We start from the raw sequence: 56,112 nt of genomic DNA on the forward strand, positions 1-56,112 counted from the left end.
CTGGAGCTGAGGTGCGCTGGGCGCGTTCGGTGTGCGCCGGAGGATCTGGTGTTCGCCTACCAGTGGCTCTCTTCGTTCACCTCCGTGGCTAGCGCGGTGCGCGTTGAGCGCTTGTGACCAGGGACCGAAGCTGTGCCGGAAGCGGTATGGCCGGAAGCGGTATGGCCGCAAGCGGCATGCGCGGAATCGGTGGCCGTGCCCTGCGGCTAGTTGCCGCAGGGCCTGCGATGCCTGCGCCGGTCCGATGCTGTCCGCGGCCCCCCTCATTACGCGCTCCGCGTGACCGCCGTCGCGACTGTGTCGCCGGGCGGGCACCGGTAGCTGGGCCGCGGACAGCCGCGGACTACTTCAGGCCCTTGGCCCAGTCGTAGGACTTCAGGTAGGGGTCCGGCGTCACGGCCTTGCCGGAGTCCCACACGGTGTAGATCAGGCCGTCGGGGCGGATCTCGCCGATACGGGCGGTCTTGGTGATGTGGTGGTTGGCGCCGTTGATGGTGACCAGGCCCTCGGGCGCGTCGAAGGTCACGCCGTCGGCGGCGGCCTGGATGTCCTCGACCTTGAACGATTTCGCCTTCTCGACGGTGTTCTTCCACAGGTAGACCGACGCGTAGGCGGCTTCCATCGGGTCCGAGGTCGGCTTGTCGGCGCCGAAGGCGGCCTTGTAGTCGGCGACGAACTTCCGGTTCACCGGGCTGTCGACGGTCTGGTAGTAGTTCCACGCGGTGAGCTGGCCTGCGATGTTCTGCGCGCCGATGCCCGCCACTTCCTCTTCGGCGATCGAGACCGAGACCACCGGCATCTCGGCGGCTTTCAGGCCCGCGTTGGTGTACTCGCGGAAGAACGCGACGTTGGAGTCACCGTTGAGAGTGTTGAACACCGCGCCCGCCTTCGCGGCGCGAACCTTGTTCACGATGGTGGAGAAATCGGTGGAGCCGAGCGGGGTGTAGTCCTCGCCCTTGATCTCGATGCCGTTGGCGGCGGCGTACGCCTTGATCTCGCGATTGGCGGTCTGCGGGAAGACGTAGTCACTGCCCACAAGGTAGAGGGAGGTGATGCCCTTCTGCTTCAGGTAGTCCAGGGCCGGGACGATCTGCTGGTTGGTGGTGGCGCCGGTGTAGAAGATGTTCTTGCTGTCCTCCAGGCCCTCGTACTGCACCGGGTAGTAGAGCAGCGAGTTCAGGCTCTCGAACTTCGGCTTCATCGCCTTGCGGCTCGATGAGGTCCAGCCACCGAACACCGCGGCGACGCAGTCGGAGCTGATCAGCTTCTCGGCCTTCTCCGCGAAGGTCTTCGGGTCCGAGGCGCCGTCCTCTAGCACCAGGTCGATCTTCTTGCCGAGCACGCCGCCCGCGGCGTTGATCTGGTCGACCGCGAGCTTGGTCGAGTTGGCGACGGTGACCTCGGAGATGGCCATCGTGCCGGACAGGGAGTGCAGTGAACCGACCTTGATCGTGTCCTTCGACGTGTCGACGCAGGACGCGGCGCCCGAGCCGGTGGTCGAGGCGTCGTCCTTCGCGCCGCAGGCGGTCAGCAACAGGCCGGCGAGCGCGACCGCGGTGGGTACCGCCATCGCTCGCACCAAACGCCCGGAGCGATGGGTGGCACGGAAACTTGGCATGGGGCGAGCCCTTTCCTCATCAGGTATCGCGGCGGCGTCGGCAGGACGCCGCGTCGAACACCGCCGTCTTCGCCCCGCTCACGGCTGTAGACGGGGCTGTATACAACGGCTGTATTCGTGAAGGAACGGTAGACAGGAGTTGTTGCGCCGGAATATCTCTCGATGACAAGTCCGTTTCGTCTGTTTCGCCGATGTGAACCTTTCCTGTGAACGGATGGTGAACAGTTGTGAGATCCCGGCAAACCCGCTGGCCGGGGCGGATGTGGCTACGGTTGCGTAGCGTCGCCGCGATACGGCACGCTTCGATTCGTACGACGTCTGAACCGTCCCATGCCGCGGCGGCGGGCCGCGGACTCGAGTCGAGGAGGACCAGGTGGGCCACTACAAGGCGAACCTGAGGGATATCGAGTTCAACCTGTTCGAAGTGCTCGAGCTGAACAAGCTGCTCGATACCGGGGCCTACGGCGACCTCGATTCCGACACCGTCCGGGAGATCCTGTCCGAGGTGAAGCGCTTGGCCGAGGGGCCGGTAGCGGACTCCTTCGCGGCGGCCGACCGCGATCCGGTCGTCTACGACTCCGCCACTTTCTCGATCTCTGTTCCGGAGCCGCTCCGTAGGACCGTCGCCGCCGTGCGCGACGCGGACTGGAGCAGGCTCGGCATGCCGGAGGGCATGGGCGGCACCCCGGCCCCCGCGACGCTGGTCTGGTCGGTCGCCGAGATGATCACCTGCGCCAATCCGTCGGCGTCGTTCTTCAACATGGGCCCGGTCATGTCGTCCGTGCTGTTCGAGGTCGGCACCGAGCAGCAGCGGCACTGGGCCACGCTCGGATTCGAGAAGGGCTGGCAGGGCACCATGGTGCTGACCGAGCCCGACGCCGGTTCCGACGTCGGCGCCGGGCGCACCAAGGCGATCAGGCAAGAGGACGGCTCCTGGCACATCGAGGGTGTCAAGCGCTTCATCTCCGGCGCGGAAGTCGGTGACACCGCCGAGAACGTCTTCCATCTGGTGCTGGCCCGTCCCGAGGGCGCCGGGCCGGGCACCAAGGGGCTGTCGCTGTTCTACGTGCCCAAGTTCCTCTTCGACCCCGAGACTTTGGCACTCGGCGACCGCAACGGCGTGTACGTCACCGGGGTCGAGCACAAGATGGGCCTGAAGTCCTCGCCCACCTGCGAGTTGACCTTCGGCGGCCACGGCACGCCCGCCAAGGGCTGGCTGGTCGGTGACGTGCACAACGGCATCGCGCAGATGTTCCAGGTGATCGAGAACGCGCGCATGATGGTCGGCGTCAAATCCTCCGGCACCCTGTCGACCGGTTACCTCAACGCGCTGACCTACGCCAAGGAGCGCGTTCAGGGCGCGGATCTGACGCAGATGACCGACAAGGCCGCGCCGCGTGTGGCCATCACCCAGCACCCGGACGTCCGACGTTCGCTGGCCATGCAGAAGGCGTACGCGGAGGGTTTGCGGGCGGTGTATCTGTACACCGCCGCCCATCAGAACGCCGATGTGGCGCAGCTCGTTTCGGGCGCCGACCCCGAGCTGGCGCACCGGGTGAGCGATCTGCTGCTGCCGATCGTCAAGGGAGTCGGTTCGGAGCGGGCCTACCAGTACCTGACGGAATCGTTGCAGACCTTGGGCGGATCCGGTTATCTCCAGGACTACCCGATCGAGCAGTACATCCGGGACGCGAAGATCGACTCGCTGTACGAGGGCACCACCGCCATCCAGGCGCAGGACTTCTTCTTCCGCAAGGTCATTCGCGACCAAGGTGTGGCGCTCGGCCACGTCAACGCGCGGATCGCGGCGTTCCTGGACGCCAAGACCGGGCGGTTCGACACCGAACGCGAACTACTGCGCACGGCCGCCGAGGACGTACAGGCCATGGCCGCCTCGCTCACCGGCTTCCTGATGGCCGCCCAGCAGCGGCCCACCGAGTTGTACAAGGTGGGTCTTGGTTCGGTGCGTTTCCTGCTGGCGGTCGGCGATCTGCTCATCGGCTGGCGGCTGCTGGTCCAGGCGGAGATCGCGGCCGCCGCGCTGGCCGCCGACGCACCGGAGAAGGACCGCGCTTTCTACGCCGGAAAAGTCGCCGTCGCGAGCTTTTTCGTCAAGAACGTGCTGCCGACGCTGAGCGCGGTGCGCGGAATCGTCGCGACGCTGGACAACGACATCATGAACCTCGAAGAAAGTGCGTTCTAATCGGCCGCGACTTTGTCGCGGCGTGTTCGCGGCCCTCTTGTGGCTCGCGTTTGCGCAGCCGCCGCTTGCTCCTTCGTCGCCTACGCGACGGCCCCGCAAACGCGAGCCGGGCCGCGAACGGCGCATGCTCGGTCTCGCTTCGCTCGAAAGACATAGTTGCGGTGCGCTGGGCGCGTCGAGTCTCGGGCCTCGGCATCGAGTGCGCTGTTCGGGCGGGTGATGTCGGTCGCGGCGGGTTCAGGGTTCGGGCTGGGACAGGAGTTTGAGCACCACGGGACGGGACAGGGTGCCGGAGACCTGACGAGCGAGGTGGTTGGCGCTCGCGCCCGCGGCGTGGGCGGCGCGTAGGGCGGTAGCGAGTTCTTCGCGGGCGGCGTCGGCGGCGGCTTGGGCGTCGCGGAGACGCTGGGCGGCTCGGTCGACTCCGGACGGCTCGTCGTCGTCGGTCAAGTCATTGACCAGCTCGACCTCGGGCAGGCGTGCTTCCCGTTCGCCGGGGGCCGCGTCGCGGCGCATCGCCGCCCTGGCGAACTCCATCAGGAACGCGCGGGTGGCGTTCCCATCCTCCGCGGCGGCCTCGCCGAGCAGCAGTTTGGTGGTCTGCGGAACGGCGAGTGACCAATTGGCCAGGCCGCACAGGGCCAGCAGCAGGCGGCCCGCGTTCGCGGAGTCCACGTCGAACTGTTCCTGCGCGCGATCGAATTTGCGCACGTAGTGCGCGGCGCGCCAGCCGTCGATGTCGTGCGCGTCGGCGCCGCGATGCAGTGCCTCCCAGAGCATCAGGCGCAGTAGCTGGGGGTTGTCCCGGTGGTAGTCGTACAGCTTGCCGACGTACGCGCCGGGTTCGGTGTCGGCCAGCGGCTTCACCACGTCGATGAACTCGCGCAGGGTGTCGATCAGGATGACGTCGAACAGCTTGTCCTTGCTGCCGAACAGTCCGTAGATGCGTTCCTTGTTGACACCCGCCGCGTCCGCGATCCGGTCGACCCGCGCGCCGGCCAGCCCGTGCTGCGCGAACTCGTCGCGGGCGGCGCGCAACAGGGCCTGCCTGGTCGCGTCACTGCGTTTCATCGTGGCGGTCATGACGGACACTTTACCATTCCATTAAACCAACTATTTGGTTGACAACGCGGCTCGCCAGGGCCTACCTTCGACCCATGGCAATGCCCACTCTTCAGTCCGTGGCTCCGGTCCGGACGCGCACCCGAGTCGTCTCGTCGCGTGCCCACACCGGGCGCACCCTGCCCTTCTTCGTCTTGTCCGCACTGCTGGCGACCGGCCAGATGTACGTTCCGATCCCACTTTTCACCGCTATGCGGGCCGACTGGAGCGTCGGTCCCGCCGTGATGACCTGGATCATCAGCGCGTTCGCCTTCGGCTACGCCGGCGGCTTCGTCCTGTTCGGGCCGCTGTCGGATCGCTATGGGCACCGCCGGGTGCTCGTCACCGGGATGCTGGTGGCCGCAGCGGTCACACTGTTGACCGGTTTGGCGTTCAGCGCTCCACTGGCCGTCGGCCTGCGGGTGGCGCAGGGGCTGGTGGTCGGCTCGATCCCGCCCGCGATCATGGCCTACGTGGCGACCCGCATCGCTCCCGCACACCGTGCCGTGGCCACCATGTCCGTGGCCACGTCGTTCCTCGCGGCGACGGTGGTCGCGCAGATCGTGTCGCAGTGGATGGTGGCCGCATTGCCGTGGCGCACCGTGTTCGTCGCCTCCGCGGTCGCTTTCGCCGTGCTCGCGCTGGTGTTGCGGTCCGCGCTGCTGGCCGACGCGCCCACCGGCCGGGGCAAGCCGCTGCGGCACAGCTACGCCGCCATTCCGGCGGTGCTGCGCATCCGGGCGCTGGTGCCGATGCTGATCGCGGGCGCGATGAGCATGGCGGTGATGGTCGGGGTGTACACCGGCCTCGAACTGACCGGAGTGGTTCGAGGCGCGGGCGAACTACTCGCGCTGCGTGCGGGCGCGCTGCCGGTGATGGTGGCGCTTCCCCTGCTCGCGGTGCCGCTGGCCCGGCTGTCCAAGCACGGTCAGATCGCGCTGGGCGTGCTGATCGCCGCCGCGGCGATGGTGGTCGCGACCTTCGAGGGAACTCACCCGGCCGTGCTGGCCGTCCTGCTCGCCGTTCTGGTCGGCGGACTGGGCATCATCGCGCCGGCCGTGCTGCAGAGCGCGGGTGAACTGGGCGGTGAATCCCGCGCGGCCGCGATGTCCGTCGCGATGTTCTCCTTCTACGTGGGCGCGACCATCGGCCCGCTGGTCGCTGCCGCCGCGGCGCCCCACGGCTTCGCGACCCTCGCCTGGACGCTGGCCCTGTTGCTCGTCGCCGCACTGGGTATGACGGGGATCGGTCTCCGCATGCAGAGGTCGACGGCCGCCTGAGCGAACAGGATGTCCGGCCGGTATCGGTGCTCCGATACCGGCCGGATGTTCGTTCAGGGACGGTGCCGCAACGAAATCACCTGAGCTGTCAGCATTTTTTCGGGCTCCGGACCATTCCAGACCACTTCGATTTCGGTGTCGTGATATTCCCGGGCCACGTCGCGCAGCATCGCGACCGCCGCGGCGCGCGCCTGCTCCGGCGCGGCGTCAGCGGCGATCTGCGCCAGCCGACCGCAGAGCATCCCGCCCCGCGTGTCCAGGACGCTGTGCCGCCAACCTTCCGGCGTCGCGATCAGCACGATCGACGCGGGCATGGGGTACCGCGAATCACCGGCCATAGCGACAACCTACGGAACCGGTGGGACTACTTCAGCACGTACGGCGATACGGAGCTGCGGTGTTCGCTGATGTCGAGCACTTTGCCCAGGGGTGGGAAGGCGCGCTGCGGGCAATTGGCGCGTTCGCAGACTCGGCAGCCCGCACCGATCGGCGTCGGCTGCACTTCGTCGAGATCGATGCCGTCGGCGTAGATCACGCGGGCCGCGTGCCGCAATTCGCAGCCGAGACCGATGGCGAAGGTTTTGCTCGGCTGGCCGAAGCGGGTGGCGCGGCGTTCCACCGTGCGCGCCACCCAGAGGTATTTGCGGCCGTCGGGCATCTGCGCGATCTGGGTCATGATCTTGCCCGGGTAGGCGAAGGTCTCGTAGACGTTCCACAGCGGGCACGTGCCGCCGCTGGCGGAGAAGTGGAAACCGGTGGCGGACTGGCGCTTGGACATGTTGCCCGCCCGGTCCACCCGCACGAACGAGAACGGCACGCCGCGCAGCGACGGCCGTTGCAGCGTGGAAAGCCGGTGGCAGATGGTCTCGTAGCTCTGCGTGAAGAACGCCGACAGCCGCTCGATGTCGTAGCGGAAGTCCTCGGCGACCTCGTGGAAATGCGTGTACGGCAGCACCGTCGCCGCGGCGAAGTAGTTGGCCAGCCCCAGCATGGCCAGCTTGCGGGCGTCCTCGGAGGCGAAATTGCCTTCCTCGACCAGCTTCTCCAGCAGCTCGCCGCACTCGAAGTAGGCCAGCTCGGCGGCCAGTTTGAAGGTTCGCTGCCCGCCGGACAGGTGCGGCGCGATCTCCAGGGTGCGGGTCTGCGGGTCGTAGCGGTGCAGCACGCCTTCGCCGAGGTCGATGCGCTCGATGATCCGTACGTCGTGGGCGCGCAGGATCCTGGCGATCTCGCTGTTCACGTCGCCGCCGTGGAAACGGATGCGGGCGGTGAGATCCTCGGCGGCGGTGTCCAGCTCGTGGATGTAGTTCTGGCGCTGGTAGAAGTAGTCGCGCACCTCCTCGTGCGGCTTGCTGATCGCGCCGCTGCCCGCGCCGTCGGCGAACCGGTCCTCGGTGGCGGCGGCCAGCTGGGCGGAAGTGTTGCGGTAGCGGTTGTGCATGTTGACCAGCGCGCGGGCCATGCTCGGGTGCGCCGAGACGATGTCCGCGATCTCCTGGGCGTCGGCCTCGATGCCCAGCTCCTCGTCCATCACGACCTCTTGCAGTTCCGCGATGAGCCGGGTGTCGTCCTGAGCGGAGAAGAAGGTCGTGTCGACGCCGAACACGTCGCTGATCTTCAGCAGCACCGGCACGGTGAGCGGGCGCACGTCGTGCTCGATCTGGTTCAGGTAACTCGCCGAGATCTCCAGCTGCTGGGCCAGCGAGACCTGGCTCAGTCCGCGTTCGGTCCGCAGTTGACGCAGCCGAGCGCCGACGTAAGTCTTGGCCATGCGTCCAGCTTATGGGTGCTTTCGCATCCGTGCCAATTTCCGATTAACACTCCTCGCGGATAGGTGTCGTACCCGGCGGCTACCGTCGGCAGGGTGTTGTTCTCGGATGTCGTGCTGGCCTCGGAGACCGTGCGGGCGACCAGGTCGCGCAAGACGAAGATCGCGACGCTCGCCGCGCTGCTGACCGCGGCCGCGCCGGAGGAGCTCGTGCCCGTGGTCGCCTGGGCGTCCGGCGAACTGGCACAGGGGCGGATCGGTACGGGGTGGCGCACGCTCACCGCGCTCGACCACGCGCCCGCGCCGGTGCCCACGCTCACCGTGTCGGCGGTGCACGCGGCGCTCAGCGAGCTGGCCGTTGTCTCCGGCGCCGGTTCCGCGGCCAGGCGCAAGGAGCTGCTCGCGGCGCTGTGGTCCGCGGCGACGGCGAACGAGCAGGGCTTCCTGGTACGCCTGCTCACCGGGGAACTGCGCCAAGGGGCGCTCACCGCCCTGGTCGCCGAAGCCGTGGCGGTCGCCGCGGACGTGCCGCCCGATGCGGTGCGCCGGGCGTACATGTTGTCGGGCCGCCTGCCGGTCACCGCCGTCGCGGCGCTCACCGGCGGGGCCGCGGCGCTCGCGGAGTTCCGGCTCGAAGTCGGTCGTCCGATCCAGCCCATGCTCGCCTCGCCCGGTGCGACGCTGGACGAGGCGCTGCTCGAGTTCCGTGGCGAGGTGAGCGTCGAGCACAAACTGGACGGCGCGCGCATTCAGGTGCACCGGGACGGCGACCGGGTCCGGATCTTCACCAGGACGCTGCGCGAGATCACCGCAGGCGTTCCGGAACTCGTCGAGCTGGTCGCGGGCCTGGACTGCACGAGCGTCGTGCTGGACGGGGAGACGCTGGCGCTCACCGACGCCGGACGGCCGCGTCCGTTCCAGGAGACCATGAGCCGGTTCGCCGAGGTGAGCTCCACCAGGGAGCTGCTGCTGCATCCGTACTTCTTCGACTGTCTGCACCTGGACGGGCAGGACCTGCTCGACGCTCCGCTGTCCGAGCGGCGCGCCGCGCTGACGAAGGTGGCCGCCGAGCACACCATCCCGGCGCTGCTGCGGCCGGATGCCGATGCGGCCGCGGAATACTTCGACGCCGCGCTGGCCGCGGGGCACGAGGGCGTCATGGTCAAGTCGTTGACCGCGCCGTACGCGGCGGGCAGGCGGGGCCGGGCCTGGCAGAAGATCAAGCCGACGCACACCCTCGACCTGGTCGTGCTCGGCGCGGAATGGGGCTACGGCCGCCGCACGGGCTATCTGTCGAACCTGCATCTCGGCGCGCGCGACCCGGAGGGCGGCGAGCCGGTCATGGTGGGCAAGACCTTCAAAGGACTCACCGACGCGCTGTTGCGGTGGCAGACCGACGAATTCCCCCGCCACGAGCGCTCGCGCGATCAGCACACCGTGTACCTGCGGCCGGAACTCGTCGTCGAGATCGCGCTGGACGGCGTGCAGGTCAGTTCCCGCTACCCCGGCGGTGTCGCTCTGCGTTTCGCTCGTGTGGTGCGGTATCGCCCCGACAAAGAACCCGCCGACGCGGACACCATCGATACCATTCGGGCACTACTGCCGTGATGTGAAGCGTGGTCGCTCCCGCGCCGGGCGCGTGTCGGGCGTGCCGAGCACGTCGAGCCACTGTAAGTATGGGCAGCGCAAGGTTCCGGATGGCCCCCACAACGCAGTGGTCCGGCCGGTTCGTGCTTCCGGACAAGGAATCGGCGGGCGGGTGGGATGATGCGAAAATCGCTGTGCGGACGGTATGTCCTGCTGTTGGCGGCACTCCTGGGCGCCTTGGCGGTGAGTGCGGTCGGTACGCCCGTGCGGGCGAATCCGATCGAGCAGTTCCTCACGCCGTCGCGCGAGTATCCGGGAATCCTGCCCACGCCGCTGGACGATCCCTTCTACACGCCGCCGCCGGGCTTCGAGAGCCTGCCTCCGGGAGCGATTCTCGCGTCCCGTGCGGGCGGAACGGGCCTGACCGCGTTCCCGTTGCGGTCGACCGAACTGTTGATCCGGTCCACCGATTCGAAGGACCTGCCGGTGCCCGTGGTCGCGACATTGCTCGTGCCGCAGGCCCCGTGGAACGGACCGGGGCCGCGTCCGGTGCTGTCGTTCAATGCCGCGATCGACTCGCTCGGGCATCGGTGCGCACCGTCCTACAAACTCAGGAACGAGCCGACAGCCGAGTTCTGGGCCGCCCAGATTCCGCTGTCCAAGGGCTACGCCGTGCTCGTGCCCGACCATCAGGGCCCGCGGCAGGCGTACGCGGCGGGACTGATGGCCGGGCACGCGGTGCTCGACTCGATCCGGGCGGTGGTTAACACGCCGGAGTTCGGGTTGCGACCGGAAGCGCCGACCGTGGTCACCGGATACTCCGGCGGCGCCATCGCGAGCGGATGGGCCGCACAACTGGCCCCGCGATACGCGCCCGAGCTGAATCTGGTGGGTGCGGCGTTCGGCGGTGTCCCCGCCGACTTCGACATGCTGCTGTCCACCATGAACGGACGCAACGCCGCGTCCGGAGTCTTCCTGGCCGCCACCCTCGGACTGGCGCGAGAGTACCCCGAGCTGCTCGGCCTGATGAACGACGACGGCTGGCGGCTGGCTCAGGTCGGCAAGGACCTGTGCATGACCGCGGAGGAGTTCGGCGGCGCCGTGGCGCCCATTCCGGTGCAGGCGCTCACCCATGCCGCCGCGCCCACCGACCTGCCGATGGTGAGGGAGATCCTGGCCGCCAATCGGCTGGGTGCGAGCGCGCCGACGGTGCCGGTGTTCCTGTATCACGCCACGCACGATCCGTGGGTGCCGCTGGCCGGCGCGGAGAAGCTCTACGCGGACTGGTGTGGCGCCGGAACGCAGGTGGATTTCCAGGTCCATTTCGGCGAGCACTTCCTCGTCGGACTCAGCGGCATCCCCGGCGCCAACTCGTGGATCGATGACCGGTTCGCCGGTCGGCCCGTCGCCCCACACTGCACCCGGACCGGCTGACCTGGACGGATCAGACTAGTGCACGGAGGCCGGACGAAGTTCCGGTAACCGGCATGACTGTGCCGTCCGGGGGTGCAGCACACTGGAGGCGTGACCGTCGAATTACTGGTTCTCCTGATCGTCATCGTCACGGCGCTCGCATTCGATTTCACCAACGGCTTCCACGACACCGCCAACGCGATGGCGACCTCGATCGCCACCGGCGCGCTCCGGCCGCGGGTGGCGGTCGCGCTCTCGGCGGCGCTGAACCTGGTCGGCGCGTTCCTGTCGGTGGCCGTCGCCGCCACCGTGGCGAAGGGCATCGTGCGACTCGACGCCGTCGGAGGCCAGGACCTGATCGTCATCGTGTTCGCCGGCCTCGTCGGCGGAATCCTGTGGAACCTGCTCACCTGGCTGTTCGGCCTGCCGTCGAGTTCGTCGCACGCGCTGTTCGGCGGTCTGATCGGGGCGACGCTGGCCGCGCTCGGCTGGAGCGGGGTGATCTGGGCGTCCGGGTCGGACGGCGTGGTCACCAAGATCATCCTGCCCGCGGTGCTCGCGCCCATCGTCGCCGCGCTGATCTCGGCGATCGGCACGTGGCTGGTTTACCGGATCACGCGCGGCGCCGAGGAGGGCAAGGTCACCGAGGGATTCCGCTGGGGCCAGATCGGCTCCGCCTCGCTGGTCTCGCTGGCGCACGGCACGAACGACGCGCAGAAGACGATGGGCGTGATCTTCCTCGCGCTCGTGGCGCACGGGACGCTCACCAAGGACGACGACCTGCCGCTGTGGGTGATGGCCGCGTGCGCCCTCGCCATCGCGGCGGGCACCTACCTCGGCGGCTGGCGGATCATCCGGACGCTGGGCAAGGGCTTGGTCGAGATCGACTCGCCGCAGGGGCTCGCGGCGGAATCCGCCTCGGCCGCGATCATCCTGACCTCGGCCCACTTCGGGTTGCCGCTGTCCACCACGCAGACCGCGACCGGCTCCATCCTCGGCACCGGCCTGGGCAAGGGCGCCGAGGTGCGCTGGGCCGTGATGGGGCGCATGGTGGTCGCATGGCTGCTCACGTTGCCGCTCGCGGCGGTCGCCGGGGCGATCTGCTGGGGCATCGCCCACGTCATCGGCGGACTGGCCGGGGTGCTGGTGGTCTTCGCCCTGCTGGTCGGGTTGTCGACGCTGATGTACCTGCGGTCGCGGCGCGATCCGGTGCACACCGGCAACGTCAACGAGTGGCCGGGCGAGGGGGCCGATCCGTCCGCGGTCACGCCGGTCACGGACGATCGGACCGCGCCGCCTACGGGCGGCCGGACCACGTCGGCGGACTCCAACCGCTCCGCCCAGGTGTAGGAGGACCAGGCGTGCACACTCTCGTCACCAATCTGAACGCCCTGTGGAAAGTCATCGTGGCCGGGCTGGTGCTGGGCGCCGGTCTGCCGATGATCTTCGCGCTCGGGGTGCGGTTCTGGTCGATGACCGCGACCACCGACGCGGGCACGGTGCGGCGTAACTATCCGGCCCTCGCGGTCGCGCTTGCCTGCTTCGTGCTGGTCGTCGTTGCGATCGTCACCGGCATTCTGTACACGGCGAAGGCGTTCCTGGCGGCCAAATTCGGCATCCATCTGTTCGGGCAGGCGTAAGGAGTGCCAGCGTGACCGATCCAGTGAAACCAGCCCCGGTTCGGCCGAAACTGCTCGGCAAAGTCGTGGGCTGGCTGCGCGCGGGCTACCCGCAGGGCGTGCCGCAGTCGGACTACGTGGCGTTGTTCGCCGTGCTGCACCGGCACCTCACCGACTACGAGGTGGTCGCGATCGCCGAGGAACTGGTCGCTTCGAACTCGGGCAGCGAGATCACGCACACCGAGATCGAGGAGGCCATCGCGCGGCTCGCCAAGGAGCAGCCGGACGAGCATGACGTGGCTCGCGTCGCGTCCCATCTGGCCGCCGGCGGCTGGCCGCTGGCCGATCCGCCCGCCGATTCCGACTGACCCGAGCCGCCGCCGATGCCTCCCTTCCTGCACGCGATCATCAGCTGGCTGCGGGTGGGATACCCGGACGGGGTCCCGGAAGCCGACTACATCCCGCTGCTCGCCCTGCTGCGCCGCCGCCTGTCCGACGCGGAGGTGGCCCGGATCGCCGCCGAGCTGGCCGGCTCCGGCGGCGCGGACATCGACCAGACCGACATCCAGGTGATGATCACCAAGATCACCAACGACATGCCGTCCGAAGCCGACGTGGCGCGGGTGCGCGCCCGGGTCGAGGCCAATGCGTGGCCGGGCGAGGACTGATCACGGGTGTTCGCGCGGGCCGCTGAGATAGGGGAGGCGGCGCACGCCCGCCGCGACCTCGTAGGCGAGATCTTCATAGCCCAGCGACAGTTCGGCGAGGCGCTCCCAGGCGTTGTGCACGGCCCATTCCGGCGCGCCGGAGAGGATGTCGTACGCGCTGGCGGAGAACTGCGCGAGCCGATCGACCACCATGCCCACGGTTTCGGTGTGCATGTGTGCGCCGCCGTGCGGCGGTGACGTCTCGGTGGCGACCCAGCGGTCGATGACGAGCACGAGGCGGGCGCGGTGCTGGTCGATCTCGTTCGTCCCGCCCGGTGCACAGCGCAGGCGGCGCTGGTGTAATCCCGCGAGTAGGTGAGCCGACTCCAGGACTGGGTGGGCGCGATGCGGCGCCATGCGGCAAGCCTTCAGGACGAGCTCTTTGGTGGGCAGCGGTTCCACTGCGTCAACCCCCTGGATCGAATTTTCGCGCCGGGCGTCACCTGAAGGATCATCGGCGATGCCGCCCGCCCGGACGCGGCAATCGGAACCGAGTGCGCAACGGCGCGGTGTCCCACGGCGATTCGAGGACGACGAGGCCGACCGCTTCCAGCGCGGTGAGCCCGACTGGGCGCACCAACTCCTCCGTCAGCGAAACCATCTCCGCCGCTTGGATAGCCGCCGTCGCCTGCTCGGTGTTCACCATCCGGCCACGCAGATAGGACACCACCCACGCGTCGTCACTGACCCGCCGCGCCTGATGCGGCGTCCGATCGCTCACGATCCACATGCGGTCGACGACGTGCACGGACATCAGAACCCCCTCCCCGCCGGAGCGGGTTCTGTCGAAAGCCCCCGCTGTGATGCGCAACACTCGAATCGTAAACTATACAACTCACTTTACGAAAGTGATTGCGCGGCATTGTCCGCTGTATCGTGCTGACATGGCGCTGTCACCTGCGGTTGCGCGTTGGGAGCTCGCGCTCCGGCTCCGGCAGCGACGGCTGGAGCTGGGTATCGGTGCCGCGTCGATCACCAGAGCGCTCGATGTCTCGGCCGCGTACTGGTCGCACATCGAAAACGAGCGCAACCTGCTCCCCAAGGACAAACTGGAACGGCTACTGAGCATCCTCGAGATCGATGCCGACGAACAGCGCGAACTGCTCGCCCTCAGGGAAGCCGCGAGAGGCCGCGGCTGGTGGAGCCGCTATTCCGCACTGTTCGGGGAAGACATCCTCCGTTACTACGGAATGGAGTGGGGCGCCGAATCGATCCGGACGTATGAGAGCCTCATGATGCCGGGCCTGCTACAAGGCGAGGAATACATTCGGGCACTGATGCTTTCGTCGGGCGCGACAGTGCGGGCGATCGAAGTCGATCAGCGTGTCGAAGCGAGGTTGCATCGGCAGCGACGGCTGACGGGGGAGAGTCCTGTTTCGCTGCGAGTGGTTGTCGGCGAGGCGGCGCTCCGGCAGCAGATCGGGGGACCGGACGTACTGCGGCGTCAACTGATCCATCTGGCAGACGTCCTCGAGTCGCATGACGAGTGCGTCGAACTACAGGTCATTCCGTTCACTGCCGCAGACAGTGTCCCGGCGAGCTCCACCTACCATCTCCTCGACTTCGCCAGTCCGCGATTGCCGACGCTCGCGTGGCATGAATCGGCGGTATTCGGCCAGATCATCGTCGATGACGAGGGCCGAAAGGAAACCAAAGTGCGCGACCTGGGTTTCGTGTTCGAGCGGGCGCGAACAATCGCGCTGTCCCGAGACGAGTCCCTGGCGCTCATCCGCGCGACCGCTGCTGAATTACAGTCGATCGAGTGAGCGGTACCGGGTGGTTCAAATCCTCGTATTCCAATGACAGCCAGACCTGCGTAGAAGTGTGCTTCGACGGTGGTCGGGTCCTGGTTCGGGACAGCAAGTTCGAGGGTCCATCGGACGCGTCGCCCACGCTGGCGTTCACGCCGACCCAGTGGGCGGGATTCACCTCCGCGATCCGCACCGCCGACCTCACCTGACACGTCTCCCAGCAGACTCTCAGCTTCACGACACCCATAACACAGCTCCATCCGGAAGAGTGTCTCCGTCGATGCGAAGCGATCCATCGACAGCCTCACCGGTGGGCAACTGCCCTGCCCACCACTGGAACCGGCCGGCGGCGCAGCCCCCTCGCATGCGTCGCCGGCCGCTCATGTCCACGAGTGGTACATGGCTGCGGCAAAACGCGAGAAGGCCTCTCGATGGTGTGCCACTCGTCAGATGTCGGCGCCGTGCCGGCGGAGGGCGTCCAGGGCCCGGGCGGTGATGGTTCGGGGGCGGTGGGTCAGGAGGGCGGCGCTTACTCGGATGAGGGTCCAGCCGAGGGATTCCAGGGCGGCGTTGCGGTCGATGTCCCAGGCGCGCTGGTCGCGGTCGGTCCAGTGGTGGGCTCCGTCGTATTCGACGGCGACTCGCCATTTGCGCCAGCCCATGTCGAGGCGTGCGAGGGTCATTCCGTCCGGGCCATGGATACGGATCTGGGTTTCCGGCGCGGGCAGTCCTGCTTGCCGCAGCAGCAAGCGCGTACGCGTCTCCTGGATGGACTCGGCGCCGCCGTCGATGTAGGGCAGAACTCGGCGCAAGCTCGTGGCGCCGCGTGCGCGCGGGTGCCGTTCGGCCAGCCGTTCGATGTCCGCGGTGGTCAGCCGGGTCGCGTTGCATAGGGCGTCGACGACTTCGACCGCCTCGTCGAAGTCGAGGCGTCGGGCCAGGTCGAACGCGGTCCGCGCCGGTGTGGTGCACCGGAATCCGCCGACGCTGCATACTTCGTCCGCCGGTATGGCGTCCCGATAGACCAGCACGTGCCGTGGCGGCCGGGCACGAGTCGACAGCGCGATCTCGGCGGGCTTATCGTCCAGCCACTGCGTCCCATGCATAGCCGCCGCGGAGAACCCGACCAGAATCCCGGTGCCCTTGACCCAATGCGCGACCGCCTGCGCGCGCCCCCGCGCATCCAGCCGAATCCCCTTCCGGACATAAACATCCGGAAACACACGCTCGAAGTCATTCCGCAACTCCCAAGCGCTTACCACCCCCGCGCGTACCGCCCAACTCCCCGGAAAAACCTCCCCGATCTCCCCCATACCCCCATCCTCCCCACCACCCCCGACAAATCTCGCGAGTGGCACATGGCTGTGGCAAAACGCGAGAAGAGGCCTCGATGGTGTGCCACTCGTGGCGGTCAACCGGCGAGGAGGTGGAGGAAGTGTTCGACTTCGGACTGGATGGCGGTGCGGGCGGGGGTGAGGTATTCGCGTGGGTCGGAGAGGTCGGGGGCTGCGGCTAGGCGGGCGCGGATGGCGGCGGTCATCCGGATGTTGAGGCGGGTGGCGATGTTGATCTTCGTCATGCCGTGTTCGACGGCGGCGCGCAGGCCGTGATCGGGGACGCCGGATGAGCCGTGTAGCACCAGGGGGACCGGGACCTTCGCGGCCAAGTGGGCGATGAGGTCGTTGTCGAGTTCGGCGGTGCGGGTGTGCATGGCGTGCGAGGAGCCGACGGCGACCGCGAGTGCGTCGACGCCGGTAGCGGTCACGAATTCGACCGCCTCGTCGGGATCGGTGCGTGCGCCGGGCGCGTGGGCGCCGTCCTTGCCGCCCACCTCACCGAGCTCGGCCTCGATGTGCACACCGCGCTCGTGGCACCAAGCGGTGATCGCGGCGGTGGCGGCGCGGTTGTCGGCGTAGTCGAGGGCCGAGCCGTCGTACATCACCGAGCGGATGCCGAGATCGACGGCGGCATGGATCAATTCGGTGCTGGTGGCGTGGTCGAGATGCACCGCGATCGCGGCCTCACTGTCGGCGGCGATGCGCAGGCAGGCCAGTGCCAGCGGGGCGATGCCGCGGTGATGGCGCGCGGTGTTCTCCGACAGTTGCAGCACCACCGGCTTTCTCGCCGATTCCGCGGCGGCCGCGATCGCCTCGGCATGCTCGAGGGTTATCACGTTGAAGGCGCCGAGTCCGCCGGGGCGGGCCGTGGCGATCAGATCCGGTATCGAGGTCAGCGGCATGGTTGCGTGCTTTCAAGGGCGAGCGGCGTACAGGGTTTACGGCGGAGGCGCGACCGGATGCGTTGGGGACCGGCTTGTGCGTCCGTGGCCGGCTCGCCGCATGCCGAGGTCGTCGGCGGGTGAACGCGGCATGTGGTTCGCCATGCGAGCCGCGTAAGCGACCAGGGTCGCGGGATCGCCCGGCTCGCCCGCATCGCGGGAGCGTTCCGCACGTTCGCGCGCAGCGGCGAACCGGCTCGGCCGTCATGGAGAAGTCTTCTGCGGTGTGGAGATGTCCAGTTCCCGAACCAGAACGGTGGGGGTAAGGCGGGTGCGCAGGGAGCGATCGATCTCACCGGCCACCGGAACCACCACGGCGGCCGCGGAGGTCGCGACCACGTCGGCGAGCAGGGCGGCCCAGTCCGGGCGCGATTCGGAGGAAAGGGCGGCGATCACCGCAGCCACCGCGGCATCGCCCGCGCCGGTGGGGTTTCCGGCGAGCGGTTCGGCGAGCGCCCCGGTCCACGCGCCGTCGGCGGTCACCGCGACGATCCCCTCGGGACCGCGGGTCGCGATCAGGGCGCGCACTCCGTTGTCGATCAGCGGCTTCGCGGCGATGACGATGTCGTCGGCGGTCGTCGGCCGGGTGCCGATGAGGCGCTGTAATTCGGTCTCGTCCGGAGTGAGCACGATGCCGGGCACCTGGGCGGCCAAGCGCAGCGCTTCGCCGTCGACGTCGCAGATGGTGGGCACGTCGGCCGCGATGGCGGTGCGGGCGATCTCGGCGGGCAGGGAGGGTTCGATGCCGCCGGGCAGCGACCCGGAGATGACCAATCCGGCGATTTCCGGGAGCAGTCCCGCCACCCGGACCGACAACTGTTCGGCGGCATGCGGATTGGAGACTCGCGCACCCGGCTCCCAGAGCGCGGTGGCCGTGCCGTCCTCGGATTCGCTGATCACCACGGTGCGGCGCACCCAGGGCAGCGCGTGCACGAAGTCGACCGGCATCTCCAGTTCGGCGGCGGCCGCGAAGGCGTGGTCGGAGAACCCGGTGGCCCTGGCGTACTTGCCGAGCTGATTCAGCACCCGGGTCACGTTGATGCCCTTGCCGCCGATGCGCTGCTCCACCGACCGGACCCGGTGGGCCTGCCCGCGTTCGAAGCGTTCGACGCGATAGGTCATGTCGTACGCGGGATTCATTGTCACGGTGAGGATCACTTCAACCACTGTCCACGTCTGAGCACCCCACGCAAGTGGAGATTGTCACGGACTGTCAATATGTCGGCGAAATAGCCGGGCCGCAGGTCACCGACGTCGGCGAGCCCGAGCGCGGCGGCCGGAACCGAGGTGGCCGCCAGGACCGCCGCGCGCAGCGGGACGCCGGCGTCGCGCACGGCCCGCGCGACGCATTCCAGCAGGGTGCTGACGCCGCCCGCGATCGAGCCGTCCGCGATGCGCGCCACGCCGGCGCGGACCGTCACCGGCTGCGGACCGAGCTGGTACTCGCCGTCGCCGAGCCCCGCGGCCTGCATGGCATCGGTGACCAGCGCGACTCGCCCCGGCGCGGTCGCGAACACCAGCGCGGCGAAGCCCGGATCCACGTGCACGCCGTCGCCGATCAGCTCCACCGTCACGTCACCGCCCGCGGCGGCCGCCAGCGCCGCGGCGACCGGGCCCGGGTTCCGGTGATGCAGCGGTGGCATGCCGTTCGCCAAGTGCGTCACGAGGCTTCCTGATCCTTTGGGAGCCAGCGCGTTCCGGAACGACGCGTAGTCGGTGTCGCTGTGGCCGAGCGCGACCACCACGCCGTTGTCGGTCAGCCGCCGCGCGACGGCCGCGTAGCCGGGACGTTCCGGCGCGAGCGTCATCGCGCGCAGGTGCGCGCCACCCGCGTCCAGCAGCCGGTCGGTCAGCCCGAGATCGGGGTCGCACAGATATCGCGGGTCCTGCGCCCCGCAGCGCGCCGCGGACAGGAAGGGCCCCTCGACGTGGATACCGCCGAGCGCGCCTTCCTCGGCGAGTTCGCGCAAGGTGGCGGTCTGCGCCACCATTTCCGCGGCGGGGCCGGTGACCACGCTCGCCACCACGGTGGTCGAGCCGCGCGCATGGTGCGATTGCGCCGCCGCGCGGGCCTGCTCACCGCGCACGGTATCGAACCGGTACCCGAACCCGCCGTGATTGTGAATGTCCACAAGCCCCGGCAGCACGGTTCCCGAAAATGGCGGCTCAGGTAAATCGCGATGCGTCGCGCGCCACTGCGCGAACGACCGCACCGCGTCGATCCGATCCCCGGACACCATCACTACGCCGTCGTCCACCGTGACGCTCGCCGAGACGATGCGCCCCCGGATGAGCTGTGTGTGTGCTGTCATTCGAGTGCCCCTCGGCTCGCGCGGACCGGCTGCTGGATAGGGATGTCCACTGTGCTGGCTGAAGTTTGCCGTGCGCGACTGTCGACGAACGGCCGGGCGGCCGGGATGATCCGGAAGCGGTACGTCGTCGGGCGCGGGACCGCGCCGCACGGGTTCGAGGCGCGCAGGTGGTCACCGTGCCCGGCGGCAACCGTCTCGACGGGATCGGGCCCCGGGTCATGGGCGCTACTCGCGGTACCGACCATGTGGTCGGGCTGTGCTGCCATCGAGCCGCCGCGCGGTCGCTCGTACGACGATCCGGCCCTGAAGACCCGCGCGGGGCCCTTGTCGAGAGGCACGCTCGGCGAGACGTGGGGTCCTCGGTTCGCCGGCCGCGCGGGTGACGTCATGTCAACGCTCCGCTGCGGGCGAAGAGGGCGGCGCCTGCCAAGCCCGCGCGTGCGCCGAACCGGCCGAGGACGACTCGGGGAGCGGGGACCAGGCGGAGCCGGTCGGACAGGGCGCGGTGCAGTGGGTCGGTGAGCGCCGCGCCCGCTCCGGCGAGCCCGCCGCCGAGGACGACGAGTTCGGGGCAGGCCGCGTGGACGATGCCGACCAGACTGTCGGCGAGCGCGTCGACCGCGTCCGCCACGACGGCGGCGGCGTCGGGGTCGGTGGACATGAGTGCGAAAACTTCCGCCGCGCCGCCGGTCTCGCGTCCGGTGCGCCGGGTGTAGGCCCGCGCGATGGCCGCGCCCGAGGCGACCGTCTCGACGCATCCGGTATTGCCGCAGGGGCAGGGCAATCCGCCCGCACGCCGCACCGGCACGTGCCCGTACTCGCCGACCTGGCCGTAGCTGCTGCGCACCAGCCTCCCGCCGACCGACAGCGTGCCCGAGATACCGGTGCCGAGAATGACGACGCACACATTCTCGTGGCCCTGCCCTGCGCCGTACCGCCATTCCGCCCAACCGGCCACGGCGACATCGTGTTCGATCAGCGTCGGTACACCCCAGCGCTCGGGGAAGCGGTCGCCCACGTGCACGTCCCGCCAGCCGACGTTGCTGCTGAACACGGCGACCGACCGGGCGGTGTCGACGATGCCGGGCAGCACGACGGCGGCGCGACGTACCCGGCGGCGGTCGGATTCCGGGAGTCCCCCGAGTAACCGATCGCCCAGCTCGCCCATGGCATCGAACGCGGCCGGACCATGCGGTGTAGCCACGGTGCCCACGGCCAGCGCAGCGCCCCCCGCGTCGGTGATCTCGCCTTTGATGGTGGTGCCGCCGACATCCATGCCGAGCACGAGCGCGTCGTCCGGCAGCGCCCGCGCCGCTGCGCCGAGTATGTCCGTGGGCTGCCCGGCCGAACCTCGCCGCGCGGTCGTCCGGTCGCCGGGGCAGGCGCGGTCCGTCTCCGCGCCGCGCGACCCGGACACGGACGCACCCGACGGCGCACGCGGCTGCTCGGTTCCCATCCTCGGCACAGTAGTTCGTGGTGGCTCCCGCGACGGTGCGCATGCGGCCTGTGGTGATGTCACGAGTTCGAGTCGACTCGAGGCCGACGGTGTGGCTGCGGGCGCGACGATGCCGTCCGCACCCGGCGCGGTACGGCGAATGCTCACCGCAGGCCCTCGGTCACGACTTCAAAACCACCGAGCGATTCAGGCCGCGCGGGTGGTCGGGGTCCAATCCCAGGTCGGCGGAACGCAGGAGGCAGAGCCGATGCACTCGGACCAGGTCCGCCATCGGGTCGATGTCGCGATGCTCCAGGTGGGCGCCGGTGGCGGCGACGTCGTCGGCGAAGCCCGGCTCGAGTGGGCCGAACGCCCAGACCGCCCGGCCGGGCGCCGAGATGGCGATCGGGCCGTGGCGGTACTCCGTCGCCGGATACGCCTCCGTCCAGGACTGACAGGATTCGCGCAGCTTGAGCGCCGCCTCCTCGGCGATGGCCGCCGCGAATCCCATACCGACGAAGCTGATCTGCTCGGCGTGGCGGACCGCGGCCAGCGACTCGGCGGGATCCTCGGTGAGCACCGCGCGCGCTCGGGCGATCACCGAGGTGAGGTCTTCGCCGAGGTGGTTGCGCAGGATGGCGAGGGTGGTCGTCGCGAAGCGGGTCTGCACCACCGACCGCTCGTCGACCTGGTCGATGAGGATCGGGTCGCCCAGTTCGAGGACGGGCGTGCCGGGACTGGAGCAGATCACCGTCCGAGGGACGTGCGCCGGGATGTCCCGCATCGCGCGCACCACTTCGGTGGTGGTGCCGGAGCGGCAGATCACCAGGTAGCGGTCGTACTCGCGAGCGCGGACCGCGCTGGCGGGCCAGGCGTCGGTGAGGCCATGACCCGCGCCCTCGCGCAGTGCCGCGATGGCGCGCGCCATGAAATACGACGTGCCGCAACCGATCACCGCGACTCGCTCGCCCGGTTTCGGCAGTACGGCGCGATGTTCCGCCGCGACGGCGGCGGCGTGCGTCCAATCGTCCGGCTGGGTGGCCACTTCGGTGACCAGATGCGGCTGCGGCGTGTGGTCGGCAGGCGTAGGCACGCAACCAGCTTCACTCTGGATGATCGTTTATGTCAAATTTCAGACGAAAACGGTCACATATGATCACAATTCGGGCTAGATTGAGGTGCACCGACGGTGTGTCCTCCCATCATCGGCGGCTCCGCTGGCGCCGGGTGGGTAAATCTGAAAGGTTCTGCTCGTGAAAAGACCATTCCACCGCGTGCTTGCCGGAGTCGCGATGGTCACCGGCGTCGCGCTGGCCCTGTCGTCCTGTGGGTTCGGTTCGAAAAGTGGTGCGGACTCGGCTACCACGATCAATTTCCTCGCTCCCGCCTACAGCGACGGCGCCACGGGCACCAAGGCGCTGTGGGACGGCATCATCGCCGAATTCCAGAAGCAGAACCCGGGCATCACCGTCGATCTGCAGATGGAGTCGTGGAACTCGATCAACGACGTGGTGCGCACCAAGCTCCAGTCGCAGTCGACCACCCCGGACATCCTCAACATCGACGCCTACGCCAGCTTCGCGGGCGATGGCCTGCTCTACCCGGCGACCGACATCGTCTCCGCGCCGGTGCTGGCCGACATCCAGCCCGCTTTCGCGCAGAACGCGGCGCTGAACGGCACGCAATACGCGCTGCCGCTGTTCGCCTCCACCCGAACCCTGTTCTACAACACCGAACTGTTCGAGAAAGCGGGCATCGTCCGGCCGCCGAAGAACTGGGCCGAGCTGACCGACGCGGCGAAGAAGATTCAGGCGCTGGGCGGCGGCGTCTCCGGGTACGGGCTCCCGCTGGGCAGCGAGGAGGCGCAAGGCGAAACCTCCATCTGGACCTTCGGCGCGGGTGGCTCGTGGGCCGACGGCGACCGGGTCACCGTGGACACCCCGGAGAACCTGGAAGGGGTGCGGGCCATGCGTGAGCTGATCGACGCCGGTGCGACGCAGCCGAATCCGGGCGCGACCGACCGCAAGGACGTGATCAACGCCTTCATCCAGGGCAAGATCGGCATGATCGAAGCCCTGCCGCCCACCATCGGTCAGATCACCGCGAAGAATCCGGGTCTGCGGTACGCGACCGCGCCTTCGCCGACCAAGACCGGGAACCCGGTCACGCTCGGGGTGGCCGATCATCTGATGGCGTTCAAGAAGGACGGCGCCAAGGCCGAGTCGATCAAGAAGTTCCTCGACTACTTCTATTCGGCGGCGGTATACGCGGACTTCGTCAAGCACGAGGGCTTCATCCCGATCACCCACAGTGCCGCCACCGCCCTCGCCGAGGACCCGGTGACGAAGGCGTTCGCCGCCACGCTTCCGGTCGCGAGGTTCTATCCGAGCAACAATCCGAAATGGGCCGTGGCGCAAGGGGTGATCCGCCAGCAGATGGGCACCATCGCACAGGGCGCCGACCCCGCTCAGGTGTTGCGACGGATCCAGGAAGCAACGAAATAGCGTGCGGCGCAGAGGAGTACTGGCGACACTGCCGTGGATCGGGCCGTCACTGGTCCTGATCGCGGCCGTTGTCGCCTTCCCGGCCTGCTACATGCTGTGGACCAGCACCAGGGACCTCAGCGCCTACGGCCAGGACCGGGGCGCCGCCGGACTGGCCAATTACCGGGCGCTGTTCGACATCTCGGAACTCGGCTCGGTGCTGGTCCACACGGTGGTCTGGGTGGTCGGCGTCGTGCTGGTCACGCTGGCGTTGTCCGTGGCGCTGGCCCAATTCCTGAACAAGGAGTTCCCCGGCCGCGCCGCGGTACGGATGGCGATCCTGGTGCCGTGGGCGGCGTCGGTCGTGATGACGACCACGATCTTCTACTACATGCTCGATCCGGACGTGGGCATCGCCAATCGGTTCCTGGTGGACATCGGCCTGCTCGACCGCGGATACGGGTTCACCAAGCAGCCGACGCAGGCGTTCCTCGTGGCGATGGGCGTCGCGGTGTTCGTCTCGGTGCCGTTCACCACCTACACGATTCTGGCCGGACTGCAAGCCATTCCGGCGGAGATCGAGGAGGCGGGGCGGGTCGACGGCGCGAGCGCCTGGCAGCGCTACCGCCATCTCACATTGCCGCAGCTGCGTCCGGCGATCGCGGTGGCGACCATCATCAACATCATCAACGTGTTCAACTCGCTGCCGATCCTGCAAGTGATCACCGGAAGCATCGCAGGCTTCTCGGCGGACACCACGACGACGCTGACCTTCAAGCTGATCCGGCAGAACCAGCAGGTCGACACCGCCGCGGCGATGAGCGTGCTGAACTTCGCGCTGATCGTCGTCGTCATCGCGATCTACGTGAAGCTGGTCCGTCCGACCGCGGAGATCGACCGATGACGACGCGGGTGGAGGTACGCGAGCAGGCCACGGCGACGCCGCACGCCCCGGCGGCGCCCGCGCGCCGCGCACGACGCCGCTGGGAGCTCACCGCCGTCGGCGTGGTGCTCGCCGCGGTGTTCCTGCTGCCGTTCGTCGTGATGGTGCTCGGTTCGCTGAAGAGCAGAGCCGAGATCCTGCGCATCCCGCCGACGTATCTGCCGCAGTCCTGGCATCCGGACAACTACGCGACGATGTGGGACACCCCCGAGACGCCGCTTCCGTTCAACCTGGCCAGCACGATCATCATCGCGGTCTGCGCCACCGCTTTGGTGCTGGCCGTGGCGATTCCGGCCGGGTATTACACGGCGCGGCACCGTTTTCCGGGGCGCCTGGTGTTTCTCGGCGTGGTGCTGGTGACCCAGATGTTGCAGCCGACGGTGCTGGTCACCGGGTTGATCCGGGAGTTCTTCGCGCTCGGCATCAACGACACCTGGCTGGCGATGATCTTGGTGAACGCCGCGTTCAACCTGTCGTTCGCGGTGTGGATCCTGCACAGTTTCTTCGCCGCGATCCCGGTGGAGATCGAGGAAGCCGCGATGCTCGACGGGCTCGGGCGCGGGCAGATCCTGGTCCGGGTGAGCCTGCCGCTGGTGTGGCCCGGCATCGTGACGGCGACGATCTTCGTCGTGGTGGCGTGCTGGAACGAATTCGCCGCCAGCCTGGTCGTGCTCACCACGCCGGAGAACCAACCGCTGTCGGTGGCGCTGACCAAGTTCGTCGGCCAGTACGACACCGCGTGGCAATACGTGTTCGCGATCTCCACCGTCGGCATCGTCCCGGTGGTGCTGCTGTTCGCTCTCATCGAGAAGCGTCTGGTGGCGGGGTTGACCGCGGGAAGCGTGAAATAGCCTGCGAGAACTGGCGCACCGGGATGACGGAATCGCCGCGCCGCCACCGTTCGGCGCGCGGATGGAAGGTAGCCGCGCGGTAGCATCGAGAGGTGACACGGCGGGATCACGGACCCAAGGACGGTCGCAGCTACGGCGGGCTGTCCAAGGAACAGCGGGTTGCCCAGCGGCAGACCCGCCTGATCGATGCCGCTCTCGAACTATTCGGCACCCAGGGATACGCGGCCACCTCGATCGAGCGCCTCTGCGCCGTGGCGAACGTCTCCACGCGCAGCTTCTACGAGGACATGGGCAGCCGCGAAGCGCTGCTCATCGCCCTGGCGAATCGCATCACCTCCCGTGCGCTGGAACGCGCGTTGACCGCACTGGCGGCCACCGAGAACGAGCCCTTGCCCACCCGCGTGGTAGCGAGTTTCCGCGCTTATCTGAGCGTCACGTGCGCCGACGCCCGGTCCGCGCGGGTCTGTTATGTCGAGGTGGTCGGCGTGAGCACGGCGGTGGAGCAGTGGCGCAGGCAGCAGCGTGGCCTGCTGTCGGCGCTGCTGATCAGCGAGGCCGAACGCGCTGTCGGCCGTGGCGAGACCGGTCCGCGGCGTTTCGATCTCTTCGCGCTGGCCGTGATCGGCGCGGTCACCTCACTCGCCCAGGAATTGGTGCAGGGTACGTCGCCGGGTTCGGCGGTGAGTCTGGACGAGATCTGCGAAGAGATCGCCTACTTCGTGAATTCCGGTCTTTCCCAGGCGCGCGATCCGGGTGCGGAAGACGGGCGTCTTCCCGCTACCGCGGCGCTTCCGGCCCGGCCCACCGTCGAGGCCGATGTGTTCTGAGCGGGGCCGGTGTCGGCCGTGCGGATTTCCGCGGTCGGTGGGTGCGTGTGTTCATATTGTTCGCGTGTTCGCCGAAACAGCAGGTTGCCCGCGCGAGCGGGGCGGTGTGAGATGACCGGGCCGTCGGATCGTCCGCAACGGTGGAACCGGTTGCTGGAATTGCTCGCCGAATCCGGGCGGCTTTCGGTGGAGGAGGCCGCCGAGCGGCTCGGTGTGTCCGCCGCTACGGTGCGTCGCGATTTCACCGCGCTCGCCGAACAGCAGCTGGCCACCAGGACGCACGGCGGTGTGGTGGCGACCTCGGTGGCCTACGATCTGCCCGCGCGTTACCGGCAGAGTGCGGGCGAGGCCAAGCAGCGCATCGCCGAACACGCCGCGTCGCTGGTCGATCCGTGCGCGGTGGTCGGGATGAACGGCGGCACCACCACCACGGCGGTGGCCAGGGCGCTGGCCGTGCGCACGGATCTCGGATCGGCCGGTGACGAACAGCTCACTCTGGTCACCAACGCGCTGAACATCGCGGGGGAGATGGTGCTGCGGCCACACGTGCGCACGATCGTTCTCGGCGGTGTGGCCCGGCGCGAGTCCTACGAGCTGCACGGGCCGCTGGCCGAACGGGCGCTGGCCGAACTGCGGCTCGACGATCTCGTGCTCGGCGTGAACGCGATCTCCGTCGAGGGCGGCGCCCAGTGCAGGCACATCGACGAGGCCGGGGTGACCACCGAGATGGTGCGGCGTTCCGGCCGGGTGCTGGTGGTGGCCACCGCGGACAAGCTCGAGCGCACCGCACTGGCCCGCATCTGCGGCATCGAGCAGGTGCAGGTGCTGGTCACCGATACCGGCGCGGATCCGGGGGCGGTGCAGGCGATCCGGGCGGCGGGCGTGCGGGTCGACGTGGTGTAGGCGCTCACGCCGTCTGCGCGATCCAAGTGTCCCAATAATCTTCGTACCACTGACGGAAGTTCTGGCCGTACGACATATTGCTGTGGCTTCCTCTCTCGAAGCGATAGTGATCAGCTATTCGTTGTACCGCCTCGTCGTGGGAGAACTCTCCACCGCGATATCTCTCATAAATCCTGCGGTATTTCCCCGAGACGCTGTGATTGATGTCCGGCCCGCCATTTTCGAGTATCTGGCGGCGTATGGCGAGCTGTGACATGACGGCATGGCCCTCGTTCCGCAGCGACCGGTCCACATGATCGACCACCCATTGCTCCCGCGTTCGGCCCATCGGCGGCGAGGGGGCGTCGTTATGCGGATTACCGGGGTGGGCATGGTCGATCTCATGTGCGAGCGCATCGGCGGAGGCTCTGGCGTTGCCTTCCATATTGCGATCGAGAACAACAGCCTTCTCGTCGTAGTCGGCATAGGTTCCGTCCCCTCTCTTTCCGTAGCGAATGGTCCATCCGAACTGCTGTACGTCCTGGATCTGACGAATGAGGTCCTCGGACAACCCGGCGATTTCGTCGACTTCTCCGCCCAGCCCGGTCTCTACGGACGTCGGGTAGCCGAGCCGCTGTAGGCGTTTCTGGTATTCCGGGATTTCCCGGGTTTCCCTTCGGATGGCATCCCGACCGGCGAGATCGGCGTCAATTGTCTTGGCGACGGTCAGGTTGACTTCTCCGCTGAGATTATGGACATTGTGCGATGCGGCATTCGCGTATCTCGATAGATCGCGGCGTAGGCCGGTCGTCAGGTTCAGGAACAGTTCGCGGAGACGTCTCATTCCGGGCTACCGCTGCCGAGGCTCCGAGCTCGTCCACGGTTCTCGTGTACGGATATGTCTCTGAGGAGTTGCGAGCGGGCATGGAATCTGATGCGCAGCTTTCTCGCCCCATGCTCAGAGGTGAACGAAACCGCTCCTTCGGGCGGAATCCTCGGGTCGACCCGTGTGTTTTCCATCGGGAGTTCGAAGATCCCGGCCATATCCGCGCGGGTGATGCGGACGTCCATCACGACGTGCATGATCACCAGGGCATGTGAACCGACTGCCCCCGTGCGCGGGCCGCGGAACACGATTGACGAGAACGGCCCGCCGTCCGGGTATGCCACGAATTCGCTTGTATGCGGATTCGCGCAGGGTACTGCACTGAACTCCATCGCGCACGCCGAGGAGACATAGTGTGGTGTGAAGCATTCTGGGACCGCCAGTACATGATTGGCAATCAGTCGGATATCGCGGATGTATGGCGATGTCATGCTGGCTGTTCCTCCGCGGGCCGAAGTGCTCAGGCCCGCGGATCATGACGCTCACATGCCGGAAATCGTTCCTACCAGCGGTGGTGCGGCGCGGTCATCGGGATGTCGAGCAACTCGGGCTCTGTGCGGTTTTGGGCTTCTTCGCAAGTGTGGCAAACATGTGGCACCGCATATATTCCCAGTATTGGGAATGACGTGAAGGCCGGATCAGGCTGGTAGCGAACGAATTACTGATTGATGGACCGGGTGTCGGCCGGTCACCGATCGGCGGTGCTGAACCGATTCAGCGGCGTATCGGCGCCGGTGGGTCGGCGCATGGCTCGCGCCCAAACGAGGAATCCCCAGGCTACGAATCCCGCGTAGACCAGATACAGCGTCGCCGACGGGTAGTAGCCCGCACGCACCAGCAGTGGAATGCCGACCAGGTCGACCGCGATCCAGATCAACCAGAACTCGGCCAGCCCCCTGGCCATGCCGTAGGTGGCCAGCACCGAGCCGGTGAAGATCCATGCCTCGGCCCACGGGCCGTAGGAACCGAGCCATTCGAAGAGCTGGGCGAAAACGGCCGTGCCCGCGAGCATCGCCACCACCAGGACGACGCGTTCGCGCGTGCTCGCCCAGCGCGGGTCGACGCCGCGGTGCTCGAGCGCGGTCCCGCGTGCCGCGTGCCGGTACCAGCTCCACCAGCCGTACACGCTGACCGCGATGAACATCAGCTGGCGTCCGGCCTGTCCGGCCATGTTCAGCTGCTGCGGAGTGTGGAACACCCCACCGACGAATACGGTGAACAGCAGCGCGTTCCCGGCGATGCCGACGGGCCAGGCCCAGACCCGCCGCCGCATGCCGCCGATCGCGGAAGCCAAGCCGAAGCCGTTGCCGACCACCTCGCGCCAGAGGATCTCCGAGCCCGCGATGTGCAGCTTGGCGTCGAGCAGCGTGAGGATCGGGTTCACCTGTCGTGTAACCCGCGGCGGGGCGTATCTCATCCGTTCGGATCGCCGCGATCGGAAATGCGCGGTGCGGACCGTAACGATTGCGCAATCTGGCGACGCCATTCGCAATGTCCGTGCAACGGGGTGCTCCTATGGTGGCCGTCATGAGCACGGAGAGCGATACCGCCGGGGGGACCGGAATTCATCTCAGCGGATTGACCAAGACCTTCCGGGTCGGGCGGAAAACCGTGCAGGCGCTGGCGAGCGTCGATCTGCACACCGAGCAGGGCGCGTTCCTGTCGCTGCTCGGTCCGTCCGGCTGCGGCAAGTCGACGGTGCTGCGCATTCTCGCTGGCCTGGAGACGCCGACGGCGGGCAAGGCGCTGATCGACGGCTCGACGCCCGCCGAACTGCGCGGCAAGCACGCGTTCGGCATCGCCTTCCAGGATTCGGCGCTGCTGCCGTGGCGATCGGTGGCGTCGAATATCGCGCTGCCGCTCCAGGTCGCGGGCATCACGCCGGAGCCGGGGCAGATCGATGACCTGATCCGCCTGGTCGGGCTGGACGGCTTCGAGAAGGCCAAGCCCGCGCAGCTGTCCGGCGGCATGCGCCAGCGCGTCTCGATCGCGCGCGCACTGGTGGTGAAGCCCACCGTGCTGCTGCTGGACGAACCGTTCGGAGCGCTGGACGACATGACCAGGCAGCGGCTCAATCTGGAGTTGCTGCGGATCTGGACCGAGAAGCCCGCGACGACGTTGATGGTGACCCATGGCATCGCGGAGGCGGTGTTCCTGTCCGACGTGGTGGCCGTGATGAGCCCGCGGCCGGGGCGGGTGCTGGAACTGGTCGAGATCGATCTGCCGCGTCCACGGCTGCCCGAGATGATGCGGACACCGGAATTCCACAAGCTGCACGACTATCTGTCCGAGCTGCTGTTCGGGACCGCCGGAAAAGGAGGCGTCGCATGAACGAGCACCAACCGGAACGCTGTGTGCGGCACCGTAAGCCGGGCTGGCAGCGGGCGAGCGTGCGCACTGGGCCGCTGCGGCGGCAGCCGTGCGTCCGGCGGACAGGGGATACGGCGTGAAGCGCTTCGGCGGCGTGCTCGGCGTGCTGGGGCTGGTCGCGGTGTGGTGGGCGCTCGCGGCGTTCGAGGTAGCGGGCGGCACCATACCGAGTCCCTGGCAGGTGCTGCACACCATGTACTCCGACGGATGGGGCCTGTACGGCCCCAATTTCCGGATCACCGCGCTCGGCGCGCTGCAGGGATTCGTCTGGGGCAACGGCCTGGCCATCGCCCTGGCCGTCCTGATCGTGCTGGTCCCGCCGATCGAGTCGCTGGCGACCCAGTTGGCGATCCTGAGCTATTGCACTCCGCTGCTCGCGCTGGGCCCGATCATCCTTGTGGTGTTCGGCGGACGCACCCCGACGGTCTTCCTTGCCGCGATGTACTGCTTCTTCACCACTATGGTCGGCACCGTCGCCGGGTTGCGCTCGGCCGACCGGACCAGCCTGGAGCTGGTGCGCGCCTACGGCGGCGGACGCTGGCAGCAGTTGTACCGGGTGCAGGCGATCTCGGCGCTGCCGAGCACGTTCGCGGCGTTGAAGATCGCCGCGCCGTCGGCCGTGCTCGGCGCGATCATCGGCGAGTACCTCGGTGGCGTGGACAGCGGCATCGGGGTGGCGCTGACCGCCGCCCAGACCTCCTACAACGTGCCACGCACCTGGGGCATGGCGCTGGCCGCCGCCGCGCTGGCCGGACTCGGCTACGCGCTGGTGGCGCTGGCCGCCCGCCTGGCCGCGCCCTGGACCGTCCGGGAGGCGCGATGAAGATCTCCACGCGCGTTGCGCTGCACCAGGTCACAGGGGAGGCCCGATGAATCTGCTGCGACGGATCGGGATCTTCCTTTTCCCGCTGTGCACATCGCTGGTGCTGATGCTGGTGATCTGGTACGTCTTCCTGAAAGCGTTTCCGCAGGTCGGCCCGCGGGTGGGCAAGACGCCCGGCGATATCTGGACCTACTTGGTGACGGCGCCCAACGCCGCGACCGCGCGGCAGGCGATCCTGGACGACCTGCAGATCACGCTGCGTGACGCGGCGCTCGGGTTCGGCGCGGGCATGCTCGCCGCGTTGGTGGTCGCCGCGCTGTTCGTGTCGTTCGCCGCGATCGAGCAGACCTTCCTGCCGGTGGCGATGCTGCTGCGCTCGGTTCCGCTGGTGGCGCTCACGCCGATCATCGTGCTGGTGTTCGGCCGCGGCCAGGCCGGGGTCGCGGTGCTCGCCGCGATCGTGGTGTTCTTCCCCGCGCTGGTCATGATCATGGCGGGATTGCGCAACGCGCCGCGGCAGGCGCTGGAACTGGTGGCCGCGTACGGCGGATCGCGCTGGACCGGGCTGCGCATGGTGGCCGTGCCCGCGGCGCTGCCCTCGGTGTTCGCCGCCGCGCGGATCTCGGTGCCGGGTGCGCTGATCGGCGCGTTGCTCGGTGAGTGGCTCGGCAGCGGCACCGGCCTGGGCGCCGGCTTGATCCGGGCGATCCCCACGTTCCAGTACAGCAAGTTGTGGGCATCGATCGTCATCGTCACGCTGGTCTCGGTGGCGCTCTACGCGATCGTCGGTGTCGTGGAGAACCTGGTGCTGGCCCGGTTCGGACCGGAAGCGGGACGACTCTGACCGAACCGAATTCCTCGCTCGGAACGCCAAAGTAAAGAAAATGAAACGCGCTGCGCTTAGATTCGGCCCATGACACCCGCGCACCGCTCCACGTTCGGGCACCTGAACCGACGCTCCTTCCTCCGTTACTCCGCATTCGCCGGCGCCGCGCTCGGCGGTGCGGGCGCACTGGCCGCCTGCGGAGGGAGCTCCGGTGATTCGCCGGGCGGCACCACCGCGGACGGATCGAAATACGGCGGCGTCGCGGTGCAGCTTTCCTGGCTGAAGAACATCGAATTCGCGGGCGAATACTTCGCCGACTCGAAAGGCTATTTCAAGGAGGCGGGTTTCGGCTCGGTCGACTTGATCGCTGGCGGCGCGGCCAGCACGTCGGTAGAGGCCGGATTGGATACCGGGAAGGTGTGGCTGGGCCTGTCCGCGCCGCAGACCACCGCACCCGCGATCCTGGAGGGCCTGCCCGCCAAGATCGTCGCCACCACGTATCAGAAGAACCCGTTCGCGATCGTGTCCTCCGCGGCGAAACCGATCAAGTCGCCCGAGGACATGAAGGGCCGCAAGATCGGTGTGCAGGACACCAACCAGTTGATCTTCAACGCGCTGCTCACCGCCAACGGGTTGAAGCCGGGCGATGTCACCGTCGTGCCCGCCCAATTCGACCCGACCCCGCTGGCCAACGGGGAGGTCGACGGATGGGTCAGCTACGTGACGAACGAACCGATCACGCTGGCGGCCAAGGGCTTCCAGAACACACACTTTTTGTTCGCCGACTTCAATCTGCCGCTGGTCGCCGAGACGCTCACGGTCGCGCAGTCCACCATCGACAAAGAGCGCGACAAGTTGAAGGCGTTTCTGGCCGCCGAGATCAAGGGCTGGAAGGACGCGGTGGCCGATCCGGCCGAAGCGGCCCGGCTCGCGGTCGAGGTGTACGGCAAGGATCAGAAGCTCGATCTCGCCGAGCAGACGAAAGAGGCTGTCGCGCAGAACGATCTAGTGGTTTCGGCGGATACCGCCACGGGCGGACTGCTCTCGATGACCGACGCCCTGATCGAACAGAACATCGCCGCGCTGCGTGCCGCGAAAATAGACATCAAGGCCGCGCAACTGTTCGACCTGTCCGTATTGCGCGAGGTGTATGCCGAGCACCCCGGCCTGAAATGATCAGAGACCCACAGCGGTTTTCGGCGTGATCGGGATTTCGCCGCTGTACGGATCGACCGCTCGCACCGGCTGCGCGGCGCGGGCGGCCAGCAGTTCGGCCGCGATCGCGACGGCCATCTCGGGCGCGGTGCGTGCGCCGATGTCGAATCCCGCGGGCGAGTGCAGCCGCGACAGCGTCTCCTCGCCGAAACCACCTGCGCGCAGGTCCTCCATGCGCCGGATGTGCACCTGGCGTGACCCCATGGCGCCGAGATAGCCGACCTCGGGTAGTCGCAGCGCCACGGTGAGTAGTGGAATTTCGAATGTGGGATCGTGCGACAGCACGACTATGGCTGTGCTGCTGTCGATTTCACCTGCCGAGGAGAGGATGTTGAGGTAGCGGTGCGGCCAGTCGACCACCACCTCGGCGCCGGGAAACGATTCCGGCGTAGCGAAATTGGGGCGAGAGTCGCAGATGGTCACTCGGTAACCGAGCAACCTGGCCTGCACGGTGAGTGCGGCGGCGAAGGAATTGGCGCCGAAGATGATCAGGCGCGGCGGCGGAGCGAACGAGGCGACGAAGACATCGGAATCGGGTAGCGCGACCAATTCGGTGGCGTGCCGCTTGTCGGTGATCAGGTGCTGGCCGATCAGGTCGGCATCGGAGTTCCACACCACCGTGAAGACGGTGACCCTGCGGTGGGCCGCGATCTCGGCGGCGACCTCCGGGAACTCCGGGAAGTGTCTTCGAGAGAACGGTTCGGTGAAGACGTCCATCATTCCCTCGCCGTGCGCGCCCCCGTCCACGCCGCCGGCCACGCCGAAACGGTGCATCGCGCGGCGGCCGGTCCGCGCGGCCTGGAGCACGGACTCGTAGGCGATGTCCTCCAGCCCGCCCGCGGCGACCGATCCGTAGACGCCCCCGTCCGGGTCGACCAGCATCGCCGAGCCCACCGGTAAGGGCGCGGAGCCCACGGTGCGCACGATGGTGCCGAGTCCGCCGGTCCGGCCCGAGTACCACACCCGCAACAGGTCGTCGACGATGTCCCGCATCAGCTAGCTCCGATCACCGTGCGGTCGTGGCCGGGAAGTCACGATCGACGCCCGTCGCCAAATCGTCGCACGTGACGCACACCATATCGTTTCTGCCGGTCAAATAGGTGCGGGCGCCGGAATCTCCTGCGGCCGACCCACAAACCGCATTCCAGTGCTTGTGGGCTATAACAACAGGGTGTCCAGGTGTGTCGTGGAACACAGCGCGTGCGAGACCGCTGGGTGCCGCGAGCGCGGCGGCGAGCACCCGGGCGACCGCGTCGGCGCCGACATCGGGGGTGTCCACCGGCATGATCGCGGCGTAGCGCGCGGGGGTGCCGGCCGCGGCGATCAGGCCCGCCCGTAGCGATGCGCTCAGTCCGGTCGCCCAGTCCGCCGCCCAGACGTGCCGTACGCCCGGCGGCAGGTCGACGATCCCCGGCGTCGGGCCGGTCGCGCCGAGGACCACGATGACCGGGTCGCAACCTCCGCCGCGCAGCGCGGCGACCGTGGACCGCAGCCAGGCGCCGTCCTCGGCGAGCACTTTGGGTTTTCCGTAGCGGGTTCCGGCGCCCGCGGCGAGCACGACGCCCGCGCAGGGTGCGACGGCGGGGCGATCAGGGTCGGCCATGCCTCAAAGGTAATACCGGCCGGTCTGCGCCGCATGATGGGAAACCGGTGCTCAGGCGTGGTTCCGGAGCGACACGCCGAAGGCGATCCCTCCGCTTCCGGTGGCGGCTCGTCCGGTCGTATTCGATGCTGGTCCGATGACGGATCAGCGACGCGGTATCGCGGCGTTCGACGCGCTGTCCGCCGACGCGGCCTACCGGGCGGCGCTCGGCTGCTGCTCGTCGCCGGAGTTCGCGCGGTCGCTGGTCGCGGGCCGTCCGTACCGGAGCGTCGAGGCGCTGCTCGAGGCGGCGGACGGAGCGTTGGCACGGCTGCCGGAGTCCGAGCTCGACTCGGCCATGGCAGGTCACCCCAGGATCGGCGAACGACCGCATTCCGCCGCTTCGGCGCGGGAGCAGGCCGGAGTGGCGGGTGCGGCCGACGCGGTACGCGCGGCGCTCGCCGAGGGCAACCGCGCATACGAGGAACGGTTCGGGCACATCTACCTGGTGTGTGCGAGCGGAAAGTCGGGTGAGGAGCTGCTCGCGCTGCTCACTGCCCGGTTACGCAATGATCCCGAGACCGAAAGGCAGGTCGTGCGAACAGAATTGGGCAAGATCAATCGGATCCGGCTGCGGGCGCTGCTGGCGGAGCTGTCATGAGCACGCTGAGCACCCATGTGCTGGACGCGGTGCGCGGCGTGCCCGCCGCGGGTGTCACGGTGACGTTGTACCAGCAGGAGCGGCAGCTCGATTCGGGCGAAACAGGCGCGGACGGGCGAATCCGGGCATTGGGCGAAGCGCTCGAAGCCGGAACCTATCGGTTGGTGTTCGACACCGGCGCCTACTTCGCGGGTCAGGGGGTGGAGACCTTCTATCCCGAGGTGAGCATCGCGTTCGCCGTGACGGAGGAACGGCGCTATCACGTCCCATTGCTGTTGTCGCCCTTCGCCTTTTCCACCTATCGAGGGAGCTGAGCATGGAACTGACCGGGCCCATCGTGCTGACCGACCACCGATACGGCAAGGCGGAGAACCGGGTCGTCCGGATCCACCGGCAGAGCGCACGGCACGAGATTCGCGACGTGAACGTGTCCACGGTGCTGCGCGGCGATTTCGCCGACGCGTACGTCGCGGGCGACCAGGCGAAGGTCCTGCCCACCGACTCACAGAAGCAGACGGCCTATGCCTTCGCGAAGCGGCCCGGGTTGCGGGCCATCGAGGACTACGCGCTCGCGCTGGCCGATCATTTCGTCGCCGAGATCGAACCGGTGCGCAGCGCGCGTATCGAGGTCGACGAATACGCCTGGCAGCGCGTGACGGTCGACGGTGTGGAACATGATCACACCTGGGTGCGGCAGGGACCGGAAGTGCGCACCGCGGCGGTCACCGTGGCGGGGAAGGGCGCCGAGCGGCGGGCCTGGGTCGTCGGCGGGGTGAAGGACCTGATCATCCTCAAGTCGACCGGCTCGGAGTTCGCCGACTTCCTGAACGACGAGTTCACCGTGCTCGCGCCGACCCGTGATCGGATGCTGGCTACGTCACTGATCGCCGAATGGCGTTTCGCGAGCAGCGCGGGCATCGACTGGGACGAGGTCTACACCGGCGTGCGGGCGCGGCTGGTGGAGACCTTCGCGACGCTGCATTCGAAGGCGTTGCAGCAGACGCTGTTCGAGATGGGCAAGGCCGCGCTGACCGCGTATCCGGTGCTGGCCGAGATCCGGCTCGCGGCGCCGAACAAGCATCACTTCGACTACGACTTGGGCCGCTTCGGCATCGAGAACCACGGGGAGGTCTACCACGCCGACGACCGCCCCTACGGGCTGATCCACGCCACCGTTGCGCGGGCCGACGCGCCGGAAGCGGGTCCCGCGTGGAGCAGGTGACCGTCATCGCGGACTGCGCCGTCGCGACCGTCGACGCCCAGGGGACCGAGTACGCCCGCGGGTACGTCGTCGTGCGGGGCAACCGGATCGACGCGGTCGGCGCGGGGGATCCGCCGGACCTCGGCGCGGACGCGCGGCACGTCGACGGGCGCGGCTGCCTGCTGACGCCCGGGTTGGTGAACACCCACCAGCACCTCTACCAATGGATCACCCGCGGCCTGGCCACCGACCACACGCTGTTCGAATGGCTCACCACGCTCTATCCGGTCTGGGCGGGCATCGACGAGGACGGGGTGCGCGTGGCCGCCACCGGTGCGCTCGCCACTCTCGCGCGCACCGGGTGCACCACCACCACCGATCACCACTACGTGTTCCCGCGCGACGGCGGTGACCCGCTCGCCGCCGAGATCGCCGCGGCGGCGCAGGTGGGCCTGCGGTTCCATCCCTGTCGCGGCTCGATGGATCTGGGCGCGAGCGCGGGCGGCCTGCCGCCCGATCACCTGGTGGAACGCCTGGACGACATCCTCGCCGCGAGCGCGGAGGCCGTCGCGCGGTGGCACGACCCGTCGTCCGACGCCATGCTGCGGATCGCGCTCGCGCCGTGTTCGCCCTTCTCGGTCACCCCCGACCTGCTGCGCGAGTCGGCGGCGCTGGCCCGCGAGCTCGGGGTCCGGCTGCACACCCACCTCGCCGAGACCATCGACGAGCAGGACTATTGCCTGGCGACCTTCGGCTGTACGCCCGCGCGGTACCTGCAGCGGCTGGACTGGTTCGGTCCGGACGTCTGGTACGCGCACGCCGTCCACCTGGACGACGACGCGCTCGCCGCCCTCGCGGAGACCGGTACCGGCGTGGCGCATTGCCCCACGTCGAACGCGCGGCTCGGCGCGGGCATCGCCCGCGTGGCCGACCTGGTCCGCGCGGGCGTTGCGGTGGGGCTCGGCGTGGACGGCGCGGCGAGCAACGAGGCCGGTTCGATGATCGAGGAGCCGCGCCACGCCTTGCTGTGGGCGCGCAATCGGGGCGGCCCGCACGCGATGACCGTGCGCACCGCGCTGGAACTGGCCACCATGGGCGGCGCGCGGGTGCTCGGCCGCGCCGCCGACATCGGTTCGATCGAGGTCGGCAAGCTGGCGGACCTGGCGCTGTGGCGGCTGGACACCGCCGCGCACGCCGGGATCGCGGATCCGGTGACCGCACTGGTGCTCGGCTCGCCTCCACCGCTGGCGGCGCTGCTGGTGAACGGGCGCCAGGTGGTGCGCGACGGCGAGGTGCGGACGGTCGACACCGACGTGGTCGCCGCCGAGGTGGCGCGGGCGCAGGCGAAGCTGCTCGCGAAGGCGGGGTGAGCGACTCGCGCGCAGCAGCCCTCGGCGGCCCTGCCGGAGTGCGGGATCGGCCTACCGGCAGCGGGTGCTGTCGCCGTACGGCCTGTGCCGGTCGAAGCGGGGGACGTGGGCCGGGGGAGTTCGCCCACCTGCCTTACTGTGCCGCGAGCAGCATCGGGAACCGGGCGGTGCTGTCGGTGTGGCCGGGCCGGGAGTTGGTGCCGCGGCGCGCGGCACTCTCGCCCAGCCGCGTAGTTGGGCGTGGCGGGAATGCCGGGTGCGGTGGCGATATCGTCGCCCAGCCGTTCGTCGAGGAGAATCGTCACGCTGATCTGGGCGGGGTGTCGTGCCTGGTCAGGCCGGACGAGCAATACTGAAGCAGTGTCGGCTCGGACGGCCGGTAGGCGGGCGCGAGCCGTGGTGTCGCGGACGGCACGCCCGCGTAAGCGCGCGGCCGGGGCGGTTCCCGGGCGCGGGCGCCCGTCGCGCGGCGAGGTAACGGCCGCGCAATCTGACGTGCGTCGCGCGCAATACGGCGGCAACCGACTGGCTCTACGGTGACGGAGAGGCAGGAACGAGGTGAGACGTGGACCTGGACACGATTCGCGAGGTGGTGGTCGCTCGCGAGCGCGAAGACCTGGCCGTGCTCGGTGCGTCCACCGCGGTGCTCGCCGGAGGAACCTTCCTGTTCTCCGAGCCGCAGGATCAGCTGCTGCGCCTGGTCGACATCACCGGCCTGGGGTGGCCCGCGTTCGAGATCGTGGATGGCGGACTGGACATCGCCGCGACTTGCACCCTGGCCGAGTTCGCCGGAGCCGCGCCGGGCCGTGAGTTGGGGACGGGGGTGTTGCGCGACCCGTGGCCGGGGACCGCGCTGTTCGCCCGGTCCTGCCGGGCGCTGCTGGCCTCGCACAAGATCTGGCGCACCGCGACCGTCGGGGGCAACGTCTGCCTGGCGTTGCCCGCGGGTGCGGTGCTCGGCGCGCTGGTGGCGCTCGACGGAACGGCGCTGGTGTGGGCCGCGGACGGCGCCGATCGGGAGATTCCGATGCGGGAGTTCGTCCTCGGTCCGGGTCGTACGGCGCTGCGGCCCGGCGACGTGCTGCGCTCGATTCGCCTGCCGCGCTCGAGTCTGTTGGCCCGCACCAGCTTTCGAAAGATCGCGCTCGCCCCGCTCGGCCGATCCGGCGCCGTCGTGATGGGGCGGAGGGAAGGCAGTGGCCGTAGCGCGGTCACGATCACAGCCGCCACGATCAGGCCCGTCGTCCTGGACTTCGCCGCCCCGCCCTCCGAGGGCGAGATGCGCGATGCCATGCACACGATCGACTCGGCGTTGTGGTTCGACGATCCGCACGGGTCGCCGGAGTGGCGCAGGCATGTCTCGGGAGTGCTCGCCGACGAGGTCGCCGCGGAACTGCGGGGAAGCTGATGCGATTCGAAGTGGACGGCAGGACCGTCGACATCGCGGCGCGGCCGGGTCAGTGCCTGCGGACGGCGCTGCGCGACAGCGGCAACCTGGCGGTGAAGAAGGGCTGTGACACGGGCGATTGCGGGGCCTGCTCGGTGCTGGTCGACGGAATGACGGTGCACTCCTGCGTCTTTCCCGCCTTTCGCGCCGCCGGACGCGCTGTCACCACCGCCGCCGGACTCGGAACGCCCGAGCATCCGCACCCGGTGCAGCGCCGGTTCGTCGCCGACGCCGCGTTCCAATGCGGGTTCTGCACCGCGGGCATGGTGGTCACGGCCGCGGGGCTCGGGTGTGCCGCCGACGAGCAGGCCGGCGTGTCGGGCGACGAACTCGCCGAGCTGATGAAGGGCAACCTCTGCCGCTGCACGGGTTACCGCGCCATCCGCGCCGCGCTGGGCGAGCAGCTCACTCCGGACGATCCTGCCGCCGTCGCACCGGATCCGGCCGCGGCGATCGTAGGAGCGTGCGCCCCGGCCGGGCCGCGCATCGTTTCCGGACGCGAGCCGTACACCTTCGACTTGCCGCGACCGGGCGACGCCGACACCGCGCCGCTGCACGTCGCGGTGCTGCGAAGCCCGCACCCGCATGCGCGAATCCGCTCGATCGGCACCACCGCCGCCGAGGCACTACCCGGCGTGCACGCGGTGTTCACCCATGCCGACGCGCCGGACGTGCCGTTCTCCACCGCGCGGCACGAGCTGCGCACCGACGACCCCGACGACACCTACGTGCTCGACCGCACGGTTCGCTTCGTGGGGCAGCGGGTGGCCGCGGTGGTGGCCGACAGCGTCGCGATCGCACGCGAGGGATGCCGTCTGCTGGAGGTCGACTACGAGGTCCTGCCCGCGGTGTTCGATCCGCAGGACGCGCTGCGCCCCGACGCGCCGAAACTGCACGGCGACAAGCCCCCCTCGGCCCGGATCGTCGATCCCGGCCGCAACCTGGTCGCCGAACTGCACGGCGAGGTGGGTGACGTCGCCGCGGGTCTGGCTGCCGCGGCGCATGTCGTACGCGGCGTCTGGGATTCGCCGCGGGGTCAGCATGTGCACTTGGAGACACACGGCGGCGTCGGCTGGCTGGACGACGCCGGACGCCTGGTCATCCGGTGCAGCACCCAGGTCCCGTTCCTGGTCCGCGACGAATTGTGCCGCCTGTTCGGCCGGTCGTCCGCGCAGGTGCGGGTATTCGCGGCCAGGGTCGGTGGCGGGTTCGGCGCGAAACAGGAGATGCTGGCCGAGGACCTGATCGCGCTGGCCGTGCTGCGCACCGGCAGACCGGTGCAATACGAGTTCACGCGCTCCGACGAATTCACCGCCGCGACCTGCCGCCATCCCATGCGGGTCGCGGTGACGGCGGGGGCCGACGCGCGCGGTGTGCTGACCGCCTTGGCCGTCGACGTGCTCGCCGACACCGGCGCGTACGGCAATCACAGCGGCGGGGTGATGTATCACGGCGTCGGTGAGTCGGTGGAGCTGTACCGCTGTGCCAACAAGCGGGTCGACGCGCAGGCGGTGTACACCAACAACGTCCCCTCCGGCGCGTTCCGCGGATACGGCCTCGGGCAGGTGATCTTCGCGGTGGAGTCGGCTCTCGACGAACTCGCGCACGCGCTCGGCATGGACCCGTTCGAACTGCGCCGCACCAACGCGGTAGTGCCGGGCGACCGGTTCGTCGGCGCCGCGGTGAACGAGAGCGACCTCATGTTCGGCAGCTACGGCCTGGACCAATGCCTCGACCTCGCCGAACGAGCGCTGCTGCGCGGCAACGACGTGCACGCGCCCGGCCCGGAGTGGCGGGTGGGTACGGGCATGGCCGCCGCGATGATCGCGACCGTCCCGCCGCGCGGTCACCGGTCGACCGCGACGGCCGCGCTGCTGCCCGACGGCCGCTACGAGATCCGGGTCGGCACGGCGGAATTCGGCAACGGAACGACGACGGTGCACGCGCAGCTCGCCGCTACCGCGCTGGACACCGAGGTGGACCGCATCGTGGTCCGGCACGGCGACACCGACCTGGTGGACCACGACACCGGCGCGTTCGGCTCCACCGGCATCGTGGTCGCGGGCAAGGCCGTCTACGCGGCGGCGTGCGCGTTGCGCGGGCTTCTGCTGGCCAGGGCGGCGGAACTGACCGGCGTCGCCGAGCGGGACTGCGCGCTGAACTCCGGCGGCGTGCACTGCGGCGACCGGCTGCTCACCGCCGCCGAACTGCTGACCGGTGGCGACCTCACCGCGCGCGCCGAGCACGACGGCAGTCCCAGGTCGGTGAGCTTCAACGTGCACGCTTTCCGCGTCGCCGTGCACCCGGACACCGGGGCGGTGCGCATCCTCCAATCGATCCAGGCCGCCGACGCGGGGACGGTGCTCAACCCGGTGCAGTGCCGCGGGCAGATCGAGGGCGGCGCGGCTCAGGCCATCGGCACGGCGCTGTACGAGGACATGCGCAGCGCGCACGGTGTGGTGGGTGCGCAGACCCTGCGGCACTACCACATACCGCAATTCGCCGACGTACCGCGCACAGAGGTCTACTTCGCCGAGACGTCCGACTCGCTCGGTCCGTTGGGGGCCAAGTCGATGAGCGAATCGCCGTACAACCCGGTCGCGCCCGCGCTGGCCAACGCGATCCGCGACGCGGTCGGCGTGCGGCTGTACGGGCTGCCGATGACCGCGGACCGGGTCTGGGCCGCCCTGCGGGAGAAGGGATCACGATGACGAAGGTGCCGGAGAACGTCCGCGCCCGGATCGAGGCGATGCTCGACGCGGTCGACACCGAGCTGCGCCGCCGATACCCCGGCTCGAACGGTCGCTCGCAACCGATCCACACCGTGTACGTCCCGGCCGACCGGGTCACCGAGGAGACTCCCGGGGAATGGGGCGCGACCGCGGTCGAACTACTCGACCGCCACCACGATCTGCTGACCACTCTCGACGGCACCGATTCGCTTCCCGACGTGCGCAAACGGCTGGAAGCCGACCCGGTCCAGGATCTGCGCATCGACTTCGAGGACGGCTACGGCCTGCGCGCCGACGCCGAGGAGGACCGCGCGGCCACGGCGGCGGGCGCGGTGCTGGCTGCCTGGGCACGGCGCCCCGGAGGCCCGGCGAGCAGCGGCATCCGGATGAAGGGTTTGGGCGGCGGCGAGCGTCGCCGCGCGCTGCGCACGCTCGGCCTCGTGTTGGAGGGCGCGGGCGGCGTGCCCGAGGGGTTCGTCTTCACGGTGCCGAAGATCCGTGCGGCGCAGCAGGTTCCCGCCCTGGTGCAGCTGTGCGTAGGGCTGGAACGCGGGTACGGCATCGCCGAGGGCAGCCTGTGCTTCGAACTACAGATCGAGAGCCCGCAGGCGATCCTGGCCGCGGATGGCACCGCGCCGGTGGCCGCCATGCTCACCCTCTCCGAAGGACGATGCAGCGCGTTGCATTTCGGTACGTACGACTACACCGCCGCTTGTGGGGTCGCCGCACCGGATCAGGCGCTCGACCACCCGGCCGCCGATTACGCCAAGGCGGTCATGCAAGTCGCGGCCGCGCAGACCGGGGTGTGGGTATGCGATGGTTCCACCCAGATCGTGCCCGACGCCGACCCGGAGGCCGCGCTGCGCAACCACCACCGATTGGTTGCCCGGGCGTTGCGGCGCGGGTACTACCAGGGCTGGGACATGCATCCGGGTCACTTGGTCACCCGCTGGCTGGCCACCTACGACTTCTTCCGCCGGGCGATCGACGTCGCGGTGCCGCGCCTGCGGGACTACCTCGCTCGACGCGGCGGCGACATCGTCGACGAGCCCGCCACCGCGGAAGCGCTGGCCGCCACGGTGCTCCGTGGCATCGATTGCGGTGCCCGCCCGGACACGGGGACTCCGGAACTCACCGAGACGGTTCTGCGAGCCCTGGCGGCACGCGCGCCGATACCGGAGGCGCCGTGATCGGCCATCCGAACGGGACGATCCCGCACGACACAGGAGACGCGATGCGTGACCGGGGCGACGACGACGAATTCACGCTGCTGCCGGACCTGGCGGTCCGGCCGCTGGGCGGTTCGGTGATCTGGGCGAACGACGAATTCTTCGCGGAGAAAGAGAATCTGATCAACCCGGGGCCCGCCCAGTACCGGCCGTCCGACTTCGGGCACAAAGGACAGATCTACGACGGCTGGGAGACCCGCCGACACCGCGGGCAACCCGGCGACGACGCCGCGATCGTGCGGCTCGGCGTGCCCGGCGTGATCCGCGGGATCGTGGTGGACACGGCGTGGTTCAAGGGCAATTACCCGCCCGCCGTCTCGGTGTCCGCGTTGGAGGTCGAGGACTATCCGCCCGCGGAAACCATCGCCGCACGCGACGATTGGGTGATGCTGGTCGATCGCTCGCCGATTGCGGGCGACCACCGCAATCATTTCGCCGTCGAGAACGAGAAGCGCTGGACGCATGTGAAACTCACCATGCACCCGGACGGCGGCGTCGCCAGGCTGCGGGTGCACGGCGAAGGACGGCCCGACCCGCGCCTGCTCGGCCTCGGCCCGCTGGACCTGGCCGCGCTGGAGAACGGCGCGCTGGTGCTGGACTGCTCAAATCGCTTCTACAGCTCGCCGAACCAGTTGCTGTATCCCGGCCGGGCCCGGTCCATGGGTGAGGGCTGGGAGACCGCCCGCCGCAGGGACGACGGCAACGACTGGGTGCGCATCCGCCTGGCCGGGCCGGGACTGATCCGGCTCGCCGAGCTGGACACGTCCTACTTCCTGGGCAACAGTCCGGGCGCCGCCCGGCTGACCGGTCGCACCAACGACGGCACCGAGTTGGAGTTGTTGCCGCGCACCCCGCTTCAACCCGACACCAGGCACCGGTTCCCGATCGCGCCGATGGCGGCGTCGGTGGAGGAGGTGCGGCTGGACATCTACCCGGACGGCGGGCTGGCGCGGCTGCGCCTGTACGGAGAGCTCGGCGCATGAGCGGGCGAACGCCGGCAGTGTGTCGGGCTGCGCCTGCTCGGCGTATGTACGCGTGGGCGTCCGCACGGTGTGAAGCTGCGCCTGCGGGGCGAGCTCGGCACATGAACACGCGGGCATCGGGAGCGCGTACCGAGTTGTGTTTTCGTGAGGCGCGCTGATGAGGGATTTCGTCGGCTACGGCCCGCGTCCGCCGGACCCGCAGTGGCCGGGAGAGGCGCGGATCGCGGTCCAGTTCGTGCTCAACTACGAGGAGGGCGGCGAGAACAACGTCCTCGACGGTGACGAGTTCTCCGAGACGTTCCTGTCGGAAATGACTCCCGCCGAAGCCTTTCCGAACCGCCACATGAGCATGGAGTCGCTCTACGAGTACGGCTCACGCGCCGGGTTGTGGCGAGTGCTGCGCGTCTTCGAACGACGCGGGTTGCCGCTGACGATCTTCGCGGTCGCCCGAGCTCTGCAACGCAACCCGGAGGCGGTGGCCGCCTTCGGCGAATTTGGCCATGAGATCGCCTGCCACGGTCTGCGCTGGAAGTCCTACCAGCTCACCGACCGCGACACCGAGCGTGCGCACATGGCCGAGGCGGTGCGCGTCCTCACCGAACTGACCGGCTCCGCGCCGCTGGGCTGGTACACCGGCCGCGATTCGCCGAACACCAGAGAGCTGGTGGTCGAGCACGGCGGTTTCGCCTACGACGCCGACTCCTATGCCGACGACCTGCCCTATTGGGTGCGGGTGCTCGACCGCGACCACTTGGTGGTGCCCTACACCTTGGACACCAACGACATGCGATTCGCCTCGCCCGCCGGTTTCCCCACCGGCGAACAATTCTTCGCACACGTCCGCGACGCCTTCGACGTCCTCTACCGCGAAGGGGCGGAAGGTAATCCGAAAATGCTGTCCATCGGCCTGCACTGCCGCCTCATCGGCCGCCCCGCCCGCACCGCCGCCTTGGAACGCCTACTCGACCACATCCAGTCCTACGACCAGGTCTGGATCACCCGCCGCATCGACATAGCGCGACATTGGCGCGCGGTGCACCCACCGGTTGCATCCTTTTGAGTTCGCCCGGACCGCAACCCAGCAACGAAGTAGCCGAACCATCATATGAGCGTTGGCTTTCAGAGCCGGAAAGCGATAGGTGCGCACGCCGAGGTGAGACGCGAAAAGTGGGGGCTATCACCGGCATTCAGTCATTCATATGCTTCGTGGCGACAGTGAAGACGAGTGCCGGAACTAGTTCTCGCGTTCATGACGGCAGGAAAAAACATGACGAAGAAAATCGCGGCCACCGTGCTGGTCACCGCCGCCCTATCACTGCCGGTCATGGCCACCGCGCCCGCCGCGATAGCCGACCCGCTCAGCACTGGTTCATCCTCCGGCTCGGGCAAAACAGTGAACAATCTGATCTGCTCGATCCGTAGCTACCTCGGCATGGGCGGCTGCGTCTACCTTCCCTGACGCGTCGCGAGTGGCACATGGCTGTGGCGAAACGCGAAAAGACCTCTCGCTGATGTGGCGGTCGTCGGGCGGCTCGTGGCGGGCGTCAGAGGTCGGTGCGGGGTTCGCGTGGTCGGAGGTGGCGGGTCAGCGTCGTGAGCGCGTCGAGCACCTCGCGTAGTGCGGCCGGGTCGTTGTCGGCCAGTGCCGCTGCCACCGCGTCGTCCACGGGTGTTGCTCGTATTTCGGCGACTCGGGGTGAGGCATGGTCGGCCGCGCGGACGAGGGTGCGCCGGCGGTCGCGTGGGTCGACCGTCGAGGTGATCGCACCGGCCTCCTTGAGTCTGGCGACGGCGGTGGATACCGCGCTTTGCGGTAATCCGGTGCGGGTGGCGATCTCGCCCACGGTGCTGTCCGGGTGCTCGAGGATGTCGCTCGACACGACGAGCACGGGGCGGTGTCCGCCGCCGAGTCCCGCCGTCGGCAGCGCCTCCTCACCGATCTTCATCAACGTCCGGCCCAGCAGGAACAGTTCGACTCCGTCCACGACGGAGAACTTTACATCAATTCAGATGCATCAGATTTGATGTATCTGAATTGATGGCTTAGCCTTGTTCGCATGAACACGATTGCCACCGGCACTCTCGAAGTCCCCGGAGCCGACCTGTACTACGAAGTTCGCGGCAGCGGCCCGATGCTCGTGATCTCGCAGAGCGGCGAGGGGGACGCGCGGCGCAGCGAAGATCTGGTCCGTCATCTGGAGCGGCGCTTCACCGTCGTCACGTACGACCGGCGCGGACTGTCCCGCAGCGTCCTTCGCGATCCGGGCGCTCCCGCCTCGGTCGCGACGCACGCCGACGACGTCTATCGCCTGCTCTCGACGTTGACCGACGAGCCCGTGGCAATGCTCGGTTGCAGCATGGGCGCGGCCATCGGACTGCATCTGGCGGTCGAGCACCCGGACCGGCTGCACACTCTCGTCGCGCACGAGCCCGTCACGCCGTGGCTGCTCGCCGCCGCCGACCGCGCCGCCCATATGGGCGAACTCGAACACTGCGAGCAGGTGTTCGCCGAGCTCGGCTGGCAGGCGGCGCTCGCTCCGATGGTGCGGACGCTGGGGATCGATCCGAAGAGCCAGGATCGCGAACCCGACGTGACCGCACCGCCGCTCGGCCCCGAGCGCGCCGCGAATTTCGAATATTTCCTCGGGCACGACTTCGCCGCGATCCGCGCCGACCACCTCGACGTCGCGGCCTTGCGCCAGTCGCCGGTACGCATCGTCCCGGCCTGCGGCAGCACCACACCGCAGCACGTCTTCGACTACAAGGCCGCCCACGAGTTGGCGGCACTGCGCGACGTGCCGGTGGTGGAATTTCCCGGCGGGCACAACGGGAATCTGACGCATCCGGCCGGATGGGCCGCGCGGGTCGGCGAAATCTTGTCGAACCACACGTTATTGGCGGGATAGAGCCTAGTCCGGCTCGCTACATCATTGCCGCAGACGGACTGATCCTGCGCCCAGGTCGGGGACAATGCCCATGCGCATGCCCGCTCAGCGGCCCAGCCTGCCGTACGGCACGAGATACCCGGGATCCGTTCGGCTTCGCCAACCGCGCTCGGTCGGTTCCAGCGCCCGGCCGCTGGCAGTGGGGTCCTTCGGCCACGGCTCGCTTATGTGAATCTGAATGTCGTCCTGAAGGATTCGCACCAACTCCATCGCGAAGCCCTCTGCCGTGCCGCTGCCCGACTTGGTGGGGTCGAGCGCCGCGGAGGTGCCTGCATCCGGCACTCCAATGCTCACCCAAGCTTTCGGTACCGGGCGATCGGACTGCTCGCCGAATCTCCGCCAGTCCTCGGTGTACTCGGTGCTGATCTGTGCCGAGAACCCCAGGGATTGCTCGATATCAGCGGCCAGCAGCCGGGCACCTCGGACTGCTTCGTCTACGTCCATGACCTCATCGTGCGAGTTCTACGGAGTTCTCGCGACGCACAGCGGCCCGTACCCGAGAATGCATATTGAAGTACGGGCCGCGTCTTGGCGAGCAGGAAGCGTGCTCACTCTGAGAAATCGAACCCGCCATCGGTGATGGTTGCCGTGAAGGCGTCCCAGTCGGAGGGCGTGAAGATCAACGCTGGGCCGGTGGAGTTCTTGGAGTCACGGACACCGACCATGCCCCCGGTGAGATGTGCGACCTCGACGCAGTCTTTGCCAGTGCCGCTGCGACTGCTTTTGAACCACTTCGCCGTCGATAGGTCGGCACTCACGCTCCGTACTCCTCTGCAATTGCCACCAGCAGCGCCCGGGACTCGTCCTCGCTCAGTGCCGCGCTCTCGACACTTGACCGCGCGGTCTGGTACTGCTCGATCTCGTCGGGTTTGTCCAGGTACAGGGCCCCAGTGTAGCCCTCGACGTAGACCACGGGCGGCTCGGTCAACGACGGGTTCGGGTGTTCGGGAAACTCCAGCAAGACAAAGGAACCTGCTTCCAATCCGAGGTAGGAACCGGCGTTCAGTGGAACGATTCGGATGGATACGTTCGGCAAGCGGCTCAGCTCCGCCAAATGACTGGACTGGGCTGCCATGACCGCAGTGCCGCCGATCTGGTGGCGCAACGTCGCCTCGCTCAGTCTCACGTCGAGGCTGAATCGGTCGGGTGGTTCCTGAAGGCGCGCTTGTCGTTTGGTGAGCAACTCTATGTGCCGCTCGATCGCGTCATCGGTCAACGCTGGGATGAAGGCTTTGGCGACGGCACGTCGGTAGTCGGCTGTCTGCACCAAACCTGGCAGCAACGTTAATTGAAACGACGTGACATGGCAGGCCGCCTGTTCGAGCACGACGAACAGGTCTGTGTTGGCAAACATCGCGTCGCTGTAGGACTGCCACCAGCCGGTCTTACGTGCCTCTTCCGCCAGCCAGAGCAGCGCCTGCCGGTCGTCGTCAATCGCGTCGTACACATCGCACAGTGCTCGGATCACCATCTTCTTGACCATGGCGACTTGGCCGTTCTCCAAGCGCCACAACGTTTGTGAACTCATCTCCGACAGCTTGGCCGCCTTGTCCCTGGTGAGTCCGGCGTGCTCGCGCAACTCGAGCAAGCGTCGAGCCAGCAGTCTGCGTGGCAGAGTCGTCGTCTGGGCTGCCATGCGAACCCCCACCCTTCGTTAGCAGTGCTACGTGATCATTCCAGTTGATCTGGAGTGAATCCATCCGAAGCAAATCATATTGTTATTACTCCATTTTCGAGCTTGATGGTGCTGTACTCGGTGTGCGGCAGGCGGCTGGGATGAGCGAGGTAGCCACGCCGGGGCCGCAAATCAGACGAATCGCTTCGAAGATATTGGGGGTATCCGATGAATACGCAGCTTGTGAATGTCGGGTCGGCTCTCCGCTCGACCGTGAGCGGGGAAGTGCCGAAAGCAATCGGGCTCGTTCGCAACGACGTGTCCGGCCCGGACGCACTACGGCATGCCGATGCAGTGCGGCGGCATGCTCTCGCGCTCGGCTACCGATACGTCTATACGGTTCGTCCACCGGTCGATGTCGATGATCCGATCGGGTACGTGCTCGCGATCGCGGGCGGGCTAGAGATCGAGGTGATCGTTGTTTTCGATCTCGAGCATGTGGACAACCGGCCCGCGTTGGTCTGTGACGCGGGGTTCGATCTGGAAACTGTTTGCCCGCAGTGCACTTGGGCGCGGTCGGCGCAGGCTGGGCCGAGGGTCGGAGCAGGGGCGGCGTGATGAATCGACACGTGATCGTCGTTCCGCCGCGCGCCTGCGCATCCGCTGATCTCGAGGTGGCGCACCAGCAGATGCAGCGTCATCGTGCCTGCCGGATCGAGCAGTGCGCCTGGAAGTGGGTCGCCTACTGCACGTTGGTGCAGAGCGGCCGGATGGTGCCGCAGCAGTTCAGCCCGCGAGAGCGGGCTCATCGTCGCGGTATCGCCTTCCCCATCGACCACAGCGAGCGTGGACCGGCGCTCGAGGGGACGCCGGACGTGGTGACCTTTCAACAGGTGCTCGACGGGCTCGCGCGGCCGGCGCTGTCTACACCGGACGCAGACAACAGCTGCGCCGTGGAAGGCGAGCGGCCGTGGGCGTGTGGCACATAGTGCAGAGCGTTCTCGCCGTGGTCGGGGGTGGCGCGTTCGCCGCGGTCGGGATCGCGTGTGTCTGGCCGATCGCCCGGCCGCGCCGTCCCGGCCCCGCGCGCGGGGCCACCCGAGCCCGTTGTTCGTTGCGGTCGGTGACCTGGCCCGAGGCGTGGACGTGTAACCGGCCGGGGCGAACATTCACGCTCGCGGACGCTCATCGCGCGATGCAGTTGCATCGTGAACACGACTGTCCCCGCAAGCGCGCCGCCTTCGCGGCATTGGTCGCGGCCGGGCGGATGACGCCGGACTCCGCGCGACGACACCGGCTATGGGGATGGTCCGAGGAATCCGACTGACGGCTTTCGGGGGCGCATGGTGGGGTGCCGAAGCGGGCATGGTCGGGTGCCGAAGCGCGCATGGCGGGCAGCTGTGGAGCGCGCATGGCGGGCGGAGAGACACGCTCCGGGTTCGGAACCGAGGAAGCCGGGCGATCGGAGCCGGTGATCGACGCGTGGCGTGGGCCACAGTGGTCCTGTGAAGGTCCTCACAGTTGGGAATGGCGGAGCCGGGATAAGGGGGCCGCTCGCCGATCGCTAACAGTACAAGCGTTACGCTAAAATCCCACGTCAGAGCTACCGGCCGGTAGATTGCACTACTGCAATTCGAGGGCAAATTTTGCAGACTTAGCAAAGAGGGCGGAAAACCTAGCTCAGATTCACACTAACAACAGGTAGACGCCTATTTCTTCATGTGCCATCGTGTGGAAGTACACCCCAAGGGCCTAGCAAGCCTGCAAATCGCCGCTCCAGCAGTACGAGCTGTTTCGTAGCTCGACCGGGCGGCAGCACCGAACGAGGAAGTGGAGTCACAGATGTCGACCACCGGCACCCCGAGGACCACCGCGGAAATCCAGAAGGATTGGGACACCAACCCGCGCTGGAAGGGCGTCACCCGTAACTACACCGCGGAGCAGGTGTCGAAGCTCCAGGGCACGGTCGTCGAGGAGGCCACCCTCGCCCGCCGCGGCTCGGAGATCCTGTGGGATCTCGTCAACAACGAGGACTACATCAACTCCCTCGGCGCTCTCACCGGCAACCAGGCGGTCCAGCAGGTCCGCGCCGGCCTGAAGGCCATCTACCTGTCGGGTTGGCAGGTCGCCGGTGACGCGAACCTGTCCGGCCACACCTACCCCGACCAGTCGCTGTACCCGGCCAACTCGGTTCCGTCCGTGGTCCGCCGCATCAACAACGCGCTGCTGCGCGCCGACGAGATCGCCAAGGTCGAGGGCGACACCTCGGTTCAGAACTGGCTGGCCCCGATCGTCGCCGACGCCGAGGCCGGCTTCGGTGGCGCGCTGAACGCCTACGAGCTGCAGAAGGCCATGATCGCCGCCGGCGCCGCCGGTGTGCACTGGGAGGACCAGCTGGCCTCCGAGAAGAAGTGCGGCCACCTGGGCGGCAAGGTGCTGATCCCCACCCAGCAGCACATCCGCACCCTGACCTCCGCGCGTCTGGCCGCCGACGTCGCCGACGTGCCGTCGGTGATCATCGCCCGCACCGACGCCGAGGCCGCCACCCTGATCACCTCGGACGTGGACGAGCGCGACCGTGAGTTCCTGGACGGCACCCGCACCCCCGAGGGCTTCTTCGGTGTGAAGAACGGCATCGAGCCCTGCATCGCGCGTGCCAAGGCCTACGCCCCCTACGCCGACCTCATCTGGATGGAGACCGGCGTGCCGGACCTCGAGGTCGCGCGCAAGTTCGCCGAGGCCGTCCGTGGCGAGTTCCCGGACCAGCTGCTGGCCTACAACTGCTCGCCGTCCTTCAACTGGAAGGCGCACCTGGACGACGCGACCATCGCGAAGTTCCAGCGTGAGCTCGGCGCGATGGGCTTCAAGTTCCAGTTCATCACCCTGGCCGGCTTCCACTCGCTCAACTACGGCATGTTCGACCTGGCCTACGGCTACGCCCGCGAGGGCATGACCGCCTTCGTCGACCTGCAGGAGCGCGAGTTCAAGGCCGCCGCCGAGCGTGGCTTCACGGCCATCAAGCACCAGCGTGAGGTCGGCGCGGGTTACTTCGACACCATCGCCACCACCGTGGACCCGAACACCTCCACCGCGGCGCTCAAGGGCTCCACCGAAGAGGGCCAGTTCCACTGAGCCGTTCGAAAAACACAACTGGTGCTCGCCAAGGGAAGTGAGGTTCCCGACGTGAAAACCGACAATCCTCTACTCCGGTAGGGGTGTACTGCCCTCCCCGCTGAACAGCCCCGGCGGGGAGGGCATCCCTATACCTTGGACCATCGAAGGGCGCGCTCACACCGGAGCGACACCTTCGCAGACCAGCCACCCCAGAGCCAGACAACCCAGCAGGAGCGGGACGTGAGCAGCGAAAAGATCCAACGCGTCGGTGTCATCGGCGCCGGCCAGATGGGCGCCGGAATCGCGGAGGTGTGTGCCAGGGCGCACGTCGACGTACTGGTGTACGAGCAGACCCGGGAACTGGCCGCGGCGGGCCGCGCGCGCATCCTGCGGTCCCTCGATCGCGGCGTGAGCAGCGGCAAGATCACCGAGCGCGAACGCGAGCAGGCCGCCTGGCGGCTGCGGTTCACCTCCGACCTCGGCGACTTCGCCGACCGTCAGCTGGCGGTCGAGGCGGTGCTCGAGGACGAGAAGGTGAAGACGAGCATCTTCGCCGAGCTCGACAAGGTCGTCACCGACCCTTCGGCCGTGCTGGCCTCCAACACTTCCTCCATCCCGATCATGAAGATCGCGGTCGCCACGGCGAACCCCGAGCGCGTGGTCGGCATGCACTTCTTCAACCCCGTCCCGGTGCTGCCGCTGGTCGAGCTGGTCACCACGCTCAAGACCAGTGAGTCGGTCTCCGCGCGGGCCGAGGCGTTCGCGGGCGACGTGCTCGGCAAGCAGGTCGTGCGCTCGGCCGACCGCTCCGGTTTCGTGGTCAACGCGCTGCTGGTGCCGTACCTGCTGTCGGCGATCCGGATGGTCGAGTCCGGCTTCGCCACCAAGGAGGACGTCGACAAGGCGATGGTGCTCGGCTGCGCCCACCCGATGGGCCCGCTGGCGCTGACCGACCTGGTCGGCCTGGACACCGTGAAGTCCATCGCCGACTCGATGTACGGCGAGTTCAAGGAGCCGCTGTACTCGGCACCGCCGCTGCTGATGCGCATGGTCGAGGCGGGACTGCTCGGCAAGAAGACCGGCGCGGGTTTCTACCAATACAACAATCGCTAGATCTCTGAAGTCTCGCGTCCGAGCGTCCGTTGCCCGCGCCCGTGGCGAAGGCGCAACGGACACTCGGACGTGAGACGGGCCGCGACCGGTAGGAAACGGCGCCGGCGAACCTCGACGCGGAGTCGACCAGAAATCGGTGTCGCCGGGCCGTTGACGGCAATCGGCATAAGCTGCACAACAGCCGGGCCATGGTGACGGCTCGGCTGGGTATCCGGAGCGCAGCGCCGGGTCGATCCGTCGATCCCGGCAAGGGCCGCGCAGGTGATCGAAAGAAGGTATCCCGCTCATGGTGAACGTGACCGACGGCTACGGGTCGAGCATCCTCGGCTATCCCAGGATCGGGCCGCACCGCGAACTCAAGCGGGCCCTGGAGGCCTACTGGCACGGTTCGCTCGACCGAGAGAAGTTGCTCGCGGTCGGCCGTGAGATCCAGGAGACCCAGTTCAACGAGCTGGCCGCTACCGGACTGACCCAGGTGCCGGGCAATACCTTCTCGTTCTACGATCACGTGCTCGACAACGCGCTGTTGTTCGGTGCGGTGCCCAAGCGGTTCGAGCCGTATCGCGAGGGCCTGCATCCGCTGGACTTCTACTTTCTGATGGCGCGCGGCCGTCCGGACCTGCCGCCGCTCGAGCTGGTCCGGTTCCTGGGTACGAACTACCACTACCGCCAGCCGGAAATGGACGCCGACACCGAGTTCTCGCTGCACCCCGAGGCGCTGCTCGACGAATTCGACCGCGCGAAGGCGGTCGACATCGAACTGCGGCCGGTGGTCCTCGGACCGGTGTCGCTGCTGCTGCTGTCCAAGGCCGGGCACATCCCCGGCGAGTCGGGCGGATTCGACACGCTGAGCCTGCTGGACAAGCTGCTGCCGGTCTACGAGGAACTGTTCGAGATCCTCGCCAAGCGCGGCGCCACCTGTGTGCAGCTGGACGAGCCCGCGTTCACCAGCGAGCGCACGCCCGCGGAACTGGCCGCGTTCGAATCGGCCTATCACCGGTTGGGCAGGGCCCCGCTGCGTCCGCGCATCCTGGTCACCGGACAGTACGGCGATTTCGGTGAGGCGCTGGCCATTCTCGCGAGCACGAACATCGAGGCGATCGGCCTCGACCTCGCCAGTCACCGGATGCGCCCGGAGGATCTGGCCGAGGTGCCCGGCATCCGCCGCAAGCGCTTGTACGCGGGCGTGATCAGCGGCCGCAACGTGTGGCGCGCCGACCGCTACGTCACGCTGGAATACCTGAACGAACTGGCGCAGGTGTGCCCGGACCTGGTCGTCTCGACCGGGACCACGCTGCTGCACGTGCCCTACGACCTGCTGGTCGAATACGACATCGAGGGGCATGTCGCCGATCGGCTCGCGTTCGCGAAACAGAAGGTGGGCGAGGTGGTCTCGCTCGCCAAGGCGCTCACCGAAGGCCCGTCGGACAAGTGGCGCAAGCGGCCGACCGAGGTGCACTTCAAGCAGAAGCACGCGGTGCGGCAACGGGTCTACGCGATCACCTCGGACATGCGCTCGCGGGAGCCCTACGAGGTGCGCCGGGAAGCCCAGCAGCGCAAGCTGAACCTGCCTCCGGTGCCTGCGACCACGCTCGGCTCCTTTCCGCAGACCGCCCGGATTCGCCAGGCGCGCTACGAGCTCGGCGAGGGCAGGTTGTCCTACGAGGAGTACCGCAAGCGGATCGAAGCCGAGATCGAGGCGACGATCCGGTTGCAGGAGGACATCGGCCTGGACGTGCTGGTGCACGGCGAGCACGAGCGCAACGACATGATCCAGTATTTCGCCGAGCTGCTCGACGGTTTCGCGACCACCCGCTTCGGCTGGGTGCAGGTGTACGGATCGCGCTGTGTGCGGCCGCCGATCATCTACGGCGACGTGTCGCGCCCGGCGCCGATGTCGGTGGAGTGGATCACCTACGCGCAGTCGCTCACCGACCGGCCGGTCAAGGGCATGGTGACCGGGCCGGTCACCATGATCGCCCGCTCGTTCGTCCGGCAGGACCAGCCGCTGCACGAGACTGCCGACCAGGTGGCGCTGGCCATCCGCGACGAAGTGGTGGACCTGGAGAAGGCGGGCATCGCGATCATCCAGGTCGACGAGCCCGCGATCCGGGAGATGCTGCCGCTGCGCCCGGAGGGGCGCGCCGAGTACCTGCGCTGGGCGATCGGCGCGTTTCGTCTGGCCACCTCGGGGGTGCAGGCGGAAACGCAGATCCACACGCACATCGGGTATTCCGGCCGCGCCGAGGTGGTCGAGGCGATCGAAGAACTCGACGCCGACGTCACCGCCATCGTCGCGACGCGCTCGATCGAATGGGTGCTGCGTGCGTTGAAGGAGGACTGCGGCTCGGGGCACGGGCTCAGCCACGGCGTCGGCCCCGGCGTGTACGAGAGCCGGTCCGCGCGTATCCCGGACATCGACGAGCTGGACGAATTGCTCACGGCGGCAGCCGAAGCGGTGACGCCGCAGCGGTTGTGGGCGAATCCGGACGGCGGCCTGAAGACCAGGCACTACTGGCAGCTCGAGCCGTCGCTGCGCAACTTGGTCGCGGCGGCGCGCCGCATCCGCAGACGGGTGGAGTCCGCCGAGTGAGCTGAGGCAGAACGCGCCGAGGGCCGTCTTCGTTCGATCGAACGAGGGCGGCCCTCGGTGTTTTCCGAGACATATTTCAGTACAGTTCGTACTGTATCGTTGAACTATGGACACCGACAACGGCTGGCCGGAGTCACTGCGCGTCGCGCAGGTCAGGATCGCCCGCCCGACCGACCGGCTCGAGGAAGTGGTGCGGTTCTACGTCGACGGGCTCGGCCTGCGCGAGCTCTACCGATTCCGCGACCACGCGGGCTACGACGGCGTGATGCTCGGATTGCCCGGGGCCGGATACCACCTGGAATTCACCACGCATGTGGACGGCAGCCCCGGCGATGCGCCGAGCCGGGAG

General features: G+C 68.3%; 57 protein-coding genes (1 of these 57 cut by a window edge). 36 read left to right on the forward strand and 21 right to left on the reverse strand.

Translation table 11 applies throughout. The annotated features are described in order from the left end of the window. Positions 1-343: 343 nt before the first annotated feature. Positions 344-1,618, reverse strand: a complete 1,275-nt coding sequence (urtA, locus tag ACIHAX_RS23730; protein WP_355071748.1) for an urea ABC transporter substrate-binding protein — start codon at positions 1,616-1,618, stop codon at positions 344-346. A 373-nt stretch (positions 1,619-1,991) separates the two neighbouring features. Between urtA and ACIHAX_RS23735 the strand changes: the two genes are divergently transcribed. After that, positions 1,992-3,821 (forward strand): acyl-CoA dehydrogenase, encoded by a 1,830-nt coding sequence (locus ACIHAX_RS23735; protein ID WP_397279578.1) that lies wholly within the window; start codon positions 1,992-1,994, stop codon positions 3,819-3,821. 237 nt (positions 3,822-4,058) lie between these two features. On the opposite strand, the gene ACIHAX_RS23740 is transcribed toward ACIHAX_RS23735, so the two are convergent. Continuing rightward, entirely contained in the window at positions 4,059-4,904 is an 846-nt protein-coding gene (locus ACIHAX_RS23740) for a TetR/AcrR family transcriptional regulator (protein ID WP_397279580.1), read from the reverse strand. 74 nt (positions 4,905-4,978) lie between these two features. Here ACIHAX_RS23740 and ACIHAX_RS23745 point away from each other — a divergent pair, with 74 nt between their 5' ends. After that, a complete protein-coding gene (locus ACIHAX_RS23745) occupies positions 4,979-6,202 on the forward strand; it encodes an MFS transporter (RefSeq protein WP_397279582.1) in 1,224 nt (407 codons plus the stop codon). A 53-nt stretch (positions 6,203-6,255) separates the two neighbouring features. Here ACIHAX_RS23745 and ACIHAX_RS23750 read toward each other — a convergent pair whose 3' ends face one another. Together ACIHAX_RS23750 and ramB are read right to left on the reverse strand one after the other, a co-directional pair. Continuing rightward, positions 6,256-6,516 carry a hypothetical protein gene (locus ACIHAX_RS23750; RefSeq protein ID WP_364424472.1) on the reverse strand — a complete coding sequence of 87 codons (261 nt, stop codon included), beginning with the start codon at positions 6,514-6,516 and terminating at the stop codon, positions 6,256-6,258. Between the two features lie 50 nt (positions 6,517-6,566). Then, the gene (gene ramB, locus ACIHAX_RS23755) at positions 6,567-7,973 is read right to left on the reverse strand and encodes an acetate metabolism transcriptional regulator RamB (protein ID WP_355071757.1); all 1,407 of its coding nucleotides are present in this window, start codon (positions 7,971-7,973) and stop codon (positions 6,567-6,569) included. A 93-nt stretch (positions 7,974-8,066) separates the two neighbouring features. On the opposite strand from ramB, the gene ACIHAX_RS23760 reads away from it, so the two are divergent. From ACIHAX_RS23760 to ACIHAX_RS23785, 6 genes are all read left to right on the forward strand, one after another. After that, positions 8,067-9,578 (forward strand): ATP-dependent DNA ligase, encoded by a 1,512-nt coding sequence (locus ACIHAX_RS23760; protein WP_397279585.1) that lies wholly within the window; start codon positions 8,067-8,069, stop codon positions 9,576-9,578. 159 nt (positions 9,579-9,737) lie between these two features. Next, positions 9,738-10,991 carry a lipase family protein gene (locus tag ACIHAX_RS23765; RefSeq protein ID WP_364424467.1) on the forward strand — a complete coding sequence of 418 codons (1,254 nt, stop codon included), beginning with the start codon at positions 9,738-9,740 and terminating at the stop codon, positions 10,989-10,991. A gap of 90 nt (positions 10,992-11,081) precedes the next feature. Further along, a complete protein-coding gene (locus tag ACIHAX_RS23770) occupies positions 11,082-12,320 on the forward strand; it encodes an inorganic phosphate transporter (protein ID WP_364424465.1) in 1,239 nt (412 codons plus the stop codon). An 11-nt stretch (positions 12,321-12,331) separates the two neighbouring features. After that, positions 12,332-12,610 (forward strand): hypothetical protein, encoded by a 279-nt coding sequence (locus ACIHAX_RS23775; RefSeq protein WP_364424463.1) that lies wholly within the window; start codon positions 12,332-12,334, stop codon positions 12,608-12,610. Positions 12,611-12,621: 11 nt separating this feature from the next. Continuing rightward, complete coding sequence (locus tag ACIHAX_RS23780; RefSeq protein WP_355071767.1) at positions 12,622-12,957, forward strand: DUF3349 domain-containing protein; 336 nt, start codon at positions 12,622-12,624, stop codon at positions 12,955-12,957. A 15-nt stretch (positions 12,958-12,972) separates the two neighbouring features. Beyond that, positions 12,973-13,257: a DUF3349 domain-containing protein gene (locus ACIHAX_RS23785; protein ID WP_355071768.1), complete on the forward strand. Its 285-nt coding sequence runs from the start codon at positions 12,973-12,975 to the stop codon at positions 13,255-13,257. Here ACIHAX_RS23785 and ACIHAX_RS23790 read toward each other — a convergent pair whose 3' ends face one another. Next, positions 13,258-13,698 (reverse strand): DUF4254 domain-containing protein, encoded by a 441-nt coding sequence (locus ACIHAX_RS23790; RefSeq protein ID WP_364424460.1) that lies wholly within the window; start codon positions 13,696-13,698, stop codon positions 13,258-13,260. It abuts the gene before it with no gap. A gap of 49 nt (positions 13,699-13,747) precedes the next feature. Beyond that, the gene (locus tag ACIHAX_RS23795; protein ID WP_355071772.1) at positions 13,748-14,050 is read right to left on the reverse strand and encodes a hypothetical protein; all 303 of its coding nucleotides are present in this window, start codon (positions 14,048-14,050) and stop codon (positions 13,748-13,750) included. A 130-nt stretch (positions 14,051-14,180) separates the two neighbouring features. On the opposite strand from ACIHAX_RS23795, the gene ACIHAX_RS23800 reads away from it, so the two are divergent. Beyond that, positions 14,181-15,062 carry a DUF5753 domain-containing protein gene (locus tag ACIHAX_RS23800; protein WP_397279589.1) on the forward strand — a complete coding sequence of 294 codons (882 nt, stop codon included), beginning with the start codon at positions 14,181-14,183 and terminating at the stop codon, positions 15,060-15,062. Continuing rightward, complete coding sequence (locus tag ACIHAX_RS23805; protein WP_379254077.1) at positions 15,059-15,256, forward strand: DUF397 domain-containing protein; 198 nt, start codon at positions 15,059-15,061, stop codon at positions 15,254-15,256. Before ACIHAX_RS23800 ends, ACIHAX_RS23805 begins: the two co-directional genes overlap by 4 nt. Before the next feature lie 237 nt (positions 15,257-15,493). On the opposite strand, the gene ACIHAX_RS23810 is transcribed toward ACIHAX_RS23805, so the two are convergent. The 6 genes from ACIHAX_RS23810 to ACIHAX_RS23835 all read right to left on the reverse strand — a co-directional run bounded on the left by ACIHAX_RS23810 (position 15,494) and on the right by ACIHAX_RS23835 (position 22,165). Continuing rightward, entirely contained in the window at positions 15,494-16,270 is a 777-nt protein-coding gene (locus tag ACIHAX_RS23810) for a DUF559 domain-containing protein (RefSeq protein ID WP_397279592.1), read from the reverse strand. 188 nt (positions 16,271-16,458) lie between these two features. Beyond that, positions 16,459-17,286, reverse strand: a complete 828-nt coding sequence (locus tag ACIHAX_RS23815) for a class II fructose-bisphosphate aldolase (protein WP_364424451.1) — start codon at positions 17,284-17,286, stop codon at positions 16,459-16,461. A 243-nt stretch (positions 17,287-17,529) separates the two neighbouring features. Beyond that, positions 17,530-18,492, reverse strand: a complete 963-nt coding sequence (locus ACIHAX_RS23820; RefSeq protein WP_364424449.1) for a hexose kinase — start codon at positions 18,490-18,492, stop codon at positions 17,530-17,532. Then, positions 18,480-19,637 carry an N-acetylglucosamine-6-phosphate deacetylase gene (locus ACIHAX_RS23825; protein WP_397279595.1) on the reverse strand — a complete coding sequence of 386 codons (1,158 nt, stop codon included), beginning with the start codon at positions 19,635-19,637 and terminating at the stop codon, positions 18,480-18,482. The genes ACIHAX_RS23820 and ACIHAX_RS23825 overlap by 13 nt, the downstream gene beginning before the upstream one ends. A gap of 385 nt (positions 19,638-20,022) precedes the next feature. Next, positions 20,023-21,093: an ROK family protein gene (locus tag ACIHAX_RS23830; protein WP_397279597.1), complete on the reverse strand. Its 1,071-nt coding sequence runs from the start codon at positions 21,091-21,093 to the stop codon at positions 20,023-20,025. A 160-nt stretch (positions 21,094-21,253) separates the two neighbouring features. After that, positions 21,254-22,165 (reverse strand): sugar isomerase, encoded by a 912-nt coding sequence (locus ACIHAX_RS23835; RefSeq protein WP_364424443.1) that lies wholly within the window; start codon positions 22,163-22,165, stop codon positions 21,254-21,256. Positions 22,166-22,325: 160 nt separating this feature from the next. Between ACIHAX_RS23835 and ACIHAX_RS23840 the strand changes: the two genes are divergently transcribed. The 5 genes from ACIHAX_RS23840 (at position 22,326) to ACIHAX_RS23860 (ending at position 27,079) form a co-directional block, all read left to right on the forward strand. Further along, positions 22,326-23,576: an extracellular solute-binding protein gene (locus ACIHAX_RS23840; RefSeq protein WP_397279599.1), complete on the forward strand. Its 1,251-nt coding sequence runs from the start codon at positions 22,326-22,328 to the stop codon at positions 23,574-23,576. Between the two features lies 1 nt (position 23,577). Then, positions 23,578-24,459, forward strand: a complete 882-nt coding sequence (locus ACIHAX_RS23845) for a carbohydrate ABC transporter permease (protein WP_397279601.1) — start codon at positions 23,578-23,580, stop codon at positions 24,457-24,459. Next, the gene (locus tag ACIHAX_RS23850; protein ID WP_397279603.1) at positions 24,456-25,349 is read left to right on the forward strand and encodes a carbohydrate ABC transporter permease; all 894 of its coding nucleotides are present in this window, start codon (positions 24,456-24,458) and stop codon (positions 25,347-25,349) included. The genes ACIHAX_RS23845 and ACIHAX_RS23850 overlap by 4 nt, the downstream gene beginning before the upstream one ends. Before the next feature lie 92 nt (positions 25,350-25,441). Then, entirely contained in the window at positions 25,442-26,176 is a 735-nt protein-coding gene (locus ACIHAX_RS23855) for a TetR/AcrR family transcriptional regulator (protein WP_364424434.1), read from the forward strand. Between the two features lie 111 nt (positions 26,177-26,287). Next, complete coding sequence (locus ACIHAX_RS23860) at positions 26,288-27,079, forward strand: DeoR/GlpR family DNA-binding transcription regulator (protein ID WP_355071795.1); 792 nt, start codon at positions 26,288-26,290, stop codon at positions 27,077-27,079. Between the two features lie 4 nt (positions 27,080-27,083). Here ACIHAX_RS23860 and ACIHAX_RS23865 read toward each other — a convergent pair whose 3' ends face one another. The 3 genes from ACIHAX_RS23865 to pnuC form a co-directional block, all read right to left on the reverse strand. Continuing rightward, on the reverse strand, positions 27,084-27,902 hold the full coding sequence (locus tag ACIHAX_RS23865) for a hypothetical protein (RefSeq protein ID WP_397279606.1): 819 nt from the start codon (positions 27,900-27,902) through the stop codon (positions 27,084-27,086). Then, complete coding sequence (locus tag ACIHAX_RS23870; RefSeq protein WP_397279608.1) at positions 27,899-28,375, reverse strand: hypothetical protein; 477 nt, start codon at positions 28,373-28,375, stop codon at positions 27,899-27,901. The genes ACIHAX_RS23865 and ACIHAX_RS23870 overlap by 4 nt, the downstream gene beginning before the upstream one ends. Before the next feature lie 257 nt (positions 28,376-28,632). Then, complete coding sequence (gene pnuC / locus ACIHAX_RS23875; RefSeq protein ID WP_355071800.1) at positions 28,633-29,328, reverse strand: nicotinamide riboside transporter PnuC; 696 nt, start codon at positions 29,326-29,328, stop codon at positions 28,633-28,635. Positions 29,329-29,471: 143 nt separating this feature from the next. Between pnuC and ACIHAX_RS23880 the strand changes: the two genes are divergently transcribed. The 4 genes from ACIHAX_RS23880 to ACIHAX_RS23895 all read left to right on the forward strand — a co-directional run bounded on the left by ACIHAX_RS23880 (position 29,472) and on the right by ACIHAX_RS23895 (position 33,139). Then, complete coding sequence (locus ACIHAX_RS23880) at positions 29,472-30,275, forward strand: ABC transporter ATP-binding protein (RefSeq protein ID WP_355071802.1); 804 nt, start codon at positions 29,472-29,474, stop codon at positions 30,273-30,275. Between the two features lie 115 nt (positions 30,276-30,390). Next, positions 30,391-31,137: an ABC transporter permease subunit gene (locus ACIHAX_RS23885; protein WP_355071804.1), complete on the forward strand. Its 747-nt coding sequence runs from the start codon at positions 30,391-30,393 to the stop codon at positions 31,135-31,137. Positions 31,138-31,183: 46 nt separating this feature from the next. Further along, positions 31,184-31,981, forward strand: a complete 798-nt coding sequence (locus ACIHAX_RS23890; protein ID WP_355071806.1) for an ABC transporter permease subunit — start codon at positions 31,184-31,186, stop codon at positions 31,979-31,981. A gap of 69 nt (positions 31,982-32,050) precedes the next feature. Continuing rightward, positions 32,051-33,139, forward strand: coding sequence for an ABC transporter substrate-binding protein (locus tag ACIHAX_RS23895; protein ID WP_364424425.1), 1,089 nt, complete (start codon positions 32,051-32,053; stop codon positions 33,137-33,139). Here the strand turns inward: ACIHAX_RS23895 and ACIHAX_RS23900 are convergent, their stop codons facing one another. Then, entirely contained in the window at positions 33,140-34,171 is a 1,032-nt protein-coding gene (locus tag ACIHAX_RS23900; RefSeq protein WP_364424423.1) for an XdhC family protein, read from the reverse strand. 13 nt (positions 34,172-34,184) lie between these two features. Then, positions 34,185-34,781: an NTP transferase domain-containing protein gene (locus ACIHAX_RS23905; protein ID WP_355071810.1), complete on the reverse strand. Its 597-nt coding sequence runs from the start codon at positions 34,779-34,781 to the stop codon at positions 34,185-34,187. A gap of 136 nt (positions 34,782-34,917) precedes the next feature. On the opposite strand from ACIHAX_RS23905, the gene uraD reads away from it, so the two are divergent. From uraD to ACIHAX_RS23955, 10 genes are all read left to right on the forward strand, one after another. Then, a complete protein-coding gene (uraD, locus tag ACIHAX_RS23910) occupies positions 34,918-35,421 on the forward strand; it encodes a 2-oxo-4-hydroxy-4-carboxy-5-ureidoimidazoline decarboxylase (protein ID WP_364424421.1) in 504 nt (167 codons plus the stop codon). Beyond that, the gene (uraH, locus tag ACIHAX_RS23915) at positions 35,418-35,735 is read left to right on the forward strand and encodes a hydroxyisourate hydrolase (protein WP_355071813.1); all 318 of its coding nucleotides are present in this window, start codon (positions 35,418-35,420) and stop codon (positions 35,733-35,735) included. Before uraD ends, uraH begins: the two co-directional genes overlap by 4 nt. Before the next feature lie 2 nt (positions 35,736-35,737). Continuing rightward, on the forward strand, positions 35,738-36,643 hold the full coding sequence (pucL, locus tag ACIHAX_RS23920; RefSeq protein ID WP_397279613.1) for a factor-independent urate hydroxylase: 906 nt from the start codon (positions 35,738-35,740) through the stop codon (positions 36,641-36,643). Next, positions 36,631-37,992, forward strand: coding sequence for an 8-oxoguanine deaminase (locus ACIHAX_RS23925; RefSeq protein ID WP_397279615.1), 1,362 nt, complete (start codon positions 36,631-36,633; stop codon positions 37,990-37,992). Before pucL ends, ACIHAX_RS23925 begins: the two co-directional genes overlap by 13 nt. Positions 37,993-38,557: 565 nt before the next feature. Then, the gene (locus ACIHAX_RS23930; RefSeq protein WP_356962653.1) at positions 38,558-39,400 is read left to right on the forward strand and encodes an FAD binding domain-containing protein; all 843 of its coding nucleotides are present in this window, start codon (positions 38,558-38,560) and stop codon (positions 39,398-39,400) included. Next, entirely contained in the window at positions 39,400-42,150 is a 2,751-nt protein-coding gene (locus ACIHAX_RS23935) for a molybdopterin-dependent oxidoreductase (protein WP_397279619.1), read from the forward strand. The genes ACIHAX_RS23930 and ACIHAX_RS23935 overlap by 1 nt, the downstream gene beginning before the upstream one ends. Further along, positions 42,147-43,361, forward strand: coding sequence for a DUF6986 family protein (locus ACIHAX_RS23940; RefSeq protein ID WP_397279621.1), 1,215 nt, complete (start codon positions 42,147-42,149; stop codon positions 43,359-43,361). The genes ACIHAX_RS23935 and ACIHAX_RS23940 overlap by 4 nt, the downstream gene beginning before the upstream one ends. A 44-nt stretch (positions 43,362-43,405) precedes the next feature. Then, positions 43,406-44,383, forward strand: coding sequence for an allantoicase (gene alc / locus ACIHAX_RS23945; RefSeq protein ID WP_397279623.1), 978 nt, complete (start codon positions 43,406-43,408; stop codon positions 44,381-44,383). Between the two features lie 157 nt (positions 44,384-44,540). Beyond that, positions 44,541-45,443: an allantoinase PuuE gene (gene puuE, locus ACIHAX_RS23950; RefSeq protein WP_397279625.1), complete on the forward strand. Its 903-nt coding sequence runs from the start codon at positions 44,541-44,543 to the stop codon at positions 45,441-45,443. 207 nt (positions 45,444-45,650) lie between these two features. Next, a complete protein-coding gene (locus ACIHAX_RS23955; protein WP_355071823.1) occupies positions 45,651-45,842 on the forward strand; it encodes a hypothetical protein in 192 nt (63 codons plus the stop codon). An 85-nt stretch (positions 45,843-45,927) separates the two neighbouring features. Here the strand turns inward: ACIHAX_RS23955 and ACIHAX_RS23960 are convergent, their stop codons facing one another. Further along, a complete protein-coding gene (locus ACIHAX_RS23960; RefSeq protein WP_364424404.1) occupies positions 45,928-46,368 on the reverse strand; it encodes a helix-turn-helix domain-containing protein in 441 nt (146 codons plus the stop codon). 72 nt (positions 46,369-46,440) lie between these two features. Here ACIHAX_RS23960 and ACIHAX_RS23965 point away from each other — a divergent pair, with 72 nt between their 5' ends. After that, positions 46,441-47,289: an alpha/beta hydrolase gene (locus ACIHAX_RS23965; RefSeq protein WP_397279628.1), complete on the forward strand. Its 849-nt coding sequence runs from the start codon at positions 46,441-46,443 to the stop codon at positions 47,287-47,289. 84 nt (positions 47,290-47,373) lie between these two features. On the opposite strand, the gene ACIHAX_RS23970 is transcribed toward ACIHAX_RS23965, so the two are convergent. From ACIHAX_RS23970 to ACIHAX_RS23980, 3 genes are all read right to left on the reverse strand, one after another. Next, the gene (locus ACIHAX_RS23970) at positions 47,374-47,772 is read right to left on the reverse strand and encodes a hypothetical protein (RefSeq protein ID WP_397279630.1); all 399 of its coding nucleotides are present in this window, start codon (positions 47,770-47,772) and stop codon (positions 47,374-47,376) included. Positions 47,773-47,876: 104 nt separating this feature from the next. Next, the gene (locus ACIHAX_RS23975) at positions 47,877-48,086 is read right to left on the reverse strand and encodes a DUF397 domain-containing protein (RefSeq protein ID WP_397279632.1); all 210 of its coding nucleotides are present in this window, start codon (positions 48,084-48,086) and stop codon (positions 47,877-47,879) included. Further along, positions 48,083-48,964: a helix-turn-helix domain-containing protein gene (locus tag ACIHAX_RS23980; protein ID WP_397279634.1), complete on the reverse strand. Its 882-nt coding sequence runs from the start codon at positions 48,962-48,964 to the stop codon at positions 48,083-48,085. The genes ACIHAX_RS23975 and ACIHAX_RS23980 overlap by 4 nt, the downstream gene beginning before the upstream one ends. 264 nt (positions 48,965-49,228) lie before the next feature. Between ACIHAX_RS23980 and ACIHAX_RS23985 the strand changes: the two genes are divergently transcribed. From ACIHAX_RS23985 to ACIHAX_RS24010, 6 genes are all read left to right on the forward strand, one after another. Continuing rightward, a complete protein-coding gene (locus ACIHAX_RS23985) occupies positions 49,229-49,561 on the forward strand; it encodes a hypothetical protein (RefSeq protein ID WP_397279636.1) in 333 nt (110 codons plus the stop codon). 11 nt (positions 49,562-49,572) lie between these two features. Further along, complete coding sequence (locus ACIHAX_RS23990; RefSeq protein ID WP_397279638.1) at positions 49,573-49,932, forward strand: hypothetical protein; 360 nt, start codon at positions 49,573-49,575, stop codon at positions 49,930-49,932. Positions 49,933-50,785: 853 nt separating this feature from the next. After that, on the forward strand, positions 50,786-52,075 hold the full coding sequence (gene aceA / locus ACIHAX_RS23995) for an isocitrate lyase (protein WP_355071838.1): 1,290 nt from the start codon (positions 50,786-50,788) through the stop codon (positions 52,073-52,075). Positions 52,076-52,297: 222 nt separating this feature from the next. Beyond that, the gene (locus ACIHAX_RS24000; RefSeq protein WP_355071840.1) at positions 52,298-53,170 is read left to right on the forward strand and encodes a 3-hydroxybutyryl-CoA dehydrogenase; all 873 of its coding nucleotides are present in this window, start codon (positions 52,298-52,300) and stop codon (positions 53,168-53,170) included. A gap of 286 nt (positions 53,171-53,456) precedes the next feature. Next, positions 53,457-55,763: a 5-methyltetrahydropteroyltriglutamate--homocysteine S-methyltransferase gene (gene metE / locus ACIHAX_RS24005; protein WP_355071842.1), complete on the forward strand. Its 2,307-nt coding sequence runs from the start codon at positions 53,457-53,459 to the stop codon at positions 55,761-55,763. A gap of 106 nt (positions 55,764-55,869) precedes the next feature. After that, positions 55,870-56,112, forward strand: the 5' portion of a protein-coding gene (locus ACIHAX_RS24010) for a VOC family protein (protein WP_364424389.1). Its footprint extends 180 nt past the window's final position; the window shows 243 of its 423 coding nt (coding positions 1-243); its start codon is at positions 55,870-55,872; the stop codon falls past the right edge of the window.

This window comes from Nocardia sp. NPDC051929 (assembly GCF_044548645.1).
GTDB lineage: Bacteria > Actinomycetota > Actinomycetes > Mycobacteriales > Mycobacteriaceae > Nocardia > Nocardia sichangensis.

Excerpts from the sequence above, each read along its gene's own strand:
- urtA (WP_355071748.1), bottom strand. The coding sequence starts at position 1,618 with ATGCCAAGTTTCCGTGCCACCCATCGCTCCGGGCGTTTGGTGCGAGCG.
- ACIHAX_RS23740 (WP_397279580.1), bottom strand. The coding sequence starts at position 4,904 with ATGACCGCCACGATGAAACGCAGTGACGCGACCAGGCAGGCCCTGTTG.
- ACIHAX_RS23745 (WP_397279582.1), top strand. The coding sequence starts at position 4,979 with ATGGCAATGCCCACTCTTCAGTCCGTGGCTCCGGTCCGGACGCGCACC.
- ACIHAX_RS23750 (WP_364424472.1), bottom strand. The coding sequence starts at position 6,516 with ATGCCCGCGTCGATCGTGCTGATCGCGACGCCGGAAGGTTGGCGGCAC.
- ramB (WP_355071757.1), bottom strand. The coding sequence starts at position 7,973 with ATGGCCAAGACTTACGTCGGCGCTCGGCTGCGTCAACTGCGGACCGAA.
- ACIHAX_RS23765 (WP_364424467.1), top strand. The coding sequence starts at position 9,738 with ATGCGAAAATCGCTGTGCGGACGGTATGTCCTGCTGTTGGCGGCACTC.
- ACIHAX_RS23785 (WP_355071768.1), top strand. The coding sequence starts at position 12,973 with ATGCCTCCCTTCCTGCACGCGATCATCAGCTGGCTGCGGGTGGGATAC.
- ACIHAX_RS23795 (WP_355071772.1), bottom strand. The coding sequence starts at position 14,050 with ATGTCCGTGCACGTCGTCGACCGCATGTGGATCGTGAGCGATCGGACG.
- ACIHAX_RS23800 (WP_397279589.1), top strand. The coding sequence starts at position 14,181 with ATGGCGCTGTCACCTGCGGTTGCGCGTTGGGAGCTCGCGCTCCGGCTC.
- ACIHAX_RS23815 (WP_364424451.1), bottom strand. The coding sequence starts at position 17,286 with ATGCCGCTGACCTCGATACCGGATCTGATCGCCACGGCCCGCCCCGGC.
- ACIHAX_RS23825 (WP_397279595.1), bottom strand. The coding sequence starts at position 19,637 with ATGACAGCACACACACAGCTCATCCGGGGGCGCATCGTCTCGGCGAGC.
- ACIHAX_RS23830 (WP_397279597.1), bottom strand. The coding sequence starts at position 21,093 with ATGGGAACCGAGCAGCCGCGTGCGCCGTCGGGTGCGTCCGTGTCCGGG.
- ACIHAX_RS23850 (WP_397279603.1), top strand. The coding sequence starts at position 24,456 with ATGACGACGCGGGTGGAGGTACGCGAGCAGGCCACGGCGACGCCGCAC.
- ACIHAX_RS23860 (WP_355071795.1), top strand. The coding sequence starts at position 26,288 with ATGACCGGGCCGTCGGATCGTCCGCAACGGTGGAACCGGTTGCTGGAA.
- ACIHAX_RS23865 (WP_397279606.1), bottom strand. The coding sequence starts at position 27,902 with ATGAGACGTCTCCGCGAACTGTTCCTGAACCTGACGACCGGCCTACGC.
- ACIHAX_RS23870 (WP_397279608.1), bottom strand. The coding sequence starts at position 28,375 with ATGACATCGCCATACATCCGCGATATCCGACTGATTGCCAATCATGTA.
- ACIHAX_RS23880 (WP_355071802.1), top strand. The coding sequence starts at position 29,472 with ATGAGCACGGAGAGCGATACCGCCGGGGGGACCGGAATTCATCTCAGC.
- ACIHAX_RS23890 (WP_355071806.1), top strand. The coding sequence starts at position 31,184 with ATGAATCTGCTGCGACGGATCGGGATCTTCCTTTTCCCGCTGTGCACA.
- ACIHAX_RS23895 (WP_364424425.1), top strand. The coding sequence starts at position 32,051 with ATGACACCCGCGCACCGCTCCACGTTCGGGCACCTGAACCGACGCTCC.
- ACIHAX_RS23900 (WP_364424423.1), bottom strand. The coding sequence starts at position 34,171 with ATGCGGGACATCGTCGACGACCTGTTGCGGGTGTGGTACTCGGGCCGG.
- ACIHAX_RS23905 (WP_355071810.1), bottom strand. The coding sequence starts at position 34,781 with ATGGCCGACCCTGATCGCCCCGCCGTCGCACCCTGCGCGGGCGTCGTG.
- uraD (WP_364424421.1), top strand. The coding sequence starts at position 34,918 with ATGACGGATCAGCGACGCGGTATCGCGGCGTTCGACGCGCTGTCCGCC.
- uraH (WP_355071813.1), top strand. The coding sequence starts at position 35,418 with ATGAGCACGCTGAGCACCCATGTGCTGGACGCGGTGCGCGGCGTGCCC.
- pucL (WP_397279613.1), top strand. The coding sequence starts at position 35,738 with ATGGAACTGACCGGGCCCATCGTGCTGACCGACCACCGATACGGCAAG.
- ACIHAX_RS23935 (WP_397279619.1), top strand. The coding sequence starts at position 39,400 with ATGCGATTCGAAGTGGACGGCAGGACCGTCGACATCGCGGCGCGGCCG.
- ACIHAX_RS23940 (WP_397279621.1), top strand. The coding sequence starts at position 42,147 with ATGACGAAGGTGCCGGAGAACGTCCGCGCCCGGATCGAGGCGATGCTC.
- alc (WP_397279623.1), top strand. The coding sequence starts at position 43,406 with ATGCGTGACCGGGGCGACGACGACGAATTCACGCTGCTGCCGGACCTG.
- puuE (WP_397279625.1), top strand. The coding sequence starts at position 44,541 with ATGAGGGATTTCGTCGGCTACGGCCCGCGTCCGCCGGACCCGCAGTGG.
- ACIHAX_RS23955 (WP_355071823.1), top strand. The coding sequence starts at position 45,651 with ATGACGAAGAAAATCGCGGCCACCGTGCTGGTCACCGCCGCCCTATCA.
- ACIHAX_RS23965 (WP_397279628.1), top strand. The coding sequence starts at position 46,441 with ATGAACACGATTGCCACCGGCACTCTCGAAGTCCCCGGAGCCGACCTG.
- ACIHAX_RS23970 (WP_397279630.1), bottom strand. The coding sequence starts at position 47,772 with ATGGACGTAGACGAAGCAGTCCGAGGTGCCCGGCTGCTGGCCGCTGAT.
- ACIHAX_RS23980 (WP_397279634.1), bottom strand. The coding sequence starts at position 48,964 with ATGGCAGCCCAGACGACGACTCTGCCACGCAGACTGCTGGCTCGACGC.
- aceA (WP_355071838.1), top strand. The coding sequence starts at position 50,786 with ATGTCGACCACCGGCACCCCGAGGACCACCGCGGAAATCCAGAAGGAT.
- metE (WP_355071842.1), top strand. The coding sequence starts at position 53,457 with ATGGTGAACGTGACCGACGGCTACGGGTCGAGCATCCTCGGCTATCCC.